Raw genomic sequence first — 56990 nt, 5'->3', positions numbered from 1 at the left:
TGAGTTGGACGCCGTAGATCCCGTACCAGCTTCCCCAGATCATGTAGGGTGTGCCGTCGACGACGCGGAACTCGGCGTCGATGCAGTTGGTCATCCCGAGGTCGTTGGCGCGGAAGACCGGCCCCTGGTCGGTGAACGTGTCGTCGGGGTTGGCGGCAGTCGCCAGCCCGATGCCGGGGTTGTCGCTACTCCCCCACTTCGAGTAGGAGTAGTAGAGGTGATACTGGCCGTTGTAGTAGTTGATGTCCGGCGCCCAGACGCCCGCGTCGTCGCTTCGCCAGTCTGGATAGCTGTCGAGCGCGGAGTGGGTGTACGTCCAGTCGACGAGGTTCGTCGATTCGGCGACGGGAACGATGTCGTTCGGCGTTTCGGTCCCGTAGGCGTAGTAGGTGTCGCCGTCCTGAATGACGGAGACGTCGCCGAACCCGACCGGTCCGACGGGGTTGTGGTAATGTTCGGAACTTGAGTCGGCTGAGACAGTGTTGCTGATGCCGAGTCCGCCGGCCGCCGCGAGAGTTCCTGCACCGATTGTTTTGAGGATACTTCGCCGATCGACCTGCTCGCTGCCGTGGTTGTCAGGCATGCGACTAGTGGTCGTGGGCATGTAGTAAATTATTTTCCGTTATAGAAGTTCGGGATGCAAGAACAGTAGTTCAGTCGGCAGCCCACGAACAGAAGCCGGACCGGCGCGTGAGGCCCTCGGAACCGCGTCACGCGGCGACTCCTTGCCGGTCGCCCGCCGGGCAGATCGTAGCAAGTCTTACATTTTGAGGCGTCGGAGGGGGCACTGGCGCTGCCTGTGTATCGGCCGTAGAACGCCCCCGACGTTCGCGCCGGGAATCCGTCACGCGAACGCCAACAGCCGTCTTCTGTAACCGTACAGGGCGTGAAACCGGGTGTGAGACTGTCTGTTACCCGAACAGCCGTTCGATGAGGCTGCGCTCGTGTGGCCGTTCGGCGAGCAGCACCGAACAGTCGATGTCCTCCGTGACGTCCGTGACGACCGAGCCACGGAGCAGTCGCGGGACGAGTCCCTGCTCGGTCGCGCCCAGGATGACGAGCGAGTGGTCGGCCGCGGCGTCCTCGATGGCGTCCTCGACGTCGCCCGAGACGACACGGCGGGACGCGTCGTCGAGGCCGTGGTCGGCCGCCCACGCCTTGAGGAACGTCTCGCCGGCATCGACGTCGTCGGCGACGTGGAGGAGCGTCACGTCGGCGTCGTACTCCTCCCGCAGCATCGTGGCGACTTCCGCGGAGAGGTCGGAGTCCGGTCCGCCGGCGGTCGGCACGAGGACCCGGTCCGGGTCGAAGCCCCGGTCCTTGAGCAGCAGGAAGTCACACGGGAGCCGGGTCGAGAGGTCGTCCAACCCGCTCTCCGCACGCCCGGGCGACCGGTGTGCGTCCGGCCCCCACCCCATCACCACGAGGTCGGCGTGATGGGATTCGGCCACGTCGAAGATCTCCTCGTACGCCTGATGCGAGAAGACCGTCTTCGTCTCGACGTCGACGCCGAACGTCTCGGCGTCGCGACGCGCGTCCTCGAGGATGTCGCGGTGGCCCGCCTCGACCGTCTCGGGGTGCTCTGCGGCGTACTCGAGCGACGTCTGGTCGGGCACGGTGACGATGTGGACGGCTTCGACGATTCCATCACGTTGTTTGGCGGCGGCGCTCGCGAGCGTGATCAGCTGTTTTTCGTGCTCCGGGTTCGCCAGCGGCACTAGCACGCGATACCGGCCGCCCTCCGGCTGGACGCCGGCCGCGGCCGAGACCGCGGCGTCCGGCATCGCCTCGCGGCGCGCGAGGATGTACTCGGAGAGCGCACCGGTGTGGGTCGTCCGGCTTCGCGCGTAGCCGAGATACCACACGACCGCACCGACGGTAATCGCCAGCCCGAGGAGGATGACGAACGGCTCGATGAAGACGATGAGTGCGAACGACACGAGCGCACCGACAATCGGCGTAATCGGGTAGAGCGGCACCTGAAAGTCCGGGTCGTATCCTTCGACGTCGCTCTCGCGCATCACGATGAGTGCGATGTTCAACAGCCCGTAAATCACGAGATGGAGGACGCTGCCGAGTGTGGCGAGCGTGTTGACGTCCGCCAGCAGGATGAACGCGAGGATGAACCCCCCGGTCAGCGCGATCGAGCGATACGGCGTGCCGAAGCGCGGATGCACCTCGTTGAGGTCGGGCGTGACGATGCTGTCCCGGCCCATCGCGAAGTTGATTCGCGAGGACGCGAGAATACTCGCGTTCGCACTGGAGGCAGTCGCGAGCAGGCCGCCGATGACGAGTGCGACCGCACCTGCCGGCCCGAGGATGAGTCGGCCGACTTCGACGACGGCGATCTCGTCCGGACCGAGACCGGCGATGAAGCCGCGCTCGACGGCCGCCGCCATCACGATCAGGACGAGCGCGTAGATGACCGTCACGAGGAGGACGCTCCCAATGACTGCGCGCGGGAGGTTCTTCCCGGGGTTCTGGATCTCCTCGGCGACGCTCGTGATCTGGACGAAGCCGAGGTAGGAGACGAAGATGAGGCCCGTCGTCGTGAGCATCGGCGACAGCCCCTTCCCCGCAGGGAGGTTCGCGGGGTCGGCACGGAGCGAGCCCGCGACCGTGAAGACGGCGAGGATCGCCACGAGGAGGATGACGATGACGTTCTGGAGGCGCCCCGTCTCCTTCGCGCCGACGTAATTCACCATGACGAAGAAGGCCGCGCCGAGCAGCGCGATCAGCTGCACCCACGACATCGAGAGCGGCCCCAGCGCGATGGCGCCGCTGACGCCGATGATGTTCGCGATGTACTGGCCGAACCCGGCCATGTAGAACGCGCTGGCGAACGCGAGTCCGAGCCAGTTCGACCAGCCCGCGACACTCCCGAAGAGCGGGCCGAGCGCGCGATTGACGTAGTAGTACGCGCCCCCGGACTTCGGCATCGCCGTCCCCAGTTCGCTCGCGGACAGCGCGGTTAGCAGCGCGATGCCGCCGCCGAGAACGAACGAGACGACCGCGTGCCAGCCCGCGCGGGTAATCGCCGTCCCCGGGAGGACGAAGATACCGGCGCCGATCATCGTCCCGACTCCGATGGTCAGCGCCGCCAGCGGCCCGAGGTCCTTCGCGAGCTCTTGGTCCTCGCTCATGCTTCGGAGTCGTCCGCAGTCGTCTCTCCGCTCGCTCCGTCACGACCGTCGTCGTCCACATCGGGGAGCGAGACGACCGGCCGGTCGAGCTCGGTGACGAGACGAAGTGCGACGTCGCCAGACAGGAACTGCGTGAGTCGGCTCCCGCCGCGCGGACGGAACGCGACGGCGCTCGCGTCGAGGTCGTCCGCGACGTCCTGAATCGCGGCCACGACGTCACGTCGATAGGCGACGTGGTCGTCGGCGTCGGGGCAGACCTCTCGGAACGCCGCGAACGCGTCCGCCGCCAACTCCTCGGACTGTTCGACCGGCGTCTTGTCCGGCACGCCCTCGCCCTTCTCGACGACGTGCAGGGCCGTCACGCGGTCGAACGCGTATCTCGTGAGCGCCTGTGCTGTCGCCCGCGCGTCCTCGGGGTTCGCGACGGGAACGAGAAGATGTGCGGTGAGCGACTCCCCAGAGTCGCCGTCTGTCGATTCCATACCCGGGTTCATTCTCTCGATGCCATAGTAGTATGCGATACCGATCAGCCGGTATCATCTCGCCATCGTGTTTCGGCTATCCCGCCGCACGACCGGTCGTTCGCGTTGCCGAGGCCGACCCGTCAGTCGAGCGGGTCTTCGAGGTTCCCCATGACGGTCTCGAGCGCGTCGGTCGCGGTGAGCAGGCCGACGACGTCGCCGTCGCGGAGGACGAGCGCGATTTCCTGGTCCTGAGCTTGGAACTGGTCGAAGGCGTCGCTGACGCTCGTGTCGGCGGCGAGCGTCATCGGCGGCGCCGCAATCTCCTCGAAGGACGTCGTGCCGTCCTTTAAGCCCTCGTAGTGGTCGATAATCGAGGGCGCGTAGACGATACCGTGGAAGTCCGTGAGGCTCTCACCGACGAGCGGGAAGCGCGTGTGCGGGCTGTTCTGGATTCGATCGAGGTTCTCCCTGACGGATGCTGAGACGGATATCGAGACGATGTCGTCGGCGGGCACCATAATCTCGCTAATCGCGAGTTCGTCGGCGTCGAGTGCGTTCATCACCTCCTCGCGGCGCTCTTCGGGAAGTTCGCCGCGCATGAGCAGTGAGTCGAGACGGTTCCGAAGGTCGGCACGCGACTCCAGGACGTCCTCCTCGGTTTCGAGCCATGCGCCGGTCATCTCGACGCCGAAGAGTTTCAGCGTCGCCTTCGCGATGGCGTCCCCGAGCGTGATGACCGGGGAGATGAGCCAGTTGAACCAGTAGAGCGGCGTCGCCCCGTACCGACAGACGGTTCGCGAGCGCTCGACGCCGAGATACGTCGGCGTCTGCTCGCCGTGCGTGAGATGGAGGAGGTTGATGATGCCGAACGCGAGAATCGCGCCCGCGCCGACTGTGGCGAGCGCCGTCCCCGCGAAATACGGCTCGAAGAGCGCGGCGAGCGCGGGCTCGGCGACGATACCGACCGCGATACTCGACGCCGTAATGCCGACCTGGCACGTCGTCAGGTAGATTTCGAGGTCGTTCGTCATCTCCCACGCGCGCTCCAGGGCGGGATTGCCGTCGACGAACTCCGCCTCGCTGAACTGGCGAGCGCGCGTCAATCCGAACTCGATCGCGACGAAGAACCCGTTCGCCAGAATCAGGCCGACGCCGGCGAGTATCCGGAGACCGATTTCGAGCGGCGTCATCACGGTGGACATACCGAGAACGGCCGGAAAAAGGCGATGGGCGACGTGGCACCTGGGCTGGGCGACGCGCCGTCTCGTCGACAGCGTCGCCCGGCTGTCGGGACTACGGACGACGCTCACCCCCGAAGCGAGCGTCGGCGGCCGTCCTCCCAAGACTATTCTCGCTCCGAGACTGACGGTGGAGGTAGATGAAGAGCTGGCTCCAGCGACATCAGGTCGCCGTCTACGCCGTCGCCGTCCTGCTGGCAGTCGGCGTCAGCACGGGGCGGCCGGCGCTGGCGACGTCGCTCGACGCGCTCACGAACCCCGTCTTGGCGGTGCTCCTCTACGTGACGTTCCTCGAAATCCCGTTCGTGCGGTTCCGCCGCGCGTTCACGAACGCGCGGTTTATCACGGCGGCGCTCGGGATGAACTTCCTCGTCGTCCCGGCCGTCGTCTGGGTGCTGACGCGCGTCCTCCCGCCCGACCCGGTCGTCCTCGTCGGCGTCTATCTGGTACTGTTGACGCCGTGTATCGACTACGTCATCACGTTCACCGCGCTCGCCGACGGGGACTCCGAGCAACTCGTCGCGACGACGCCCGCCCTCCTGCTCGTCCAACTCCTGTTACTCCCCGTCTACCTCTGGCTGTTCGTGGGACGGGACGTCGCGACGATCGTCGAGGCGGGCCCCTTCCTCGAGGCGTTCGGCTTGCTCATCGCGCTCCCGCTCACGCTCGCGTGGCTCACCGAACTCTGGGCGGGGCGCTCGGCGAGCGGGCGGACGTGGCAGGCGGCGATGGGCTGGTTGCCCGTCCCGATGATGGGTGTGACGCTGTTCGTCGTCGTCACCTCACAACTCCCCCGTATTCAGGAGTCGGTCGGCCGGATTCTCGTCGTCGTCCCGGTGTACGTCGCGTTCCTCCTCGTCATGCCGGTGCTCGGCCGGCTCGCCGCCGGCGTGCTCCGGATGGACGTCGGCGAGGGGCGCGCGCTCGTGTTCACGTCGGTCACCCGGAACTCGCTCGTCGTCCTCCCGCTGGCGCTGGCGCTCCCGCCGGGCTACGAACTGGCGCCCGCCATTGTCGTCACCCAGACGCTCGTCGAGCTGTGTGGGATGGTCGTTCTGACACGCGTCGTCCCGGAGTGGCTGCTCCCGAGGCCGCCGACGCCACCCGGTCTCGTGGACGGACTTCGCGGCGAGTGAGTCCCCGTACTACTTTGCGACGGCGAGCGAACATTCCGCTATGGACGAGGCAGCGGGACTCTCGATCGCGTACGACGAGCACGACGACGTTCGGGAGATCGCGGACCGCATTCAGTACTGCGTGGAAAGCATCAGTCTCGCGTTCGACGGCTGGGACGAACCGCGGATGCGCGGGCCGGGACTCTACTTCGTCATCGTCGCAGGGACGTCGGTCGCGGACTACGCCGACCCGATGGGGGCGAACCGCTGGCCGGTCGAGGAGTGTCGCTCGGTAACCGCCGACCTCGATGAGTTCTTCGACGCCGCCTCCGACGTCGCGGTACACTGTGACGGCGCGGTCATCGTCAGCGTCGACGGGACGATTCTCCCGCAGATGGTCCGGATGAAGGATCTGACCGGCGAGGAGCGAGCGGCGACGGCTGACGAGCAACTCGACTACGCGGACTGGATGGGCGCGCGACACATGAGCGCCATCGACACCTCCGTTCGCGACGAGGTCGTGTTCGCGATTACGCTGAGCGAGGAGACGGGCCGCGTGACCGTCTTTCAGGACGGCGAGTACGAGGACTGGTCACGCGAGCAGCTCGGGGCACCGTGGCGCAACGACTGAGAGCCGTCCGGGCCGAGTCGGACTGACCCGCCGGACACGCTTCTAGAAGGAGGCGGACTCGACCTGCTCGGAGCCACAGTTCGGACAACTCGGTCGCGTCTCCGTCGGCTCCGACGCCTCCACATCGAAGTGTGTCTGGCACTGGCCGCACCGATATGTCCGCGCCGTGTCGTCGAACGCCCGCTCGAGGAGCTCCCTGAGCATCCCGACGGGCCATTGACACGCGGGTCACTTAGACGCTTTCGCCAGCCGATTCGGGGGCCGTCGAGCGTCAGGACTTCCAGAACGACGGGGTGAGCAGCACCAGTACAGGGACGATTTCGATGCGGCCCACCCACATCAGAATCGTCATCATCACTTTCGTCGTCGCCGCGAACCCCTCGTAGGACCCGTAGGGGCCGGCGAGGCCGAAGGCCGGCCCGATGTTGAAGAAGATGGACGCCGCCGCGCTCATCGCCTCGAACTCCGAGAGCGCCAGCCCGACCCGTGAACTATCGGCCGCGACGACTGCAGCGGTGAGCGCGAAGAAGACCAGACTGACGAGCGTGTAACTGTAGACGTCCGAAATCGTACTCTCGTCGATTACTTTCCCGTTGACCCGAACGGGGCGGACGAGCTCGGGGCGGACGCTCTTCTCGAGGTCGCGGCGGAAGCCCTTGAGGACGACGAGCCAGCGGATGACCTTGATCGAACAGGTCGTGCTCCCCGCCATCCCCCCGAAGAACATACAGCCGAAGAGGATGTGGCGGGCGAACGGCGGCCACGTGTTGAAGTCGACGGACGCGTAGCCGGTCGTCGTGATGATTGACGTCACCTGGAAGGTCGCGTGGCGAACCGTCTCCTCCGAGAGGACGAACGCGCTACTCGCGACGAGCGACGCGAGGACGCTGACAGTGAAGACCCCGAGCAGGAAGAGGTAGAAGTGGAATTCGTCGCTCCGCTTGAGCGCCTCGAATTCGCCTTGGAGGACTTCGTAGAGGAGGATGAAGCTCGTGGCGCCGAGAATGAGGAAGGGGATCGTCGCCCACTGGACGGCCGCGGAGAACGCGCCGAGGCTCTCCGCTTCCGGGGAGAAGCCCGCGGTCGAGACGCTCGTGAGCGCGTGCGCGACGGCGTTGTACGGTGTCATGTTCGGTGCGACGCCGGCGAGGTTGAGGCCGAGGAAGACGAGAATCTGAAGGGCGGTGAGTGCGGCGTAGAGCGAGAAGATGAGACGTGCCGTCTCCGAGATGTGTGGCGTGAGCCGATGGACGTCCTGAAGCTGGGATTCGCCTTCCATGAGTTGTGCGCCACCGACGCCGAGGCGCGCGAGAATCGCCGTCGCGAGCACGAGGATGCCGAGGCCCCCGAGCCACTGGAGGAGTTGGCGCCAGAGGAGAATCGCCCGACTATGGACACTGAAGTCGACGAGAATCGTCGCGCCGGTCGTCGTGACGCCGCTCATGCTCTCGAAGAGCGCGTTCACGGGCGTCCCGAGCGCGCCGCGGCCGGCGATGACGAAGGGGAGCGCGCCGACGAGTGCGACCGAGAGCCACACGAGCGACACTATCAGGAACGCCTCGCGACGCCCGATCTCCTCGCCGGCGCGGAGTTGTTGGAGGAGGAAGCCGGCGGTCCCGGTGAGGACGAGCGGGACGAGGAACGGGACGACCGTCGTGCCGTCGTAGAGGGCGAGAACGAGTGGGACGAGAAGCGGGAGCGTCAGCCACTTCAGCACTGTTCCGACCTCCCCGACGCTCGTTCGCCATCCCACTCTCACAGCCATTGATGTAGGTGGGCGGAACGTTCGTCGGTGAACGGTAAAGCATCTCCGTCTTCTGTCGTCCGGCGCTCGCCGCGTGCTACTCCGCTGTCGGGCCGCCCGGGCGTGGACTGCCGACGAGCCGAGCTAGACGGGTTTCGTACTGGATGCAGAGCGTGCCGAGGAGGCTCATCACGAGGACGTACCCGATTGCGAACGCCGGGACGACGGTTTTTGTCTGGCCGGTCGTGCTGGTGGCGGCGAGCGTCGCGATGACGAGGGAGAACTCACCACGAGCGACGAGTCCGAGGCCGACGCGGAGCGACCGGCGGTCGGTGAGACCGTAGACACGCCCGCTCGCGACGCCGCTGAGGAGTTTGCTGACGGTCGTGCAGACGACCGCGACGGCGAGGAACGGCAGGACGTCGCGAATCGTCAGGAGGTTCGTCGTCAGTCCGATGGAGAAGAAGAAGAACGCCGCGAAGACGTCCCGGAACGGCAGCAACAGCGAGTCGACGCGCGCTTCGAGGTCGGTCTGACCGAACGCCATGCCGACGAAGAACGCCGCGACGGCCTCGCTCACGCCGAGGGCGAGCGCCGCGGCGGCGACGAGAATCGTCGTGCCGAGCACGCGAAGCACGAAGAGTTCGTCGTCCGGCACGCCGAAGACCGTCTCGAGGTACGAACTGCCCGCCCACGCGACGGCCGCGAGCACGCCGAGGAAGGCGAACGCCTGCAGAATCGACGTCGCGGCCTGCAGGAGCGTCCCGCCGCCGAGGACGACGGCCGAGACGACGGCGAGGTAGACGGCGATGACGAGGTCTTCGATGACGAGCGTCCCGAAGATGGCTTCGCTCTCGGGGTTCGCGACCCAGCCGTAGTCGGTGAGCGTCTTCGTGATGATGGCGCTCGAGGAGATGTAGACGACGCCGGCGACGAGGATGATGCCGACCGCGTCGAGGCCGAACGCGGCGGCGATGGCGACGCCGACGGCGGCGTTCACCACGAGGTCGATGCCGCCGATGGTCGTGAGCCGCTTCCAGTTGTTGATGAGCGTCTCGATGTGGAACTCCAACCCGAGGAAGAAGAGGAGGAAGACGATGCCGAGTTCGGCGACAACGCTGATGAAGGCGCCCTCCGTGACCAGCGCGAGCGGGACGCCGAGGAACTCCTTCGGGACGTAGGGGCCGATGAGGATGCCGGAGACGATGTACGCGGGGATGACGGATTGGCCGAGACGCGTCGCGACGGCGCCGATGGTGGCGAGCGTCACCAACGCGAGTCCGATCTGGACGAGCTGTGTCTCCCCCATCGTCAGTGCTCGGGGTGAACGAGTGCTTCGAGGGCGCGCTGTTCCGCACGCGACCCGACCGAGACGATGATGTCCCCGGGTTCGATGGTCGTGTCCGTGTTCGGACTCGGGATGGTCGTCTCGCCGCGCTGGAGCGCGATGACGGTCGCGCCCGTCTCCTCGCGAATCTGGGTTTCGCCGAGTGTCTGCCCGGCGACCGGCGACTCTTGTGGGACGTCGACCCACTCGATGATCGCGTCGCCGAGCGGGACTTCGACGGTGTCCGGATTGACCGGCTGGAAGCCCGCGCCCTGGAGGGCGGTGACGACGTCACGGGCGTCCTCCGAGTCGAGGTCGAAGACCTTCTCGGCGTCCGCGTCGGCGTGCGGTTTGTGGAAGACTTCGCGTCTGCCGTCGTGGTGAACGACGACAACCGCGCGCTCGCCAGCCCTCGTCTCGACTTCGTACTTTCGGCCGACGCCCGGGATGTCCGTCTCGTAAATCGTCATAGATGGTGCCTCTATCACCGACGTATTCGGCGATCCCGGATAAAATACGTACTACACAAATGGGAAAGTAAGTGGATGTTTCTCCCACGAGGACCCCGTGTCGCCGCCGACGGTGAGAAGGCGGTTAGTCCTCCTCAACCGTGCTCACGCGCGTTGACCCGCACTCCGGACACTGGACTTGCGTCATCTTCATCGCGGGTTCCTCGAACATCGCCGGACACCGCTGACACTGATACGTCACTGTCTCCGTCTCGGACGTCTCCGTCGACAGGAGACCTCGAAGCCACCCTTTAATCCCCATGTCTCAAATTATTCCTCCTCGACAGAAAAGAGACGGGGCCGTGAGAGCGCGCTACCCGACAGTCCGGAGTCCGTCCTCGAACTGGCGTGTACGAAAGGACTTCTGTCCCGGGGTCGATAGGCCACCAATGCGCCGTCGAGACGCGCTACGAACGGGTGGTGTGCTGCTCGGAACGGCCCTCGCCGGCTGTACGCTCCACCCACCGACCGTCGCGGACATCGTTATCGACAACCGCGTGCACGCCGACAGAACGGTGACGATTACGGTGACTCGGCTGCGCGACGGCGAACGGGTTCTCGCCGAAACCGTCGACCTCACGTCGTCCGGCCGAACGACCTTCCACGATCCGATCACCGAATCAGGAGACTACCGCGTCTCAGTCGTGGTTGCGGACGGTCCGAGCGGGACGTACACGTGGACTGTCCCACAGCGCGCCGATCCGGCGCAGCTGACGATTATCGTCCGCTCTGACTCGATCTCCTTCAACACAGTCGACCAGTGAGTACCGTGGCGACACCGCTTAAGTGAGTCCGCCGCGGGGGTACTACACGAGAGATGGCTGGGGAACTTCTCCTGGAAGTCGGCGTCATGTTCGCGGCGGTCGCAGCGGTGAGTTTCGTCGCCTCGCGACTCGACGTTTCTCCGATTCCGTTCTACATCCTCATCGGCATCGCGCTCAACAAGTACGTCATCGGGCGTCTGTCCCTTCCCTACGTTACCGAAACGAGCTTCGTCAAGATCGGCGCCGAACTCGGCATCATCTTCCTCCTCTTCTTTCTCGGACTCGAGTTTAACCTCGAGCGTCTCCTCGCGGACAGGGAGCGCCTCGGAAAGTCCGGCCTGTTGGACCTCGGTATAAACCTCACCGTCGGGTTCGGGCTCGGTTACGTGCTCTTCGGCGGCGTCGCGGCCGCCATCGTCTTCGCGGGCATCGTCTACATCTCCTCGAGCGCCATCATCACGAAGACGATGCTCGACCTCGGCTGGATCGCGAACCCGGAGAGCGGGCCGATTCTCGGGACGCTCGTCTTCGAGGACCTCGCAATCGCGATCTATCTGGCGGTCGTCGGCGCCGCCGTCCTCGGCGGCGGCTCCATCGGCGCCGCGGTCCAGTCGGTCGGTATCGCGCTCGGCTTCCTGCTGGTGCTCGCCCTCCTCGTCTACTTCGGGACGCGTGCCCTCGAACGGATGCTGGAGACGACCTCGGCCGAATACTTCGTCCTCCGCACACTTGGGACGACCGTCCTCATCGCGGGCGCGGCACTCGCACTCGGCGTGAGCGAGGCCGTCGCGGCGTTCTTCGTCGGCATGGCGTTCAGTTCGACGTCGTTCGTGCACACACTCGAGGAGACGCTCTCGCCGATCCGTGACACGTTCGCGGCGGTGTTCTTCTTCTGGATCGGCCTCGTCACCGACCCGTTCGCGTTCCTCGGTGTCCTCGACCTCATCGCGATCGCGGTGGTCGTCACGCTCCCGGCGAAAGTCGTGAGCGGCTACTACGGCGGGAAGGTGTACGGCCTGAGCGATCGGCGCTCGCTGCGGGTCGGGCTCGCGATGGTGACGCGCGGCGAGTTCTCGCTCATCATCGCGGCGACGGCGCTCGCCGGTGCCGGCGCGGCGTTGAGCGTCGCGACCGCCGAGACCATCTACGCGTTCACCGTCGGCTACGTGCTCGTCATGAGCCTCCTCGGGACGACCGTGATGCAGTTCTCCGGCGTCTTCGAGCGCTACCTCACCCCGACCGCCGCGTAACGGGGCAGTATCCTTTTCTCGACACCCCCGCAAGCAGTCGGCATGAGTATCTACGAAACCGATATCCCCGGTGTCGGTCGTCGCTTCGAGATGGAACTCACCGGCGACACGCGCCTCGTCGTCGTCGTCCACCACGACGGGCGCTGTGAGCTGTTCCGCCGCGAGGACGAGGACGCAGACGGCGAGAAAATCCTCGACCTCTCCAGCGACCAGGCGAACAAGCTCGGGTCGATACTCGAGGGCGCGTACTTCGAGGCCGTCGACGTTGACGAACTGTCCGTCCCGCTCGGTGACGCCATCATCCAGTGGGTCGACGTCCCGGAGGCGTCGCCGCTTGCCGACGAGACGATCGCCGAGTCGAACGTCCGGAACGAGACCGGCGCGACGATTATCGCGGTCCAGCGCGGCGAGGAGACGATTCCAAACCCCGGACCCGAGTTCGAACTCGCGGGCGGCGACATCCTCGTCGCGGTCGGCACCCGCGAGGAACACGCGGCGCTCGAAGACCTGGTGCAATAGGCGTATCCACGGGACGACGGCGTCGCCGGGAGGCGAGCGTGCACACGCCGGATCACGTCCACCGTCGGCCTCTGACTCGGTCGGCTACGCCCACTCCACGAACGGGAGGTCGGGAGCGTCGAGCGAGACGAACTCGGCGACGAAGTCGTTCGCGGGGTTCTCGTAGATTCCGCGCGGCGTGTCGATCTGTTCGACACGCCCGTCGTTCATGACGGCGACGCGGTCGCACATCACCATCGCCTCCTCCTGGTCGTGCGTGACGTAGAGGCCGGTGACGTCGAGGTCACTGAGGAGGTCGCCGACCTCCGTCTGGAGGCGGCGTTTCAGTTTCGCGTCGAGGCCAGTCATCGGCTCGTCGAGAAGGAGGATGCTCGGTTCGATGGCGAGTGCGCGGGCGAGGCCGACGCGCTGCTGTTGGCCGCCCGAGAGCGTCGTCGGGTCGCGGTCCTCGAAGCCGCCGATGCCGAGCATCTCGAGCAGGTCGGTGACCCGTTCGCGGCGCTCGGCTTTCCCGACGCCTTGCATCTTCAAGCCGAACGCGACGTTCTCGGCGACAGTCATGTTGTCGAAGAGGGCGTACTCCTGGAAGACGAGGCCGACGTTCCGGTTCTCCGGGGGGACGTGTGTAACGTCCGCGTCGTCGAAGCTGACCGACCCTGCGCTGGGTGTCTCGAACCCGGCGATGGTGCGCAGCGTCGTCGTCTTCCCACAGCCCGACGGGCCGAGGACGCCCAGCACCTCGCCGTCGTCGACGGTGAAGGAGACGCCGTCCATCGCGGTCGTATCGTCGTAGGTCTTCCGTACCGAATCGAGTGTGACGCGTGCCATAGGTTAGTGTCCTCGCGTGTCGAATCCGCGGCGGCCGACTTGCTGGAGGAGGAGCGTGATCGCGACGATGATGCAGAAGAACATCGACACCGCCGCGGCGGCCTTCGTGAACGAACTGTTCGAGATGTGGCGCTGGAGGAAGAGCGCGAGCGGTTGGGTTCCCTTCGCCCAGACGATGTAGGAGAAGTTGAACTCGGCGGCGGCGAGCGTCCAGCAGATGATCGCGCCCGAGACGATGCCCGAGCTCGCGTTCGGGACGATGACGGTCAGGAACGTCCGCGGCCACGACGCCCCGAGCGAGCGTGCGGACTCCTCGAGTTGGCGCAGCGGCATCGACTCGAACTCACTCTGGACGGCCATCACCATGAACGGCGCTTTCAGCAGCGAGTAGCCGACGATGAGCCCGAAGCTCGTCCCGGACAATACTGGGTACGCGCGGAGGAACGCGACGCCGAGGATGACGCCGGGGACGAGTGGCAGGATGGAGACCGCGTTCACCCACTCCTTCCCGCGGAACTCGTAGCGCGAGACCGCGTACGCGATTGGGACGCCGACGACGAGATTGATGAGGACGCCCCCGAGCGCGAGCGCGACGCTGAACGCCAACTCCGAGGGGACCGCGACGGTGAGCGTCGTTCCACCGCCGATGGGGATGGAGAAGAGGGAGTCCCAGCCCATGCTCCGCTCGGCGCCGATGGTGCTCGCGAGCCCGAGCACCTCGCGCCAGTTCTGGAACGTGACGAAGCCGGAGGGGAGGACGCCCGTCCAGTTCGTCGCGAACGACGCGACGACCGTCAGGACGATCGGCGCGATGAGGAACGCGACCGTCGCGAGGAGGACTGCGGTGACGGCTGGCCGGCCGAATCGACGCGAGAGCGCCGTCATATGCCGACCTCCGCGTTCGTGTAGCGCAGTCCGAGGACCGTGAAGAGGAACGTGAAGAGGAAGTAGACGGTCGCCATCGCGCCGGCGACCTGGACGTTGTAGCCGTTCCCGAGTTCGCGCGATATCTGGAGCGTCCAGACGACGAGCGTCTGGATGACGATCAGCGTCCCGAAGATCGCCAGCCCCGTCCGGAACGTGAGAATCGTCGCGCCGGTGATGCCCGGGCGGATCTGCGGGAGCGTCACGTGACGGAACGTCTGGAGCGGCGTCGCGCCCAGCGCCTGAGCGGCCTCCTCCGCGGCCTCATCGACTTCCGCGTAGGTCCCGCGGAGGATGAGCGTCGCACGGGGCACCATCGAGTAGACGAACGCGACGAAGAGCCCGGGGACGCTCACCGCGAACGCGACGTCGAGTGGCTCGCGCCCGGTGAGCGCCGCGATAACTGCCGTGAGGAGGCCGTTGTTCCCGAAGAGGACGAGAATCATGAACGCGGCGACGATGCCGGGGAGGCTGATCGGGAAGGAGACGAGCGTGACGAGCAGGTCCTCGCCCGGGAGGTCGTACTTCTCGAGGGCGTGTGCAATCGGCACCGCGAGCGCGACCGAGACGACCGTCGTGCCCGCGGCGAGCCAGAGCGAGTTGAACGCCACCGACCGGTAGTACGGGTCGCCGAACAGCGTCGCGTACGCCTCGAGGGAGAACCCGACCGACTGGTACTGGTGGGTGGAGACGCTGATGCGGACGACTTCCGCAAGCGGATAGAGGCCCGCGATGAGGAGGAGTGTGGCGAACGGCGCGCAGAGCACGACGATACGCCGATACTCGCGTTCGCGCTCCGTTGTCGGGGCGAGAATCCGACTGAGGACGCTGTCCGCGCCGCGCTCGCGCCCCACAGTCTGACTATCGGTACTGGCGTGTCCGTCCGCCATCCTCAGAGGTTCGCGCCGCGCGTAATCTCCTGAATGATCGACTCCTGTTGTTCGACGAGCTTCCCGTAGTCCACTTGGAACTCGGTGCGCTCGTACTCCGAGGCGTCGATGAACTCGTCGGGAAGTTCGAGCTCCGCGGAGCGAATCGGCCGGACGTACGCATCGAGGAACTGCCGTTGGCCCTCCAGCGAGAGGACGTAGTCCATGAAGAGTTTGCCTGCGCCGGGGTTCGGCGCACCCTCTAGGAGCGCGTAGCCGTACGGCATGTTGAGCGCGCCCTTGTTCCCGTTCGTCCCGCTCAGGAGGGCGACGCCGACGTTCTCCTCGGCGACCTCGTCGTTGTTGTATTTCAGGTCGAGCCCGGAGTAGTCGTAGCGGAGGAACGTCGCGTACTCGCCCCGGGAGAACTGCGCGAGGAAGTTGTCGGTGAACTCCGCTCCGCCCTTCTGGATTCTGTTGTAGTAGTCGATGACCGGCTGGAGGTCGTCCATGCTGCCCCCGCGGGCGTTGTTGATGGAGAGTGCCGTCGCGAGACCGACCGCGGCCTGCGGCGTCTGTAGCGCGAGGTCCTGCATGATTTCGGGCTGCAGGAGGTCCTCCCACGTCGTCGGTTTCTCGAGGCCGCGCTCCTCGTAGATGTCCTTCCGGTAGGTGACCGCCGTCGTGACGCGACGCGTCGCGGTGACGTGCCCGTCGTCGGTCTTGAGGGAGTCCGGGACTTTGTCCCAGCCCGCCGGCTTGTACGCCTGCGTGAACCCCTCGTTCTTGGCGACGATGCCGTACGTGTAGCCGCCGTTGTAGCCCGAGTGGGTCATGTTGCTCGCGTGCGAGCGCATGTGCTGGAGGGCCTCGCCCGACGACCGGTCGTCGTCGTGGACCGCGACGCCGTACGTGTCCTCAAAGGACTGCATCAGCGACGGCCAGTTCATCCAGCCCGACTGCACACAGTAGAAGTACAGCATGTCGGGGAAGTTCGACGCCGTCACGGTCGTCTGCGAGTTGCCGTAGCCGACGTCGTACGTCTTCGAACTACCGCCGCCACCGCCCCCGCTTCCGACGTCGTTCGTAGCGGAGTCCGTGTTACAGCCGGCGAGGCCCGCCAGGGCGGCGGCAGACGCGGTTCCGAGGAACTTCCGTCGCGTTGGGTCCATCACCTGGATTGGTCGTGTCCCCGTCGAAAGACGTTGCTATGATTGCATTATACACGGACAGATAGCTATAGTCATCCCCGTAGCGGTACGTGGTAACGCGACTTCCCTTACGTGAACGAGCGCGTCGTGCTGACGCGCGATTCCCATATAACAGCATGACCTACTGTCTAAATCTACCCCACCTCGAAACTATATGAAATGACAATTTAGGTTAGAAGGATTGAAAACACCGGCCTGTAAGATTGAGTGTGTTGGTATCACACCACGGTATCCGGTCTTCAGGTCAGCATGAGTAAACACGAGCACGACGAGACGACAGACGAATCGACTACCGGCCGACTTTCGACCTCCCGACGCCGGTTCCTGCAAGCGACGGGGTTGACGGCGCTCGCCGGTGGCACCGCCGTCGATTCAGTCGCGGCGGCGAGCACGTCGGAGTCACTGACTCCGGGCGGTCCCGGCGCGATCGACAACCTCTCGGCGTACATCGAGGACCCCACGATGTACGAGCAGCACCGGGAGCCCACGCACGTCACCGCCGCGATGCCGTACGAGTCCGTGGCGGCGGCCCGGAACGCGGACGAACGGTTCGCCCCGCTCGAGGAGCGCTACGGGAAGTCCTCCTACGTCGAACTGCTGAACGGCGAGTGGGATTTCGCCTTCTACAAACGACCTGCGGACGTCCCGGACTCGCTCTCGGGGATGTCGTGGGACTCGATTGCGGTCCCGAGCGTCTGGCAGACCGAGGGGTACGACCAGTACATCTACACGAACAACGACATCACGTGGGACCAGTACGAACCCGCGCTCGACGGCAGCCTCCAGCCCTCCGAGGGCATCGACGTCCCGGACACGAACCCGGTCGGCGTCTATCGCCGCTCCATGCAGGTCCCCGCCGACTGGGGTGACCGCGAGGTCTTCCTCCACTTCGGCGGCGTGAAACAGGCGTACTTCGTCTGGGTGGACGGCGAGTACGTGGGGTTCCAGCAGGGGTCGATGACGCCCGGCGAATTCGACGTGACCGACCACGTCACACCCGGCGAGGAGCACGACGTCGTCGTCCAGGTGTATCGGTTCTCGGACGGCGAGGCGCTCGAGACCATCGACATGTTCCGGTACTCCGGCATCTACCGGAGCGTCTACCTCTATTCCACACCGAAAGTCCACCTCCGGGACTTCTACGTGCAGTCGAGTCTCGACGACGACTACGCGGACGGCGAGCTCCGAATCGACGCCGAGGTCACGAACTACACCGACACGAAACAGGGGCGCTACGGCGTCAGAGCCCACCTCTACGACCCGGACGGGTCGCGCGTCACCACGCTCTCTGAGGGCGTTACCGTCGATGCCGACGGCGGGACCGTCACCCTCGAGACCACGGTTTCGGACCCCGAGAAGTGGTCCGCGGAGCACCCGAACCTCTACGAGGTCGGCCTCGAACTCGTCTCGAAGGGTTCGACGGTCGAGGCCGTCTACGACAAAATCGGGTTCCGGACGTACGAGACGACGCGCGGCGAGCGCGGCGCGCACGTCCTCGTGAACGGCGAGCCCGTGAACGTCCGCGGGACGAACCGTCACGAGACCGACCCCGACACGGGCCGCACCCTCCCAGTCGAGACGATGCGGGCGGACCTCGAGCGGATGAAGCAGTTCAACGTGGACGCGGTCCGGACCTCCCACTACCCGAACGACCCGACGTTCCTCCGACTCGCCGACGAGTACGGCGTCTACGTCCAGGACGAGGTCAACGTGGAGACGCACTGGTGGCAGGGCCTACTCGCGAACACCGACGTGTACCACGACCAGGCGGTCGCGCGCTTCCAGCGGATGGTGCTCCGGGACCGCAACCACGCCTCCGTGTTCTCCTGGTCGACCGGGAACGAGGCCGGGACGGGCGCCGAACACCTCGACATGGCGTCGTTCGCGATGGCCTCCGACGAGCACCTGCCGGCGGACACGAGCGGCGTCACCGGCGTCAGCACCGTCGAGAGCTTCGACGGCGACGCGCAGGGGATGGCGCCCGACCGCATCATGTACCATCAGCCGAACGGCGGCGGGTGGGACGTCGCGTACAGCGACATGCTCGGCCCGCGCTACGCCGGCGTGGACACGCTCCTGAGCGTCGGCGACGGCTCCAGCATCGGCGAGGGGAAGCGCCCAGTCGTGATGGGCGAGTACAACCACGCGATGGGGAACAGCCTCGGGCTGGTGCACGCGATGTGGGACGACCACATCCAGCCGCCGGTGCGCCGCGCGCGCAACACGGCCGGCGAGAGCGGGGACGGCGTCCTCGTCGGCGACCCGACCGTGGACACCGGTCGCACGGCGGGTGCGGTCACGCTCGACAGCGACGACCACATCGAGGTCACGTCGCCCTCGAGCGTCGACTTCACCAGCCCCGGCTTCTCGCTCGCGGTCGCGTTCAAGGGTCTCACGCCGAACACGGAGGTCGACTTCGTCGCGAAGGGCGAGCAGTACGCGCTGACGGCGCGCGAGGGGATGCACTTCGAGTTCGCCGTCGGTGACGCGATGGCCTCCGGGAAGGTGCGCGGGAACCTCGCGACGGACGAGTGGCACACGCTCGTCGGCGTCTGCTCGGGCGACCGACTCACGCTCTACCTCGACGGCTCGAAGGTCGGCGAGAGCACACACTCGCTCTCCAGCGTCCCGTCCAGCGACGACGTCGTGCGCGTCGGGTACAACGGCCAGAACGGTGCGGACGGCGACATGGCTATCGACGCCGTCCACGCGTTCGACCGCGCGCTCTCGAGTTCGGAGGCCGGGAGCCCGGCGGACGCCGACGGCGCGGTGCTCGCCTACGACTTCAGCGGAGTACTCCGCGACCAGAGCCTCAACGGCGGGTTCATCTGGGACTGGGTGAACCAGGACGTGACCGTCACGAGGGACGGCACCACCTACCAGTTCTACGACGACGACCCGTTCTGCCTCAACGGCCTCGTGTGGTCGGACCGGACCGCGCAGCCGGAGCTCTGGCAGCTCAAGCACAGCCATCAGCCCGTGAAGGTCGCGGCCCGCGACCTCACGGCGGGCGAGGTGTACGTCACGAACCACTTCGGGTTCACCGACCTGCGCGAGTTCGACGTCAGCTGGCAGCTCAGCGCGAACGACGAAGTCGTGCAGTCCGGGAGTCTCGACCTCGAACTGGCACCGGGGGAGACCCGGCCGGTGTCCGTGCCGCTCGACGCGCCGAGCGACCCCGCGCCCGGCACCGAGTATTGGCTTGAGGTCTCGGTCACGCGCCCGGAGGCGACCGCGTACGCGGACGCCGGCCACGAGGTCGCGTTCGACCAGTTCGAAGTCCCCTTCGACGTCCCCGAACCGAGCGTGGCGGACCCCGCCGCGCTCCCCTCGGGGGCGACGACGGAGTCCGACAGTGCCGTTACGGTTTCCGGCGACGGCTTCGCGTACACGCTCGACAAGAAGACGGGGACGTTCTCCTCGCTCACCTACGAGGGGACGGAACTCGTCGAGGACGGCCCGCGGCTCAACGCGTGGCGCGCCCCCATCATGAACGAGGTGCAGGCGTGGGGGAGCGAGCAGGCCTCGAGCTGGTACGAGGCGGGGTTGAACGACCTCACGCAGACCGTCAAGTCCGTCCAGGCCGAGCAGTCCGACGGCGTCGCGAACATCACGGTCGAGGCGTTCCTCGAAGGCGCGTCGGCGGGGAACCTGCTTCGGACGCCCGACGAGTCCAGCACGGACAGCGACGGCACGGTCCACGGTGACCCCGACATCGTCGCAGGTCGCTCTGGGCAGGCAATCGCGTTCGACGGGAGCGACGACTACGTGAACGCCGGCGCGGCGTCGAGCGTCAACTTCACGAGCCCCGGGTTCACCGTCGAGGCGACCTTCCGTGGCCTCGACGTCGGCGGACACAAGCCGCTCGTCACGAAGGGCGACAGCCAGTACGCGCTGAAGGCGAACGACGGCGAGTTCTCCTTCTTCATCTACGACCCGAGTGCGGACGACTCGCCGTGGAAGGCGGTCTCCGCGCCGATTCCGGACGGGTTCGACGGGAGCGCCTGGCACACCCTCGTCGGGGTCTGCACGGAGGGCGAACTCGTGTTGTACCTCGACGGCGAGGTGCTCGCGACCGAATCGCACTCGGTCACCGACATCAACGACAGCGGCTACCCGATTCACGTCGCACACAACGCCGAGAAGGCGGACCGATACACGCCGGTCACCGTCGATTCCGCACGCGTCTACGACACGCCGCTCACGCAGTCGGAGGTGCAGTCCGGCTTCGACTCGGTCCCCGATAGCGCGGTGCTCTGGTATGACTTCGACACGTTCACCGAGGTCACGTCGATCAGAGTGACGCCGGACGCGACGGACAACGGCAACCGTGGCGTCCTCCAGAACAGTCCGAGCGTCGTCTCGGGCGTCTCCGGCACCGCCCTCGACCTCAGCGGACAGAGCTACGTCTCCCTCGATCGCTCCGACACCCTCGACATCACTGAGGGCGGGGTGACCGTCGAGTGCTGGGTGAAGCCCGGCGAGCCACAGGACGGCGGCTCCGCACAGCCGTACGTCACGAAGGGACGGCAGTACCTCGTGAAGCGGCGCGAGGCCGGCCGCGGCGGCGCTCTCGAGTTCGCGTTCAACGCCGACGGCTGGGAGTCGATTACTGCGCCCGTTCCGGACGATTGGACGGGCAACTGGCACCACCTCGCCGGCGTGTGGGACGCGGACGCCGGCGAACTCCGGTTCTACGTCGACGGCGAGCGGAAGAGCACGCAGGCCTACGACGGCACGCTCCAGCACTGGGACGCCGGTGTCACCGTCGGCTCCGACGGGAGCACCTACGTCGCGGACGGCACCGTCGTCGACAACGCCCGTATCTACGACCGCGGGCTGAGCGACGACGAGGTCGGACAGCCGGACACCAAGCCCCTCGACGGGGCGGTCGCGTGGCTGAACTTCGACTCGTTCGACACCGTCAAGCGGAACGGGCCCGGGTTCGCCACGACCTACCGCTACCGGGTGTTCGGGAGCGGCGACGTCACGCTCGACGTCCACGCGGAGCCCAACGACCGACTCCTCGAGACGGTGACGGACTACCTGCCGAAGGTCGGCGTCCGCGTCGAGCTCCCGGAGTCCTTCGACGAGTTCGAGTGGTACGGGCGCGGCCCCGAGGAGACGTATCCGGACCGGAAGTGGGGCGTCCGCGTCGGCCGGTACGCCGGCTCGGTCGAGGACCAGTACGTCCCCTACCTGCCCCCGACGGACAACGGCAACAAGGCCGACACGCGGTGGGCGGCGTTGACGAACGGCGACGGAACCGGCTTGCTCGGGGTGGCCCGCGACGACTCGATGAACGTCAACCTCCAGCAGTGGAGTAACCTCGCGGAGGCGGGACACCAGCACGAACTCGAGGCGCGTGGCTCTGTCGGGTTCGACCTCGACCACGCCGTCTCGGGCGTCGGGGGGACGCCGACCGAACCCCTCGACAAGCACCTCGTCCGGCCGCGCCCGATGTCCTTCGGGTTCGTGCTGCGGCCGTTCACGGCCGACGACGACCCGATGGCGCTGGCGAAGGCACAGTTCCCGACTGAGAACTGACGCGGCCGACCGCCGTCGTCGCACGCGGTTTCGTTTCTTTTTCGGACGAATCGACATCCGCGCTGAGAGACGCTGTGGCGTCTCCGGCGGGTCGCGTGACGTCGCAAAAACGGTCGTCAGTCGTCCTCGAGTTCGCGCTCGATCTCCGCGCGACCCACTTTCGCGGCCTTCCTCGTTCGTCCGAGTGCCTTTCCCAGCTTCGGCAGCCGCGAGGCGCCGACGAACAGCAACACGATCGCGACCAGCAGTCCGAGTTCGACAGGCCCGAACATGGTCGCCGTTCCGTACGTACTAGCGCGTATTAGGCGTTCGGTGGCGGGCCGCTACCACCGGTGAGTGTGAATCAGGGCCGCCATCCGCGGAGGAAGCCGGTCGCGAGTCCGCCGCCGGCGAGCGCGACGAGCAGGCCGAACAGTCGGACGACGAGCACCGCTGCCGTCGCGCTCACCAGCGGGGCGCCGGTCATCACGACGAGCGCGCCCGCCAGCAGGAGGTCGTAGGCGCCGAGACTCGCCGGCACCGGCACCATGCTCGCTGCCTGTGGCAGCGGCATGACGACGACGATTGGCACCAGCGCGACCGCAGTGCCGGTGCCGGAGAGGGCGACCCAGAGCGCCCCCGCGGTCAGCACCTGCTCGAGGAGGCCGCCGAGGACGATGAGTCCGACGAGGCCTGGTTCGCCGCGGAAGTGGAGTGCGCGTGCCCACAGGCGTTCGACTGCGTCGGCGACGACGTCCCGGTCGTGTGGCTGGTCGCGGTAGAGCGCGGAGAGCCGAGTGACGACCGGCGCGAAGACGATGACCAGCAGTTTCGAGACGTGGACGCGGCCGCGCACGAGGGCGACGCCGACGACGAGCAGGACGAGGACCGCGCCGACGAGCGTGGTGGCGACGAACTGGGGGGCGACGCCGCCGACGAGGAGGACGCCGACCAGGACCGTCGAGAGCGCGAGTTGCGCCGCGGCTTTGACGTACTTCGCGAGGCCGCGCACGCCGAGCGCCTCGCTGTACGTCGTCTCGGTCGCGACGCCGAAGAAGCGGGCCATGATCGGCTCCGAACTCACCGGTCCGGCGGGACTGAGTGTGTCGAAGAAGTCGCCGGCGAGCGCGAACTGCACGCTCTGTCCCGGCGAGAGGCCGTCGCCGAGCGGTTTCACGGACGCCCAGACGCCGATGCTGTCGGCGAGCGCCTCGAGGACGACCAGCGCGAACACGAGCGCGACGGCCCACGGCGCGACGGCCGTCGCCCGTCGGACGACCTCATCGACGCCGACGTGGAGGAGGTAGACGGAGAGGGCGGAGCCACCGAGGGTCGCGCCGACGGCGAAGCGGACTGCTCTACGCACACTCCGTGGAGAGGGTGCCGGCCGACTAAACTCGTCGGGTCCTGTCGGCCGCGACTACGTGTCGGCGACGTCGACGACTTCGTAGCTGAGGTTCTGCTCCTGGAGCGGGTCGGTGTGCGCGGAGAGCTGGTCGGTCGCCGCGAGGAGCAGGATGTCGAGGCCTTTCGCGGCGGCTTCGCGGACGGCCGAGGGGCTGCCGAAGCGGATGTCCGGGTCGAGGTCGGCGGCGGTCGCGACGGCGACGGCTTCGACGCCGCTGACCGCGAGCAGGTCGTGTCGCTCGGCGAGGTCGACGATTCGCTCGGGGTCGGCGGCCGAGCTGCCGCCGTTCTGCACTTGCGGAATCGAGACGATGGTCACCGATCCGAGTTCGTAGTCGACGACGCCCTCGAAGTTCGTCACGCCGACGTCCTGTCCGGGTTCCGCGTCCGTGACTGCGACGGCGGTGGCGCTCCCGGTGTCGCCGGCCATCGCCCGGAGCACGCCGTCCCGCATCGTCAGCGAGACGGTTTCGCCCTCGGTGATGTCGGTGGTCGCGAGCGCGGTCTCGATTTCGACCTGCCCGATGACGTCCTCGGAGACGTGATCGACGTACTGTCGGAGCGTGTCGGTCTGCGTGATGAGCCAGTCGACGCCCTCCTTGGTCACCTCGTAGCGGCCACGGCCGTGCTTGTTGACGTAGCCCTGCTCGACGAGGTCCTGGAGGTAGTCGCTCACGGCCTGTGAGGTGATTCCGATGGCGTCGGCGATCTCCTGCTGGTTCACCGCGGGTTGGCGTTCCGCGATCTGAACCAGTATCTGGTAGCGCGTGGCGTTCCGCTTGCTCTGGAGGACGCCGAGTTCGTCGGGGTCGGCCGCGTTGTTCGCCATCACCGTACCTCGACACTGAGACCTAAAGTAAGTTTGCCTTAGAGCGCCCTGACTGTAGCTTGATGCGCTCCTCCGCCCGATTAGCACAACACAGTTTTCTCTAACACAACCAAAATTGTTTTACGAGCCACGATGGTTGTATTGGGCGATGGCACACGTATCGCTCCCCCACGACGCGAAGGCCGGCCCGACGAAACCGGAGGTCAGGGCTGTTCTTCTCAGCAAACTCGACCTCGGGCCGTCCGACCACTTCGTGGAAGTCGGCTCGTGCACCGGCGCCGTCACCATCGAGGCGGCACGGCGCGCCGGCCGCGTCACCGCGCTCGAACGCAAGGCGGACCGCATCGAGACGACCAGAGCGAACCTCGACGCCAACGACGTCACCGCGGACGTCGAACTCCGCGAGGCCGAAGCACCGGACGGACTCCCCGAGGACGCCGACGCCCTCTTCCTCGGCGGCAGTCGGAACTACGAGGCAGTCCTCGACCACGCGCGCGACGCCGGCATCGAGCGCGTCGTCATGAACGTCTCGCGCCTCGAAGTCGCCGGCGCCGCCACCGAGGCGTTCCGCGAGCGCGGCCTCCTCGAGGACGTCGTCCAGTTCCAGGTGAGTCACGGCTACGAACTCGCCGGCGCGACGAGCTTCAATTCGGACAACCCGGTGTACATGCTCGTCGGCGGTGCGAGCGCGACCGACGGAGGCGAGCGATGACGCTCTACGGCGTCGGCCTCGGCCCCGGTGACGCCGACCTCGTCACCGTGCGCGGCCGCCGCGTCCTCGAAGACGCGGACGTCGTCTACTCGCCCGGCCGGCTCTCCCGGACCGTGGCGACCGAGCACGTCCCCAGCGAGCGCATCGGCGACGTCGACTTCCCGATGACGCGCGACGAGGACGAACTCCGGCGCGCATGGCGCGACGCCGCCGCGGAAATCGCGCCGCGCGCTCGGGACGGCACCGTGGCGTTCGTCACGCTCGGCGACCCGAACGTCTACTCCACGTTCGGACACCTGCGACGAACGCTTGAGGCCTTCCACCCGGACGTCGACGTCGACGTCGTCCCCGGCGTGAGCGCCGTGACGGCGTTCACGACGGCGCTCGGCGTCGAAATCACCGCGGGGTCCAGCGTCGCACTCCACGAGGCCGCACGCGGTGCCGCCCCGACCGGCCCCGACCGGATGGTCCTCTTCAAGGTCACCGACGTCCCGACGACCCACGAGAAACTCATCAACGCCGGCTACGACGTCGTCTACGGCCGCCGGCTCTACATGGAGCAGGGCGAGACCGTCGTCACGGACGACCCGGCGGAGCTCGCCGACCGCGACTACTACACGCTCGCCTACGCGGAGAAACGCGACCTCGAGGCGACGCCGGCCACCGCGCGCTTCGAGGACGCCGAACACGACGCCGGCACCGAGGCGGCCGTCCGGACCGACGGCGGCCGCCGACCGAGCGTCGCAGAGCGGACCGACGCCGACGCCACACGCCACGTCGTGTCGATGGAGCGGGCCGAGGGCGAGGCCTGCGGCGACGAGCTTCCGGAGGGGTCGCGATGACCGACCCGCAGGACGCCATTGACGCCGCGGCGGCCCCGGCGACGGAGCGCGACTCGCGCGTCGCCGAGCGGACCGCCGGCGAGAAAGGCGAGGGCATCCCGTTCATCGGCGCCGGCCCCGGCGACCCCGGCCTGCTCACCGTCACCGGCCGGGAGCTCGTCGAGGACGCCGACCTCGTCGTGCACGCCGGCTCGCTGGTCAACAGCGACCTGCTCGAGGAGTACTGCGCGGACGCCGAGCAGGTCTCGAGCATCGGCAAGGACCTGGAGGAGCTCGTGCCGCTGATGCGCGACGCCTATGAGGCCGGTCGGACGGTCGTCCGCCTCCACAGCGGCGACCCCGCCATCTACGGGGCGGCGCTGGAGCAGATGGACGCGCTCGAACACGAGGGCGTGCCGACCTACATCGTCCCCGGCGTGACCTCGGCGTTCGCGGCGAGCGCGAGCCTCCGGACGCAACTCACGCTGAACGGCGTCGCCAACCACGTCGCGTTCACGCGCCCGCAGGGGAAGACCCTCGACCCTGCGGACGACCACATCGGCGAGTTCGTCGAGATGGGCGACGTGACGACCTGCGTCTACCTCGGGACGCACGCAGTCGCCGAGACGATGGACCGCCTCCTCGAGGCCGGGCACGACCCCGAGACGCCGGTCGCCGTCGTCTATCACGCGTCGTGGCCGGACGAGGACATCATCGAGGGAACCATCGCGACCATCGGCGAGCGCGTCGAAGAGGCCGGCTATCGCGCGTCCGCGCTCGTCGTCATCGGCGACGCGGCGCGAAAGGCCGGCTACGAGCGCTCCTACCTCTACGACGGCTGGGCGAACCGCGGGACCGACGAGAGCGAGGCTGACGACTGACACATGAGCACGGACACGAACACGGACGACGCGGACGCGGGCGAATCGGGCGGCCACTGTTCGACGCCGGACTCGGACGGCGAGGTGGCTGAGGAAATCGCGATCATCAGTTTCGAGCGCAAACTCGACACCGCGCGCGAAATCGTCGACGGCATCGGCGACGGCTACGAGCAGGTCGACATCATCGAGTACCACGGCGACGTCTTCGCCGAGCACTGGGGCGACTACGACTGCTTCGTCGGCCTGATGGCGTCGGGCATCGCGATGCGCAAGACCGCGCCGCTCCTCGACGACAAGTGGGACGACCCCGCAATCGTCGTCGTCGACGAGGCGTTGACGTGGGCCATCCCGATCACGGGTGGCCATCACGGCGCGAACCAGGTCGCACACGACCTCTCGCAGCTCGGCGCGGTCCCGGCGATGACGACCGCGAGCGAGGCCGCGGGCAAGCAGGGCGTCGAGAGCAAGGCGAAGGCGCTGGACGCGCACGTCGTCAACGGCGACTCGACGGTCGCGACGAACCTCGCGGTGCTGAACGAGGAGCTCGGGCCGGTCGCTCGCCTCGACGGCCCGCGCGCGGTGCTCGTCGAGGACGACGTCACCGTCCTCAAGCGCAACAGCGAGGACGGGGTCGTCCTCGGGACGGGCACCGTCTCCGGCGTGAAGAAGGAGCAGGTGCTCCGCGCGTGGGAGGCCGCGCTCGCGGACATCGACCGCTCGCTCTCGGACGTCGAGTTCGTCGCCACCGGCACGCGCAAGGAGGGCGAACCCGGCCTCTACGAGGCCGCCCAGGAGATCGGTGCGGGCGTCGTCCTCTTCGAGAAGGAGACGCTCGAACGCTTCGAGGGGCCGTCGCCGTCGCGCTCGAAGGAGCTCATCGGCTGGCCGGGCATCGCCGAGGCGTCGGCCATCGCCGGCGGCCGCGAGCACGAACTCGCCCGGGAGAAGGAGCGCTTCGAGGACGCCGTGACTGTCGCGGTGGGACGATAATGTCCGGCGACGACGCTGCCGACGAGACGGGTACGCTCTACGTCGTCGGCATCGGCCCCGGCCTCCCGCACGCGATGACCCAGCGCGCGAAGGACGTCATCGCGACCGCGGACTGCGTCATCGCGTCGAACCTCTATCAGGAGTTCCTCCGGCGCGACGGCACGCTCCCGCCGGCGGACGCCGAGGTGGACGCAGTGACCGACGGCGGTGCGAGTGTCGACGGCGAGTCCGGCACCGTCCTCGAGCGCCGCGGCGGCACGCGGCAGACGCTCGTCCGCTCGACGATGGGCAAGCAGGTCGAACTCGCCCGGGAGGCGTTCCGGCGCGTCCGCAACGGCGAGGACGTCGCGCACGTCTCGGGCGGCGACCCGAACGTCTACGGGAAGAGCGACCTCCTGTTCACGATGGCCGAAGCGGACGAGGCCTACGACGTCCCCATCGAGGTCGTCCCCGGCGTGACGGCGGCGCTCGGCGGCGCGGCGAACCTCGGCGCGCCGCTCTCGAACGACTTCTGCACGGTCTCGCTCTCCGACAAGTGGCGCGGCTGGGACGAAATCGAGGAGAAACTGCGCGCCGCCGCCATCAGCGGCTTCGTCATCGTCCTCTACAACTGCTGGCGGGATTACGAGCGCGCCATCGAGGTGGTGCGCGAGGAGCGCGCCGACGACGTGCCGGTCGGCATTTTCAACGACGCTGGCCGCGGCGACGCCGGCCGGAACGTCGAGGACGAGACGCACACCATCACCACCCTCGGCGAGGCCGACGACTACGAGGACGAAGTCGGCGGCATGGGGACGTCCATCCTCATCGGCAACCACGAGACTGCGGTCTGGGAGAACGACTACGGCAAACACCTCGTCACCCCGCGCGGCGGGCGTGACGTCGATGACTTCTGACAATGAGCACTGACGACACCACCGAGCGCACGGAGACGGAATCGAGCTGTGGCGCGAGCGACACGAGCTCCGCCTCGAAATGCGGCGCGTCGACCGACGACAGGCCGGAGACGGACACGTCGAGCTGTGGCGCGTCGAGCGACGACACGAGTTCGTCCTCGGGGTCGAGCTGTGGCGCGTCGAGTTCGTCCAGTTCGAGTTGCGGGAGTTCGAAGCGCGAGACGACCGATGAGCAGGTCGAGGCGACCGTCGAGGACTTCGAGGGTGAGCCCGGCCGACTCCTCGCCGTCGGCCTCGGTCCGGGCGGCCCGGAGGGGATGACGCGGCGCGCCCGCGAGACGCTGCTTGACGCCGAGCACATCGTCGGCTACACCACGTACGTCGACCTCCTGCCCGACGAGGTCACCGAGTCGGCCGACGAGCTGTACGACACGCCGATGTGCGGCGAGGTCTCGCGCACGGAGGAGGCGGTCGACCGCGCGCTCGCCGGGAACGACGTTGCCATCATCGGGAGCGGCGACCCGAACGTCTACGCGCTCGCCGGCCTGGCGCTCGAAATCCTCGAGTCGAAGGGCGCGAGCGCGAGCATGGTCGACTTCGAGGTCGTCCCCGGCGTCCCCGCCGCGCAGTCCTGTGGCGCGCGGCTGGGCGCGCCGCTCGTGAACGACACGGTCAGCATCTCCCTCTCCGACCACCTGACGCCGATGCCGACCATCGAGTCGCGACTTCACGCCACGGCCAAGGAGGGGTTCACCATCGCCATCTACAACCCGTGGAGCCGCAAGCGCCGGGAGAACTTCGAGAAGTGCTGCGAAATCCTCCTCGAGCACCGCGACCCGGAGACGCCGGTCGGCATCGTTCACGGCGCGGGCCGCGACGACGAACAGGTCGAAATCGTCGAGCTCGGCGAGCTCGAGGAGTACGGCGAGACCGACCTCGTCGACATGACGACGACGCTCCTCGTCGGGAACGAGGAGACGTACGTCTGGGACGACCGGATGGTGACCCCGCGGGGGTACGAGTCGAAGTATGACTACTGAGTACCGCGTGCGCCTCGACCGCGAGGTCTGCGACGGCGTGTTCGCGTGTCTCGTCCGCGACGACCGCTTCGTCGAGGCCGCCGACGGACTGGCGGCCATCGAGGCCGACGGCGATGGCGGTATCGGCGACGACGCCAGCAGCGCCCAGGTCGTGGCGTTCGACGACGACCGGCTCGCGGCGGCGGAACAGGCCGCTCGCGCCTGCCCGCTCGACGCCATCGACGTGTTGACGGAGGGCGACGATGAGTGACGCCGACCGGACCGACGGGTCGCCCGAGCCGGTGACGGACCTGCTCGCCACGACGCCGGCGACGGCGTACTTCTGGGGGCGGGTCGCCGGCGACGGCGAGCTTACCGAGAACTGCGTGACCGTCCGGACCGGCGACGAGACGGCGGCGGACGCGCTCGCGGCGGTCGCGGGCGCGGACCGCGCCGACCACCGCGTCGCCGCCCGCGAGTCCGCCCACGACGCCTCTATCGTCCGCTTCGAGGACGAGTACGAACTGCAGGTCGTCGGGACGGCGGCGGAGCGCGCGAGCGCCGCGCTCGGCCTCCCCATCGACGGCCAACCCGGCGGCTATCGCTTCGACGCGTTCTCCGAGCACCGCGCGGAACTCGTTCGCGGCCTCCTGGAGTCGTGTGGCACCGTCTGCTTCCGCGAGTCCCCGGCGTCGGTCGGCGTCTCGTTCGTCCACGACGACGCCGCGCTGCTCCGGACGGTGCGCTCGCTCCTTGACGCCGCGGCGCCACACGCCCCGACCGACGACCTCTCCGAGACGTCCTCGGGCGGTTACTGGTTCGGGCTCGCGGACGACGCGGACGTCGCGGCGTTCGCGGAGTGGGTGTACGCCGGCAGCGACGAGTCGGGGCTCTACTCCGCGGCACGCCGGCGCAAACTCCGCCGGAGCGTCGAGCGCGCGACGGCGAGTGAGGTGGGTGAGCTCTCGGAATGACCGCGAACGCGACCCCGGCCCCGGTCGGTCTCGAGGACGAGGCCGTGTTGCTGGTCGGCCACGGCTCGCGTCGCGAGAAGTCCAACGAGCAGGTGCGCGCGCTCGCCGCCGACCTCGAGAGCCGGCTCGGCATCCCCGTGGACGCGGGGTTCCTCGAACTCGCGAGCCCCTCGATTCCCGAGGCCATCGCGGGCCTCGCCTCGAGCGTCTCGCAAATCACCGTCGTCCAGCTGTCGCTGTTCGCGGCGAGCCACGTCAAGAACGACGTCCCGCTCGCGGTGCAGGACGCCCGCGCCGAGCACCCCGGTCTCACGATTCACAACGGCGCGCACCTCGGCGTCCACCCCGCGCTCGTCGACCTGCTCGACGACCGCGCCGCGGCAGTCGAGGCCGAGCTCGGCGTCGACCGTGAGGAAGACGACGTCGCGGTCGTCCTCTGTGCGCGCGGCTCCAGCGACCCGGACGCGAACGGCGACGCCCACAAGCTCGCGCGCCTCCTCTACGAGGGCCGGGCGTTCGAGCGCGTCGAGACGTCGTTTATCGGCGTCACCGAACCCCGACTGGAGGAGGCGCTCCACTCGGTCGCGAAGAGTCGGCCGGACGCCGTAATCGTCCTCCCCTACATGCTCGGCGACGGCGTGCTCACCCAGCGCGTTCGGGACGGCGCCGCCGAGTTCGACGACGACTACCCGTACGTCGCGGCCGGGGCCGGCGACCCGCTCGGCACCGACGGCCGCCTCCTCGACGTGCTCGGCGACCGCTGGCAGGAGGCCCGCACCGAGAGCGTCGACATGTCCTGTGACACCTGCAAGTACAAGGTGGAACTCGACGGCTACGAGGAGGACGTCGGCGGCGCTCGCGCGATGCTGCGCGCGCTGACCCATCAGGAGGCGCACGCGGACCGCGAGGACGTCGCCGACGAGCCACACGCCCACGACGCGCCGGCGAAGCACGTCGCGGTCTGCACGAACCAGACCTGTGCCGCGGACGGCTCGCCGGCCGTGCTGGAGCGACTGCGCCAGGAGGCGCGCGACTCGGACGCCTGCGACGCCCGCATCACGCGCTCGTCCTGCCTCGGGCGCTGCGGCGACGGCCCGATGGTCGCCGTCTACCCCGACGGCGTCTGGTACGGCGGCGTCGAGGAGGATGACGCCGAACGCATCGTCTCGTCCCACCTCGACCGGGATCGCATCGTCTCCGACCTCGTCGATCAAACCCTCTGACACATGAGCTGCTACGAACTCGAAGCGCTGCGACTCGGACTGATGAACGTGCTCGGCACCGAAGACCGGAGCACGCGCGAACACGCGGAGAAGGAACTCGCCGACGCCCCTGACGGCCCCATCGACGCGCTGGCGAACGCCCAGACCCTCTCGGAAATCGAGCGCCACCTCGACGCGGCGCTCGTCGACCTCGAGGAGGAAATCGCCACGACCGACGCGGACGACCCCGAGTACGACTACCTGCGCGGGCGACTCGTCGCCGTGCGCGACGCCGAGCGCGCCGTCCACCGCTTGACTGACCAGGGCGAGAGCGTCCTCGACGGACTGGGCGAGGCGCACGACGTCCTCCACGAGACGTTCCCCGCCGATGAGTGAGACCCCGGAGGCCACCACACCACCCCACGCTGACGGCGAGCCGACCGATGCGGAAGCGCGGCTCTCGGTCAATCAGTCGGTCGACCTCGGCGAGGTGTCGCCGGCGCGCTCCCGACACGCGGGCCGGCGCTCCGCGGTCGCGCTGACCGACGAGCTGGTCGTTGTCGGCACGGCCGACGGTGCCGTCCGCGCGTCCGACCGGTCGACCCTCGCAGAGCAGTGGCATGCGGGAACGGATGTCAATGAGACGGCCGTCGTCACGGCCGAGCCGTGGCGCGACGGCGTCATCGTCGGCGAGCGCGGCCCGGAGGGCGCGCTCAGGTACTACGACGCGGACTCCGGCGACCTGCGCTGGCGCTACGCCACCGCGGCGGACGTCGGTGACGCACAGAAGCCGTCGCGGTTCTTCTTCCCCTTCGTCGTGGACGTCGCGGCGGTCGGCGACCGGCTGTACGTCGCGGCGCGACGCTACGAGCGCGACGGCGAACGGCGGTCGTTCGAGAGCGTCGTCTCCGCGTTCGACCCGTCGGGCGATGTCATCTGGACGCACGAGACCGACGCCTCGCCCATCGGCCTCGCCGCCGACGCGGACCGCGTCGCGGTGGCGTACAACCGCTGTCCGGGCGACCATCAGGACGGCCTCGTCGTCCTCGACGCCGCGGCGGGCGACGTGCGATACGCGTGGGACCCCGGGACGGACGGCCAGCGCCGCGTCGGCGACGTCGCGCTCCTCACTGACGGCGTCGTGGTCGCGAGCCACGGCGACTATCGAGGCTACCGACTCGGCGCCGACGGCGAGGAGCGGTGGCGCGTCGACCTCGGGACGCCCGCGACGGTCGACGGCGAGACGCTCTACGCCTACCCGAACCACGTGCACGCGAGCGCGGGCGGCGTGGTCTTCGTCACGGGGAACACCTACGCGGAGGACGGCCGCGAGACGGACTCACTTCACCCGCGCGAGCACACCGCATTCGGGTACGCACCCGACGGCGAGCGTGCGTGGACGGCGTCCGTCGGCGGCTTCGCGGGCGAACTCGGTACAGATGGGCGTCGCGTGGCCGTCCCCGGCGCGCAGCACTTCCGCACGCGCGACGCCGACGTCCACGGCCTGCGGGTCTTCGATGCGACGAGCGGGCCTGTTGGGTCTGTCACCACGGACGGCGTCGTCACCGCGGCGGCGCTGGACGACGACCTGGTCGTCGCCGTCGAGGAACCGGTCGTCTATCACGACGAGGGAGAAGAGCGCGGCAGCTATCGACTACTTCTCGGCCGGGCCGACTGACGGCGCCGTACGCGCGTCGTCAGGCATGTCGTCTTCGCTAGTGACGCCGAGCCGTGAGGCGTCGGGGCCGAACTCCCGTTCGAGGAGGTCGGGCACGTCGTCCGGTTGTACGTCCGAGTACCATCGGCCGCGCGGGTGGATGGCAATTGCGGCGCCCTCGGCGCTGCAGAGCCCGAGGCAGCTCGTCTCGGCGACGTGGACGCGCGTCCAGAAGACGTCGCGCTCGCGCAGCCACGACGTCACTGCCGCGTACACTTCTTCGCCGTCCGCGCCCGCACAGCAGGCGTGTTCGGAGTCGCGTGCGTGCGTGCAGACCAGCACGTGGTCGGAGAAGCCGTTCTCGCGAACGTCGGTCGTGCGCGACCGCATCAGTCGGCGGTGACCGTGCGGTCGGTGTGTGTGGCCGTCACGTCGCTCGTCTCCGTCGCGTCACGAAGGCGGGCGTGGACGCCGGCGAGGAGCGCCCAGAGGAGGAGCTGTCCGAACACGACGAGGCCGGTCAGTCCGGTCGCCAGCTCGGCGGGGAGCGCGCTCTCGGCCGCGTTCGCCGGTGCGAGGGCGGTCGCGACTCCGAGGAGCGCGAGCGCGGGGAGCGCGGCACCGGCGGCGGCAACAGGCTGACTGCGCGAGCCACGAAGGCGCCGATAGGCGAATCCCGCGGTCAGGCAGGCAATCGCCCCGACGACCATCATCCCTGCGTACAGCGAGAGGCGAGTGTCGGTGGGGAGCGCCTGCTCGACGCCGGGCACCTGAGGCGGGAGGACGAGCCACGGGGCACCGGAGACGGTGACGAAGCCGGCGCCGGCCATGAGGTAGCTCTTCGTCGCGCCGCCGCCCGGAATCGCGGGCTCGAGGAAGTAGTAGGCGACGCCGAAGACGACGCCGCCGAGGAGGACCCCCCAAAGGACGCCGCCGACGATGCTCACCGCGTTCGTGACCATCGCGGAGACGGCGCTGTCGTGGCCGGCGTCGGCCCCGTGGGCGTGCGCGCCGCCGTGCCCGAGTCCGTCGGCGAACGCGACGAGCGGGTTGGCGACGAGCGCCATGAGGAGGCCGAACGCCAGCCCGGCGACGACGCCGGCTGTCACGCCGCGCTTCAGGTAGGTCGTGAGCACGACTAGTGGCAGGTGATACCGGCGGCATGCCGGAAGTTGTGCAGCGAGTCGTGGAGCATCGGCTGCTGGACGAACAGCAGCGCGAACCCGAGGGCGGCGATGAGGGCGAGGCCGACGGCCACCTGCGTCGACGTGAGTTCGGTGCGCGCCTGTTCGATTCGACCGTGAACGGTGTTGTTGGCTGTCGCCATTCTAAACCACACTTGCAGAAGGTAAACTGAGATTGTAAAACTTCCGGACGAGCCCTACTCCCCTTGTACGGCGCCGACGACGGCGTCGATTCGGTCGGCGGACAGCGCCGAGAGCGGGACGCGCTCGCCGCCCGTCTCCTCGACAATCAGATCCGAAACGCCCGAGCGGTCGTCCTCGCCCGCGTCGACGACGACGACGTGCGGGTCGCGCTCGGCCAACCGTCGTGCGGCCGCGCGCGTCTCGCGCACCGGACTCCCGTCCGCAACGTTCGGCCGGCCGTCCGTCACGAGCACAACGACACTTGCACTCGGGTCCGCGCGCTCGAGCACGTCGCCGGCGGTCCGGAGGCCGTCCGGGAGCGGCGTGCGGTCGCCGGTCGGCAACTCCTTGAGGTGGCGTGCGGCGAGCGTGACGCTGTCCGTCGGCGGGAGGAGGACCTCCGCCTCCTCGCCCGCGAACCCAACGAACGCGACTTCGTCGCGCTCCTGATAGGCGTCCTTCAGGAGTTCGAGGACGGTTCCCTTCGCCGCGCGCATCGCCGGCCGCATCGACGCGCTCGCGTCCACGGCGAACACCACCAGCGCCGACGACTCGCTCCGGCGGACGGACTGCCGGAGGTCACGGGACTCCACGGACGACGCGCCCCGCGAGGACGCCGCGCGGACCGACGCCGCGGCGTCGATATTCCGCTCCGACTCCGCACGCTGGCTCCGCACGCGCGCCCCCGTCCCGTCGGTCCCGGGTTGCGTCCGTGAGCGCGACCCGCTGTCCGACCGGCCGTCCTCGACGGCGTCGGGTGCGGCGAGGTCCGGCGCGCGCCCCGCGCCGATGTCGGCTCGGGACTGCCCGGGGACGAGTGGCGTGCCCTCCTCCGGGTCGTCGGTCTCCTTCTCGTCGCCGTCGCCTCGCTCGGCCGGCGACGTTCCGCCCGCGTTGCTCTCGCGTTCCTCGTCGGGGTCTGTCGACCCGGTGCTTGGTTGCGGAGTACTCTCCGACTCGCCAGCGTCGGATGCGTCCGATTCGTCGGTACCTGCTTCGCTCTCGTCCCCGTCCTCGGCGTCGGCATCGCTCTCCATATCGCCATCGCCGTCCGCGTCGTCCCCGGTTTCCGAGTCGCCGTCGTCGCCGCGTTCGGCGTTCGCCTCCCCATCGCTCTCGTCGTCCGACTCCGCACCGTCGTCGGGTTGTTCCCCGTCCTCCTGCTCGCCGTCGTCGTCGTCCCCGTCGTCGAAGTGCTCGTCGAGGAGGTCGCTCGGGTCGGGGGCGTCCTCGAACGGCCGGGAGCGGAGCCGGTGGGGGAGCGCGAGTTCCGCCGCCCGGCGGACGTCGCCCTCGATGACCGTCGTGCGGCCGTCGAGCGCGGCGAACGTCCGTGCGGCGCGTGCCATCGCGATGTCCCCGCGGTGGCCATCGACGCCTGCGTCCCGGCAGAGTTCGGCGATTTCCCGCGCGAACTCCGTCGGGAGTTCGACGGTCGTGAGGCGCTGGCGTGCGCCTCGGAGTCGCTCGCGGTACTCGGCGTTCGTGTGGTCGTCGCCCGCTTGCTCGGTGTCGTCGCGCGTCCGGCCGAGGGCCTGGTCGATGATGCTGACGCGCCGGTCGAGGTCCTCGCAGGCGGTGACGGTCGCCCGGAGCGCGAACCGGTCGCGGAGCTGCGGCCTGAGTTCGCCCTCCTCGGGGTTCATCGTCCCGACGAGCGTGAAGTCGGCGGGGTGGCTGACGCTCACGCCGTCGCGCTCGACGCGGTTGACCCCGCCGGCGGCCGCATCGAGGAGGACGTCGACGAGGTGGTCGTCGAGGAGGTTTACCTCGTCGACGTAGAGGATGCCGCGGTTCGCGCGTGCGAGCAGGCCGGGGTCGAACTCGTAGTCGCCATCGAGGGCGTCTGCGACGGAGAGCGTCCCGACGACGCGCTCGCGGGTCGCGCCGAGCGGGAGCGTGACGACCGGAACCGGGCGTTCGTCCGTCGGTGGGTCGGCTCGCTCGCGACAGGAGTCGCACTGGCGCCTGGGGGCGTCGGGCGGACAGCCGTAGGGGCAGTCCGCGACGACGGTTTGGGTCGGGAGGAGGTCGGCGAGCCCGCGCACCGCCGTCGACTTCGCCGTCCCCTTCTCGCCCTGCACCAGCAGCCCGTCCAGGTCGTCGTTCGCCGCGACGGCCAGCAGCGCCTCCTTGAGCTCCGTCTGCCCGACGATGTCCGCGAAGGCCGGCGACGCGCCCCGGCCGTGCGAAGCTTTTTTGCCTCCGACGGAATCAACCATAGTTGTATTAGCGCAACGGAGGTTTAACAACGTTATGCCAACAATCGGTCTATACACCGCAACCGAGAACGAGCTCGGCGCTGTCCAGCAGGCGGCGGCCCACACTGACGTCGATCTGGTCGTGCGCTCGGAGAGCGACCTCGACGAGGAGACGGACGTCGAGGCGTTCATCGACGAACTCGAGGACGCCACCGCGGCGGTCTTCTGGCTGCACGGCGCCGAGGAGAGCATGCCGGGGTACGACCGCGCCGTCGAGCGACTCGCGGACGCCGGCGTCCCGCTCGTCGTCAAGTCGACCGGCGACGCCTACGCGCTCGAGGACACGTCCGTCGCCGCCGGCGACCGTGACCGCGTCTACGAGTACCTCGAGAAGGGCGGCGCCAGCAACGTCGCGAACTGCGTCCGCTTCCTCGCCGACGCCTACGGCGACGGTGAGTACGACTACGACGACCCCGTTGCGCTGCCGACGGAAGGCGTCTACCACCCCGACCATCCGGGCGTGACCTACGAGGAACTGCGCCGGACGTTCGACCCCGACACGCCGACCGTCGCCGTCTGGTTCTACGAGTCCCACTGGACGCACGAGAACACGCGCTACGTCGACGCCCAGGTGCGCGCCATCGAGGCGCAGGGCGCCGACGCGCTCCCCGTCTTCTGCAACCCCGCGACCGACACCGACGAGCAGTGGGACGCCGAGCGCGTCACCGAGGAGTGGCTCCTCGATGACGACGGCGACCCCGTCGTCGACGCCGTGCTCTCCTCGTTCATGTTCTCACTCTCGATGGACGAGCGCGGACGCGGCGCGGCCGACGAGGGTGAGAGCGCCGAGGACGTCTTCCTTGACCGCCTCGGCGTCCCCGTCATCCAGACCGTCACGACGATGCGCTCGCGCTCGCGCTACGAGCGCAGCGACACCGGCGTGATGGGCTTCGAGCTTGCGCTCTCGGTCGCCCTCCCCGAGTTCGACGGCAACGTCATCACCCACCCCATCAGCGGCAAGGAGCGCACCGCGGACGACGCGGATATCGGGAGCGCGCCCAAACAGCACTTCCCCATCGACGACCGCGTCGACCACGCCGCGCGGCTCGCCGTCAACTGGGCGTCCCTCCGACACACCCCGAACGCCGAGAAGACCGTCGCCGTCGTCCTCCACAACTACCCGCCGAGCGACGACGGCATCGGCACTGCGTTCGGCCTCGACAGCCCCGAGAGCACCGTCAACCTCCTCACCGAGCTCCGCGAGCGCGGCTACGACCTCGACGGGTCGCTCCCCGAGAGCGGCCAGTCGCTCGTCGAGCAGTTGACCGCCCAACTCACCCTCGACGACCGCTGGGTCGCACCCGAGGACGTCCGGGAGGCGAGCGTCGACGTCGTCTCCACCGACCAGTACCGCGAGTGGTTCGCGGCCCTGGACGAGCGCTTCCGCGAGAACGTCGTCGAGGAGTGGGGCGAGGCCCCCGATCGGCCGTTCGCCATCCCCGGCGTCGAGTTCGGGAACGTCCTCGTCACCGTCCAACCGCCGCGCGGGTTCGGCATGGATCCCGCGAAAGTCTACCACGACTCGGACCTCCAGCCGCCCCACGACTACGTGGCGTTCTACAGTTGGCTCCGGAACGCCTACGAGGCCGACGCCGTCGTCCACCTCGGCACGCACGGCAGTCTCGAGTGGCTCCCCGGCAAGACCGTGGGGCTGAACGGAGAGAGCGCCCCCGACCAGCTCGTCGACGACCTTCCGAACGTCTACCCCTACATCGTCAACAATCCCGGCGAGGGGACGCAGGCGAAACGGCGGTCGTACGCCGCCATCGTCGACTACCTCACGCCGGTGATGCGGAACGCCGGCACCTACGACGAGCTCGCGGAACTCGAGGAGCTCGCCGACCAGTACCGGGAAGCCGGTATGCAGGACGCGCGCGCCGACGACGGCGAGCATCTCGAACAGCTGCTCCGCGAGACGATTGACGACCTCGACCTCGCGGTCGAACTCGGCATCGCGGGCGAGGTTGACGAGAAGGCCGACGTGCGTGGTCCCGAAGAGGCTGGCTCGACGCTCGCCGAGGGCGCAGTCGAGGGCGACGACCTCGACATCGATGCGCTCGTCGAGCGCGTCCACGAGTACCTCACGGACGTCAAGACGACCCAGATACGGATGGGCCTCCACACGATGGGCGAGCCCCCGCAGGGCGAGCGTCTCGTCGAGTATCTCGTCGCGCTCACGCGCCTCGAGAACCCGGGTGGGCCGAGCCTCCGCGAGAGCGTCGCGGGCGTCCTCGGCGTCGACTACCAGCGGATGCTCGACGAGCCCGGCACCTACGACGAGGACCTCGGGATGACACTCTCCGAGGCCGCCGACGAGGTGTACGAGACGAGCCTCGAGCTCGTGGAGACGCTGGCCGCACACGAGTTCGACGTCCCGGCGTCCGAGGTCGAGGCCGGCCCCAAGGACGAGGTGAACATGAACCTGCTCGTGGTCGACATCGACCCGCTCGGCGACGCGCGGGCGAAATCCGGCGCGCACGACGACCTCCGCGAGGCGCTCGCGTTCATCTGCGAGGAGGTCGCGCCACGAGTCGAGGGCGCAGCCGAGGAGATTCCGCGAACGGCGGACGCACTCGCCGGCGAGTACGTCCCGCCCGGCGGGAGCGGCGCGCCGACGCGTGGCGGCGTCGACCTCCTGCCGACGGCGCGCAACTTCTACACGCTCGACCCGCGGAAGGTGCCCGCGAAGAGTGCCTGGCGCGTCGGCCGCGAGGTCGCAGAAGGCGTGGCGGCCCGCCACCATGACGCCGAGGGCGAGTACCCCGAGGAAGTTGGCGTCGTCGCGTGGGGGACGCCGACCGTGCGGACGCGCGGCGAGACCATTGCGCAAGTGCTCGCGCTGATGGGCGTCGAACCGGAGTGGACCGATGCCGGCCGCATCGACGGCGTCACGCCCATCCCGCTCGAGGAACTCGACCGACCGCGCATCGACGTCACGACGCGCGTCTCGGGGCTGTTCCGGGACGCCTTCCCGCAGGCCGCCAGCGTCGTCCACGACGCCGTCGACGCGGTCGTCGACCTCGATGAGCCACACGAGATGAACTACGTGAAGAAGCACGTCGAGGAGGACACGGAGGAACTCGCCGCGGAGGGCGTCGAGGACCCCGAGGCGGCCGCGAAACACCGCGTGTTCACCACACGGCCGGGCGGCTACGGCGCGGGCACGAACAAGGCGGTCGACGAGGGGAACTGGGAGGACCGCTCGGACCTCGCGGACGTCTACGTCCAGTGGGGCGGCTACGCGCTCGGGTCGCGCGGCCGCGCGTCGGAAGCCCACGACGCCTTCGAGCGCCGCCTCGGGAGCGTCGAGGCCACGGTGAAAATCGAGGACACCGCCGAGCAGGACGAGTTCGACAGCTCCGACTGGTACGCGTTCCACGGCGGGTTCATCAGTGCCGTCTCGGAGATCGCGGGCGCGGAGCCCGCCTCCTACGTCGGCGACTCCAGCGACCCCGACAACGTCGAGGTCTACACGAACGAGGAGAAGGTCCGGAAGGCGATGCGCGCCCGCGTGCTCAACCCCGACTGGCTCGACAGCATGGAGGAGCACGACTACAAGGGCGCGGGCGACCTCTCGACGACCGTCGACGTCGTCCTCGGCTGGGACGCGACCGCGGGCGTCGTCAGCGACGCGCTCTGGGCGGACGTCGCCGAGAAGTACGCCTTCGACGAGGACCGCCAGGAGTGGCTGCGCGACGTGAACCCGTGGGCCCTGGAGAGCATCACCGATACGCTCCTCGAGGCCATCGAGCGCGGGCTCTGGGACGCCGACGCGGAGACCGCCGACCGGCTTCGGGACGTCAACCTCCGCGTGGACGGCGACCTGGAGGCGCGTGCTGGCGGCGCGGACGCCCCGGAGGTGTCGAGCGATGACGACTGAGGACGCGGACGGCGAGTTCGAGGCGTACGCCGACCTTGGCGCGACGACGGAGAACGCGATGGACATCGCGGAGACGAGCATGGATCGTGTGCGCGAGCTCGTCCCGGACGAGACGTTGGCCGACCGCGTCCGGCAGAAGAGCGTGCACGCGACGGGCGACCCGGAGTTCCAGCATCTCGTGCGCTTCACCGGCGGGACGGACTCGGAGCCGGTCGTCGCGGGCGCGCAGGCGGTGCTGGAGGAGCGCCCCATCGTCACTGACATCACGATGGTCAAGGCCGGCATCACCGGACGCGGCCACGACTGTCCCGTTCGGAAGGCCATCGGGAACGGCGCGGAGCTTGCGGCCGAGACCGGGATGACGCGGACGGCAGCGTCCGTCCTCGAACTCGACCGGCAGGGCGTCTACGACGACGCCATCGCGGTCGTGGGGAACGCGCCGACGGCGGCGCTCGCGCTCGCGGACTGCATCGAGGACGGCACGCGGCCCGCGGTCGTGGTCGCCACGCCGGTCGGCTTCGTGAAGGCCGCGGAGAGCCGGAAACGCCTCCGTGCGGTCGCGGCCGAACACGGCGTCCCGGCGATTACGAACGTGGGTCGGCGCGGCGGGAGCGGGCTCGCGGCCGGCCTGACGAACGAGCTCGTCCATGTGGCGAGTGACGTCCGGAGCGGCGAGGTCGACCTCCCGTGAGTGAGGACTACGACTTGGATGCGGGGCCGGACCCCGCGTCGCTGGCGGCCTCGGAACCCGAGTCGGGGGATGTCGACGGGGAGCCGGTGTACGCGGTCGGCGTCGGGCCCGGCAATCCGGAGTACCTGACGCCGCGCGGGGAGCGCGCGATTCGCGAGGCGGACGTCGTCGTGGGCTTCGAGACGGTGGTGGAGTTCGTCGCCGACCGGACGGACGCGGACCTGCTCACCTGTGGGTATCGCGACGAGGGCGAGACGCTCGAGGCGTTCGCCGCGCGCGTCGGCGACGGAGCGAGCGGGACGGCCGTGTTGATGGGTGACCCGAACCATTCGGGCTACCAGTTCGTCGGGAAGGTCGAGGCCGCGGTCGAGCGCCCGGTTCGGGTGATTCCCGGGATTTCGTCGCTCCAGGTGGCGGCGAGTCGGGCGCGGACGCCGATGGAGGACACGGCGTTCGTGACGCTCCACAAGAGCGGTGACATCTCGCCCGGACTGCGGCGGCTCCGCGACGCCGTCGGGGAGCGCCATCTGCTCGTGTTGCCCCGTCCCTACGACTGGATGCCGGAGGACGTCGCGGCCGACCTGCTCGATGCGGGCGCGTCCCCGTCGCTGGAGGCGCTCGTCTTGGAGCGGCTGACCCACGACGACGAGGCGATAACGCGGACGACGCTGGGCTCGCTCGGCGCGCGGACGGCGGACTCGGACGCGCGCTCCTCGCCGTTCTCCGATTTGTCCGTGCTGGCGGTTCGGCGGGAGTAACGGGGCTGCCACGCCGTTCTGGTCGTGGATGGTGGGCAACGGGTGCGCCCCATCAAAACTTATTTGAGAATCCGCCGCAACTCGTAATACAACCCGAATTGGGGTATATCAAATATAGTTTACCAACTGGGTGCTCAATGACAACTAACGCAATCCTCCTCATCAGCCGAGCGACGAGAAACGCCCGTGAAGTACTGGACACACACGCCGAGCGCCTCCGCCGCCGCGCCGTCGCGGACGAGGTGACGGTCGCGACCTACGAGAGCGAGCCGGTCCGCGAGCTCAAAGACGAACTCGAGCGCGTCGCCGCCGACACGGTGTACGCGGTGCCGATGTGCGCCGCGCACAGCCACGACACCGTCGACGGCATCCCCGCCGCCCTCTCCTACGTCCCCGGGGACGTCCACTACTGCGAACCCCTCGGACAGAGCCCCGCGGTCACCGACGTCCTCGCGGAGAAGGGCACGAGCCTGCTCCCCGCGGGCGACGACGCCTCCCTCATCCTCGCCGGGTTCGGGAGCAGCTCGAAGCCCTACCACCGGCAGACCGCGAGCTATCACGCCGCCCGCCTCCGCGAGCAGTCCGACTACGCGGAGGTGTTGACCTGCTACCTCCTCCAGAACCCCACCGTGGACTGCGTGCGCTACAGCACGACCACGCACCACGCGGTCGTCGTCCCGCTGTTCGTGACGCGGACCGAGGCGACCGAGCGCCGCATCCCCGACGAACTCGACCTCGGGCGGGGCGGCATCGAGTACGCCGACCCGCTCGGCACACACCCGCGAGTGACCGACGCCGTCCACGCGGAAGTCGAGAAACAACGCGCCCTCGCCGGCGGCGCGGCCTCCAGCGCCTCCTTTGAAGCGCAGTTGACCCGGACGCAGCGCCCGGTTGCGACAGACGGCGACGGGGGCCGACCGCGATGACGCTCGCCGTCTGCGACAGACTCGTGACCGCCGAGCACGCAGTAGGCGTATGAACGGCGTCGTCATTGGTGGCACCCGCTCCGGCGTCGGCAAGACCGTCGCCACGCTCGCCGTCACTCGCGCGCTCGACGCGGCCGGCTATCAGGTCCAACCGGCGAAGGCCGGCCCGGACTTCATCGACCCCAGCCATCACGAGCACGTCGCCGGCCGCCCCTCGCGGACGCTCGACGTCTGGATGCAGGGCGCGGACGGCCTCCGGCGGAACTACCACCGCGGCGACGGCGACGTCTGCGTCGTCGAGGGCGTGATGGGACTGTACGACGGCGACGCCTCGAGCACCGCGAAAGTCGCGGACTCCCTCGACCTCCCGGTCGTGCTCGTCGTCGACGCGAAAGCCGGCATGGAGAGCGTCGCCGCGACCGCGCTCGGGTTCCAGCGCTACAGCGAGCACGCCGGCCTCGACGTCGACGTCGCGGGCGTCATCGCCCAGCGCGCGCACGGTGGCCGCCACGAGCAAGGCATCCGCGACGCGCTCCCGGACGGCATGACGTACTTCGGACGCATCCCCCCACGGGACGCCCTCGACATCCCGGACCGCCACCTCGGCCTCCACATGGGGGACGAAGCCCCGATTGAGGCGGACGCCCTCGATGATGTCGCGGCGCACGTCCACACGGAGCGTCTCGTCGACGTCGCACGCGAGCCACCGCGACCCGAACGCCAGACTACCCGCCCGAAGTCGGACGCCCGCATCGCGGTCGCGCGTGACGAGGCGTTCTGCTTCTACTACCCTGCGACCATCGAGCGCCTCCGCGAGCGCGCGGACGTCGTCACGTTCGCGCCGACGGCGGGCGACGACCTCCCGGAGTGCGACGGCGTCTACCTGCCCGGCGGCTACCCGGAGCTCCACGCGGCCACGCTGGCGGAGAGCCCCGCACTCCGACAACTCGGCGACGCGGCGGCCGACGGGCTGCCGGTCGTCGGCGAGTGCGGCGGCCTCATCGCGCTTGCCGAATCGCTGACGACGACCGACGGCGACACCCACCGAATGGCGGGCGTCCTCCCCGCCGAGATGCGGATGCACGAGCGCTATCAGGCGCTCGACCACGTCGAACTCCGCGCCCGCGGGGACACGCTCACCGCTGGCGCCGGACAGCGCCTGCGCGGCCACGAGTTCCACTACTCCAGCGCCGACGTTGCCGGCGACGCCCGGTTCGCGTTCGACGTCGAGCGCGGCGACGGCATCGACGACGGCCGGGACGGCCTCCGCGAGTACGAGACGCTCGGGACCTACTGTCACGTCCATCCCGAGAGCGGGGCGTTCGACGCCTTCCTCGAGACGGTCGAGCGGTAGGCCGGCGACGACGCGACGCCGGCCCGTGCGAGAGAGACACGGCAGGACGACGGTCCTCGCGTCCGCGATGGGACAACATCCTTAACGGTGGCCGCAAGACGTTCCTACATGATTGATGAGGCGGTACAGGACATCGAGGAGATGCGGACCCAGAGCGCGTCGGTCGTCGCGGTCAAGGCCGCGAACGCGCTTGAGGACCTGCTTCACCGCGACCACTACACGGTCGAGGAAGCCCTCCGGTCGCTCGAACGCAACAGCAACGCACTCAGACGCGCGAACTCCTCGCACACTCTCCTGCACACGACGCAGAAGCGCATCCTCGAACGGGTCTCGGACCCCGAGCCCGCGGACGTCGAGGAGATGAAGGACCGCCTCCAGACGACTATCCGCGACGTCGTCGAGGACGTGCAGACGAGCAAGGACCGAGCGGCCGCGGAAGCCGCCACGTTCCTTGACGATGGCGACACCGTCCTCACCCACGAAAGCTCATCGACCGTCATCGCGACGCTCGAACACGCCCTCGACCGAGGGTTGGAGCTCGACCTCTACGTCACCGAAGCCCGACCGCGCTTCCTCGGGCGCCGAACCGCACGCCAGTTCGCCGACCACGACGCCATCGACGTGACCGTCATCGTCGACGGCGCTGCCGGCTACTGCCTCCCCGACTGCGACCGCGTCCTCGTCGGCATGAACTGCCTCGTCGACGACGTCGTCTACAACCGCGTCGGCACCTTCCCCATCATCGCCGCCGCCGACTACCACGACGTCCCCGTGACCGTCGTCGGGTCGTCGATGAAGTTCATCGGGAACGGCTTCGTCTTCGAGAACACGCTCCGCTCACCCGCAGAAGTGCTCCGCGAACCGCCGGACGGCTTCTCCGCACTCAACCCGAGCTACGACGAGACGCCGACCGACCTCATCGACACCGTCGTCACCGAGGACGGCGCGATGGAGTTCTGAGGCCGAGTGCAACTGACGCCGACGAACCACCGCGTGGCCACGAATCCGGTGGTCGTGGCGAGCAGCCACTCCACCGTTCGAGGGGGAGTCCCCCGCCACAGAATATGTCAATAGGGAGAATTCATTCGAAGAATTCACCGGTGGGTTGAAGGATTGTCTGGACACAGAACCGAACGCCATGGTTGCTGATGACAGAGTCGTTTCGAGGATTCGAGATGACGGGCGGGGCGCCGTTCGAACTATCGCGGAGTACGACCGCGATGACTACGAGGTTCTCTACGTCCGCGAGGACGTCGAACCACGTATCGACGCGATCGCCGACCAGGTTCACGAGGAACTCATCATCCAGGAGCTCGGCCGTGCCCACCTCGAACAGATGTTCGGCGCCGGCGACCTCCACTGCTCGATGCATCGCTTCGACGAGGTCACGGCGTTCCACTACATCCAAGACGGCTTCTCCGGCCTGTTCGTCAGCGTCGACTCGGACGCCGACCTCCCGCTCGCCTCGTTCGCCGACACGTGCCGCCAGCAGCTCGAACAACTCGACTAGCGCGTATACGCGACAGACGCCGTGGAAGACCTGGGTGAACGCCGCGTCAGGGGGACGCGCGGACGACCACGACATCAGCAACCACGTCCCGTCCGGTGGATCCCGCTCAGTAGAACTGGCAGCGTGTGCGGTGGGCGCTACAGCCTGCTTCCAGGAGACTGCATTTGTGCTGGCCAGGGCCGACCCGCGTCCCGCCCGTCGATATGCTCCCCTCGGAGTGTCTCCTGACGTGACCTGAGACCTGACGCTGACTCTCGACTGACCGTCAGCCTATAATTTTACATTATTATACAAATCAAAATTTAGTATGGGATACGAGCTCACCGACGAGACGGCACTCGTGACCGGCGGCGGTTCCGGGATCGGCCGACAGACGGCGAAGCGGTTCGCAGCCGAAGGCGCGAACGTCGTCGTCGCCGACATCGACACCGACGGCGGCGCCGAAACCGTCGAACAGATCGAGGCCGACGGCGGTGACGCGACGTTCGTCGAAGTCGACGTCAGCGACCCCGACTCGGTCGAATCGATGGTCGAGACCACGGTCGACACCTACGGTAGCCTCGACGTCGCGCACAACAACGCCGGTATCGAGGGCGACAACGCGCCAATGGCCGAGCAGTCCCTCGAGAACTGGAACCGAGTCATCGACATCAACCTCAAGGGCGTCTGGCTCTGCCTGAAGCACGAACTGGACGTGATGGCACAGAACGGCGGCGGCGCCATCGTCAACACGTCGTCAATCGCGGGCCTCTCGGCGGCCGGCTCCACCCCGTACTCCGCCAGCAAGCACGGCGTCATCGGGCTGACGCGCGTCGCCGCCACGGAATACGCCGACGCGGACGTCCGCGTCAACGCCGTCTGCCCGGGCGTCATCGAGACCCCGATGGTCGAACAGTCCCGGGAGAAGAACCCGGAGGCAATCGAGCAGTTCGTCGGCATGCAACCGCTCGGCCGGATGGGCACCCCCGAGGAGATCGCCAACGCCGTCGTCTGGCTCTCCTCCGCGGAAGCCTCGTTCATCACCGGAAACGCATACCCAGTCGACGGCGGCTACATGGCGCTCTAGCACGGCCACCGCTTTTCTCGGCGTCGTGGACCCGACCGGCTACTCGTGTAGGCGTGCATACCGTTGCCCGGCGCGACGTGCGTCAGAACGGGAGGTTACGAGTCACAGTCGTCTCCGGCGGGGAGCGTGAAGGAGACCATCGACCCGTCGCCCGGTTCTGACTCGACCCAGATGCTCCCGCCGTGACGCTCGACGATCCGCTCACAGAGGGCGAGCCCCATTCCAGTCCCCGAGTAATCGTCGCTCGTGTGGAGTTGCTCGAACACCTGGAAGATCTGGTCGGTGTAGTCCGGCTCGATGCCGATGCCCTCGTCGTGCACCGAGACGACCCACTCCGTCCCGGCTCGCTCGGCGTCGACGTGAATGCGGGGCGGCTCGTCGCCGCTGTACTTGATGGCGTTCTCCAGCAGGTTCTGTGACACTTGGCGGAGTTGATCGGCGTCGCCCCTGACGCACGGGAGTTCCGCGACAGTGAGTTCGGCGTCACTCTCCGCGAGTTTGACCTGGAGGTCCTCGCGGACGTCCGCGAGAACGGCGTTCAGGTCGACCGGCTCGAAGGGGTCGCCCCGGCTCTCGACCCGCGAGTATTCGAGGAGGGCGTCGACCATCGTGCGCATCCGGTCGGCCCCGTCGACTGCGAAGTCGATGAACTCCTGGGCGTCCTCGTCGAGTTCGTCGTCGTACCTGCTCTCGAGGAGCCGAAGGTAGCTCGAGACCATCCGCAGCGGTTCCTGAAGGTCGTGTGAGGCGGCGTGAGCGAACTGCTCGAGGCGTCTGTTCGACTCCTCGAGTCGACGCCGGTACTCCTGGCGCTCGGTGATGTCCTGTGAGATCCCCATCCCGGCGTACACGTCGCCTTCCTCGTCGCGCACGGGGACCGCGCGGAACAAGTAGTAGGTGTCGTCGTACTCGGCCACGAACGACTGTTGTTCCTCCTCCTCGATCGCCGTCCGATAGTGGGGTATCAACTGGGATGCCAGCTCTTCCGGGAGGGCGTCCTCGAGGTCCCGCCCCGTCAGGCTGTCGGCGGTCTCGCCGATCCGCTGAACGTTATCGCCGCCGGCCGCGATGTACCGGAGGTCGTCGTCGTACAGGGTGACCGCGCCGTCCGGGAAGTTCTCGACGAGCGTCCGGTAGCGCTCCTCCGATTCGTGCAACTCGGCGTAGAGCCGGGCGTTCTCGATCGCCGCGGACGCGACGTTGGCCAGTTGAGTGAGAATTGCTTCGTCCGCTTCGGTGAACTCGCCGTGATACTTGTCCGAGAGTTGGATGAGCCCCCGGTTCTCGTCATCCGGACCGATAATCGGGACCGCCAGCCAGCCGTCCATGGGTGGATGCTCGTCCGTATCGTCGCCGAAGTCGTTCCAGCTCGGGTGGGACTCCAGTTCCGCCTGCGTCATGCGCATCGGCTCGTTGCGCTCGCACACCACCGAATAGATGCCGCTGCCGTCGGGCTCGGTGTCGTACTCCTGGTAGCCGTCGTATTTGTCCGACAGGGACACTTCGTTGATCGCCTGTTCCCAGTCCTGATTGAGCGTTCGGCTCGTCACGGATTGGTGCGCACCGACCAACTCACGGGCCTCGACGGTGATCTGTCGCAAGATCTCGTCTACGTCGTCCGTGATGTCGATTCGGGTGACGAATTGAGCGAGCTGGCGGTGCTGATCGAGTAGCCGCTGGTCGGGCGCGCCGTCCCGGTCATCGGAGCCGTTGCTGGCCGAGTGGGCGGGTCCGGCCCCGCCGCCGTCCACTCCTTCACGCCGAGCTAACCACCATACCGGTTCGTGCCCATCAATCTCCTTCGTCCGGAGAACCTCCTGGCCGACGAGGTGATTCAGCTCCTCCCTGACTGTGTCGAGCGGGCGGCCGATCCGGTCGGCAACCTCCCGTGCCGTAAACGGCTCGTAGGGCGGGCCATCGAGGAGCGTGAGAATCTCCCTCGTCGGCGACTGATCCGTCGGTCCAGGCACTTTCCAGTACGTACAGCATAGATCGGAATATGTCTTGGGACCTAGAAAACCATAGAAGCTGCAAGGCTAAACCCCGTCTAACCATTCACCGTTGATTTTGCACTCTGGATTGCGGTGTGGAGTGTGTCTGTGAGGTTAGTGGTGAAGTCGGTGTAGGTGTCTGCGTTGTAGTTGGTGGGGAGTTCGATGAGGTGGAGTGGGTATTGATTGTCGACTTCGTAGGTGGTTGTGACGCTGCCATTCTGGGCGGGGTAGACGAGGAGGCCGGGGGTGTCGTGGGCGAGGGTGTAGGCGACGAGCTGGTAGATGTCGGCGTTTTTCGGTGAGCCGGTCTTCCATTTGGCGTCCCCGACGATGAGTGGAGTGTCATCCTGCGTGATGAGGAAGTCGGGGTACATTCGCACTTGTGGGGTGCCGTGGATGAGGTTCGTCGTGCGGACTTGGCCGGCGGCGCTCCAGTTGGTGTGCTCGGCGGCGAGGTCGGTGACGGCGCGTTCGACGACCTGCTCGAAGACGGTGTTCATGTTGACGAGCAGTGAGAACGCGGCTTGGGTGCCGACGGTGAGATTTTCGACAAACCGTCCTTCGAGGACGGGTTTGATGAGTTGGAGGATGTCCGCGTAGTCGTCGTTTAGCCGGGAGAGTTCCACACGCTCAACGTCACCCGGTTGAATCTCTGTGAGTGTGATCTGTTGTTGCAGCCAGGATTGATGCCACTCTAAGTCCGCTTGAAGATCTGGATCCGTGACCAGTTGCGCGAGGCGGGTGGTCGCGTAGAGGATTGCCTGGTTCGCGATCGTGTCTGTGGTGAGGGCGTCATAGTCTGACTCGAAGCGCGTCGCAACCGGTTCTTGACGCTGCAGTTGTCGGTGGACGTGCAGTCGACCACGAAGATGCTCACGTGCCTCCTGCTGGCGGCGATACTCTTTGTGGAGGCCGCGCCGACGGAGTGCCGTGAGTTCCCGAGTGAGGAGCGCGGCGAGCGCATCAACGAAGGACCCACTGCTTTTGAGTGACGCCGTTTCTTCGATGGGCTGCGAGTCAACACCCTGACTATATCGGAGGAGATGGAGGAGATTCCCGCCAGCAGCTTTTGGAGTGATCTGAATCGTGGGGCCGTCGGGGAGAGCGATCAGGCCGACGAACTGCCGTGCCTCAAAGTAGGCCTGTCCGTCCTCGTCATAGTGGACGTGTAGGCGTGTCTTGTCACTGTTCACCTCAGACTCAAGGAGGGCACGGTCAGCGGCAGTGAGTGTGACATGGCGATCGCTGGTCTCCCACTCGCCGAGTTCGATGACGTCAGCGTCACCCGCAGGCGTGGGACGCGTGGGTAGCGGTTGACTATCCGCCATCAGGTCAGTCCTCCACTGGGGGTCGCTGTGTGTCGATGCCGGTGAGGGCGGCGAGCTCCTCGCGGAGGGTGGTGGCGTCGAACTCACGGATTTGCTCTGTCTCCCAATTGATGAGCGCGTCACCACCATCGCTGAAGAGGGTGCTCTGCAGGCGATCGAACTGCCCGAAGAAATACTCCTCAAGCAAGGGGAGGATCTCGTACCGCCACGCATCAACAAGTGCTCGTGTGTCGTCGGGGTCGACAAAGAGATAGGAGTGGCCGATCTGTTTGCCCTTCCCGAGGTTTGGAGCGTCGAGAATCTGCTGGTTGATCTGTTCGATGGCGAGGATCGAACACGCTTGCAGGCGTTCGCGTGATGTCCCGCTTTGGGCGGCGTGCTCGACGGCGGCCCTATCTGTGAACCCATAGTGGTCGTAGAGGGTGTCGTACTCGGGTGGGAAATCGAGAAAGCGGAAGCGACGGCGAAGCGCCGCATCAACCAGCGAAATCGAGCGATCCGCGGTGTTCATCGTCCCAATCAGGTAGAGATTCGGCGGAATCGTGAATGGATCATTCGAGTGGGTGAGTGAGACTGTGAGCGTCCCACGCTTATCAGCCTCAAGGAGTGTGATGAGTTCGCCGAAGATCTGCGCAAGATCACCACGGTTGATTTCGTCGATAATGAGGACATAGCGTGGTGGGTTACCGGAGCCGTCTGCCTGCCACGCATTATAGGCATCCTGTGCATGCTCGCAGAACCGCCGGAAGACCCCCTTCTCGATATGATAGTCGACGCCGCCAGTATCAGTCGCGTCTGCGGTCAACCCTTCGACGAAATCCTCGTAGGCATACGAAGGATGGAACGTGACCGTTTCAACGCGATCACGCGTGGCAGTATCTTGTTGGTGAATCCACCAGCGCGCGAACTGCTGGGCGGTATAGGTCTTCCCCGTACCGGGCGGCCCATAGAACACCACTTGTTTGTTCGTCTCGAGCTGACGGGCAACTCGCTCGAACCGCTCACTGTCGACAGTCTCCGGCTCGGGCAGTGACGCCGCCGTCGCTTGCTCGGGGAGTTTTGTCTGCGTTCGCGCAGCTGTCGACTTCTCGATTGCTGCGTCCTCACGGCGGATGTCGACTGCGTGCGCCGCGACATACTGGTCGATGGAGCCATACTCGTCGCGAATCGCATCAAGCCCCTGGTCGTTCAGCGGCTGTAAGCCCAGTGGATAGTCTCGCCCATAGCCCGCATACTCATGCAGCACGGTTGAGTCGACGTCGATCTCAATGGGGTCGTCGAGATAGAAGATATACTTCCACGTCTCATCGAACCCCGGCCAGAGTTCCTTCGCCAGCGGCTCATTCTCCTCGGTTCCGAGTACTTTGACCGCGTACGTATACTGATTATTGCCCGTATAGTAGAAGAGGTAGTCCCCTGCTGTGACCTTCCGCCACGTCCCCTCAACACCATCCTTCCCACCCCAGACCGACACCGACTCCCCAAACCGAATCGGCGTATGAGCACCATAGGTATCCTTCGAGACACCCTCCAGGACGGTTCGCTCGAGGTGTTCCTGAGCATCCGCATTTGAACACGGTGCAAGAAAAATCCGGGTCTCAGACATTACTCACACATCAGCAACCCACACCTAAAGAGATACGATTGCCAGCGCGAACCCAAATCCTGCGCCTCCTATCTTTCTTCGAGGAGCGAATCCCGGCCTTCAGGCCGGCGTGAATCCGACGCCGCTGACACACTCGCAGTCTCCTCAGTCGTCTCCGGACCAGTCTCTCGTGGTGGTTGTCCACTCGCTCGCGAATGTGCCGGTGACGTCGACGAGTTCTTCTGGAGAGATGGCGAATCCGTCTCTGAGAATTCGCTTGATCGCTGGGAGTGCCGCATGCGGCGTCGCGTAGCGCAGTCGGAGCGGCGGCTCGTCGACTGCGTGTTCGAGCAGCCGTGATTCGTTACTGGCGGCAAGGTCGTTAAGGACGTCGCGTGTGGCTCCGGTCGGGGTCGTAATCGTGTGGGTGACGGTTGTCCAGTTCCGACCTCCGCTGGTGGTGATGCCGTCTGGTGCCGGATGTGCGGGGTTCGTACAGTGATACTCGTAGTGGATGTCGATTGTTCCATCGACGGGGAACTGCATGGTGACCTGTCCCCGTGGTGCGTTGTCGAATGGAGTTGAGCGTGTCCGGTAGAAGATGCTTGAGACGACATCGTCGAGGCTGGCTTCGCGTTCTGCCGGCGGTGGGGCGAGTTCGTCGGTGAGTTCGCTCGCGACAGCGCGAAGAACGTGCTCTTCGACGTCGACTGTCTCCGCGACGGCCTGAAGCCAGTCGCTCACTGATTCGCCGTCTCGACGTGGAATTCCCATGGCTGTGAGGGTGGCGTAGCTGGTCCGTGAAGCTCGCTATCGGGGTCGATCTTGTCGTCTTCTCGAATGTTTTTGCGGATGCGTTCACAACGCCACTATATGGCTGAGGACGAGCCAGATTCTCCAGATTCGATTGATCTGACGCAAGGCCGTGGGCATTGGACTGATCCACGCGACTCGACAGACTCGGCAAAGCCTGTCGAGGAGATGACGGCCGAGGAGATTCGCGAGAGATACCCAAAGCGTGCCGAAGAGATCATCGAGGACCTCGCGGATGTCCCGGACTCGACAATCGCCGCTAACCGCGATGAGGCGTAGTCCCCGCTTCTCGGCCTTTTACACCGTGGCGAGCTATCGCTCAGAGGTTCACGCGCACTCTCGGGCGGAAGCAGAAGCCTCCGGTGGGAGGGGGCGTTCTGCCAGAACACTCTGAAGTCGGCACTGATGCTGTGAACACCGGTGATGTGGTGTTCGATACGTTCGTGTCGGAAGAGCGGGAGTCCGCCGACACCCGTAGTTCTTCAGGAGTGGGGGGCGGACTCAGAGCGATCGGTGGTTGCGGCCTCGTAGAGGTCTCCTAAGAGCTGTTGTATTCTGCTGGGTGTCGGTGATATTGTTCCGAGTGACATGTCGGTGAGGATGGTGTGTGCGTGGTCGTCGAGGGGGGTTTGCGTGTCGCGGAGTGCTGGGAGGACGGTGTACTGCCAGATGTCGCAGAGCGTCTCGTCGGTGTATTGGCCATGTGGGCGCTCGTCGCCGTCGTGCGTGTTGGCTGTCGCGTCGTAGTCGATGAAGAGGTCGTGTCCGAGTGGGCTGTTCGAGTCGGTAGTGAGGATGTCGTGGAGCGCGACCGTCAGCGCCGGAATGGGTGGGGTGTCGGTGTCGAGTGCTGCGTGTGCGTCATCGACTGTCGAATAGCCGTAGATCTCGCTGAGGAGTTGGCTGTCCGGCGGGAGTTCGAGTACTCTGAAGTGGCGGCGAAGTGAGTGGCTGAGTTGTGTGTCGGCGGACCGCTCGATGACGACGAGGATGTTCAGGTTTGCTGGGACGGTGAGTGTCTCCCCGGAGTGTGGGAGTTGGACTGTCGGTTCGCGACGGCGTGTTTTCAGGACGTGTGCGATCTGGCCGAGCACGTCGGTGAGCGAACTTGCCTCGGTGGTGTCGACGAGCAGCATGAAATCTGGAATCGGCTCGTCTTCGTGGCGTGCCTCGTTTTTCGCCGCAGCGGCCAGTCGGCAGGCACGCTTGAACGGGCCGTCCGTCGTCGTCACATTCGTCGGTGCGTCCGGAGAGGTGATTGGCCGTTCGACGAAATCCTCGTAGGTCGTGCTTTCATCGATGGAGACTGAGAGAATACGCGCATCGGGATCTCGAGGGTGGTCGTCGAGTACTGCGGTGGCGAGCCGTCGTGCTTGGCCGACGCTCACTGTCTGCGGTGAGCCCGTGAGCACGACTTGGGTCGTCCGATCGAAGACCGAGACGAGCTGGTCGCAGCGGTCTGCCCATCGCTCGGACGCCGCAAAGCCCGCCGTCGTTGACGGTGTGTCGGCAGTCTCGGCTGTCGGCTGCTCGTCGGCGACCTCCCGAAGGACGGGAGAGCGCGCGAGGACGTCGTCGCGGTCACGGTCAACTGCGGCGTCGGCGATGAACTCAATGATGCTGCCGAACGTCTCGACGATGGCGTCATGGCCTTGTTCGTTGAGTGGTTGCAGGCCAAGAACGTAATCCATCCCGTAGTCTGCGAAGTCCGCGATCTGTTCACCCTCGATCGCCACCTCGATTGGTGGGTCGAGATAGATGAGGTGCCGCCATGGGTCGGTATCTTGTGTGGCATCGGTGTCGTCAATTCCCCAGAGATCGCGTGCGACGGCTTCGTCGTGATCGGTGTCGCGGACGACCGCCGCCTGCGTATACATCTTCTCGCCAGTATAGAAGAGGAGGATGTCGCCGCGCTCGAAGGTCTGTTGCTCGTTAATTCGGTCTTTGACGCCCCAGACGTGAACCGGGTCGTCACTGCCGGGTGCGTTCTCGACGTCCTCGCGTGGCACGCCCTCGATGACTGTGTCGGTGAGATGCGCGTATGCTTGGTCGTTGCTCGCTGGGACGAGGAAGATTTCTTGCTCAGTCATCGAATCACACCCTCACGGACGAGTTGCTCGCTGTACAGCTGGGGGCAATCACGGCAGACGCGGTTGACGATTTCGTCATACTCCGGTTTCGTGATCGTACCGGCGTCCAGCGCGTCAGCGAGATTGGTGGCGAACTGCTCGCGAACATCATATAACTGCTCGAGTTCTCTGGGACCGATGTTAAGGAGGGATCGGAGGTTCTGATCGGAGACACTCGCTTCCGAGACGGCAGCGTCAACGTACCAGCCGAGTAGATCGGTCTGCTGACCGTCACTGAGGCGTTCGATACAGGGTCCGAGGTCGTTCAGGTCGATGCCTTCGAGGAGTGCGGTGTGGTCTTCGGCGTCGAGCGCGGCATAGAGCGCCATCGTAATCGATTCTTGATGTGTGTCGTGGTCGAATGCGTTGAGGATCTGGAGAATGACCGGGAACGCCTCATAGCGGGTGTCTTCGTCCCCAAGCGCCTTCTCGATCGTCTCCACGAAGACGCCCTCTAGCGTAGTATCGGCATCATCCGCCATCTCACGTAAGTCATCAAGACGGCCCTGCTCAAGGGCGTTCTCGAAGCGTTCTGCTGCGGAGAGTTCCGAGCCGGTAAGATGGAGGAATGGTTCCGGATCCTGATCGATCTCTCGGGTGGCGACAAGGAAGTCGATGAGGTCGTCTTGAACACTCTCGTCGATCCCAAGGTCGTGTAACTGCTCTGAGATCGCTGCCCGGCCGTTATCGCTGGATTCCGCCTGTGCGGCATAGAGTGACTCGAGTGCGATCTCGTTGCGCTCAAGCGCCGCATAGAACTCCGGATAGTTCTCTTGGAGGAGGAGGATCTTCGCGAGGAATTTCATGTCCTCGACGTCGTCGGTATCGATCGCGTCGAACTCCTCGCGTGCCTCGGCGAGAATCCGATACGTGGTGATCTTATTGATCGCCTGGAGGATGCGGCGTGGCGTTGACGGGTTCGACGCCATGATGACGTCGTCGATAATCGCATCGTCCAGCGCGACGTCGGAATCGAGTTCGTCAGCCTGCTGTTTCGCGTACGTCTCAAGGACGTCACCCTCAATTTCGGGGATGCGAAGACGGGTTTCGAAGAACTTCGCGAGGAAATGCTGTTGGTTTTCTCGCTGATCCAGATATTCACCGGAGTCTGCAGCTTTGACGTGCCGATAGAGGGCTTCCTCATCGCATGGAATGATGTACGTGCAGTGGTCGTGTTTCATGAACGACTTCAATGCGATGAGCGTCTCGTAGACGGATGCACTCTCACAGCGATCAAGGTCGTCGATCGTGATGACGAAGTGCTCGATACCGTCATCCGTTTCGTTGACCGCGTTGAATTTTTGCTGCGCTTCTGTGAGGATCTCCTCGAAGAGGTCTGCGTACGCCCCTGCCCATTCGTTTCGGGGGTTGACCATGCGGCGCTGCTTGGTGACTCGTTCGTCGCGATATTCGGAGATGAGATACCGATAGCCAACCGTAAATAAGCCGCCGGCGAGCGCCGCCATCCCGATCTCGAATGGGGTGACGGGCGTGAATCGCGGGACGACGACCAACAAGACGAGGACGCCGAGGAAGCCTACGGCGAGCTCGGGAAGAACCGCGGTAAACGCCTCACGGCGAGTCCGGTGTTCCGCTCGGTCTTCTTTCTCTTGGACGTCGTAGAGTGTCCGCATGATCTTCTCGGACGGCAACAACCCCCACTCATCGCCGTCCGTCCACGACTCCGAGCCGATCTTCCGATCGAGATCGCGATTCAGATCAAGCAGGAGACTCGTCCGAATCGACTCGCCACTATGCTCCCATGCGTTGATTGAGACTGCGACTGTATCCTGGAAGTCGTATGAGGGTGCGTTCGGCGCTGGACTGGTTGGATCACCCGTCTCAATACGATCGTAGAGGAGATTCACGATCGAGGAT

At 67.0% G+C, this 56990-nt stretch carries 51 protein-coding genes (2 of these 51 cut by a window edge); 26 read left to right on the top strand and 25 right to left on the bottom strand.

What is annotated here, in order from left to right:
- From ACQUS8_RS11910 to ACQUS8_RS11895, 4 genes are all read right to left on the bottom strand, one after another.
- Positions 1-583, bottom strand: the 5' portion of a protein-coding gene (locus tag ACQUS8_RS11910) for a family 43 glycosylhydrolase (RefSeq protein WP_435101312.1). Its footprint begins 908 nt before the window's first position; the window shows 583 of its 1491 coding nt (coding positions 1-583); the start codon lies at positions 581-583; the stop codon falls past the left edge of the window.
- Between the two features lie 328 nt (positions 584-911).
- On the bottom strand, positions 912-3143 hold the full coding sequence (locus ACQUS8_RS11905; protein WP_435101310.1) for an amino acid permease: 2232 nt from the start codon (positions 3141-3143) through the stop codon (positions 912-914).
- Entirely contained in the window at positions 3140-3625 is a 486-nt protein-coding gene (locus tag ACQUS8_RS11900) for a universal stress protein (protein WP_435101308.1), read from the bottom strand. Before ACQUS8_RS11900 ends, ACQUS8_RS11905 begins: the two co-directional genes overlap by 4 nt.
- Before the next feature lie 122 nt (positions 3626-3747).
- Positions 3748-4797, bottom strand: a complete 1050-nt coding sequence (locus ACQUS8_RS11895) for a CNNM domain-containing protein (RefSeq protein ID WP_435101802.1) — start codon at positions 4795-4797, stop codon at positions 3748-3750.
- A 188-nt stretch (positions 4798-4985) separates the two neighbouring features.
- On the opposite strand from ACQUS8_RS11895, the gene ACQUS8_RS11890 reads away from it, so the two are divergent.
- Both ACQUS8_RS11890 and ACQUS8_RS11885 read left to right on the top strand, forming a co-directional pair.
- Entirely contained in the window at positions 4986-5981 is a 996-nt protein-coding gene (locus ACQUS8_RS11890; protein WP_435101306.1) for an arsenic resistance protein, read from the top strand.
- 40 nt (positions 5982-6021) lie between these two features.
- Positions 6022-6591: a diadenylate cyclase gene (locus ACQUS8_RS11885; protein ID WP_435101304.1), complete on the top strand. Its 570-nt coding sequence runs from the start codon at positions 6022-6024 to the stop codon at positions 6589-6591.
- 271 nt (positions 6592-6862) lie between these two features.
- On the opposite strand, the gene ACQUS8_RS11880 is transcribed toward ACQUS8_RS11885, so the two are convergent.
- The 4 genes from ACQUS8_RS11880 to ACQUS8_RS11865 all read right to left on the bottom strand — a co-directional run bounded on the left by ACQUS8_RS11880 (position 6863) and on the right by ACQUS8_RS11865 (position 10433).
- Positions 6863-8356, bottom strand: coding sequence for a TrkH family potassium uptake protein (locus ACQUS8_RS11880; RefSeq protein WP_435101302.1), 1494 nt, complete (start codon positions 8354-8356; stop codon positions 6863-6865).
- A gap of 76 nt (positions 8357-8432) precedes the next feature.
- Complete coding sequence (locus tag ACQUS8_RS11875; protein WP_435101300.1) at positions 8433-9644, bottom strand: cation:proton antiporter; 1212 nt, start codon at positions 9642-9644, stop codon at positions 8433-8435.
- 2 nt (positions 9645-9646) lie between these two features.
- Positions 9647-10132 carry a cation:proton antiporter regulatory subunit gene (locus ACQUS8_RS11870; RefSeq protein ID WP_435101298.1) on the bottom strand — a complete coding sequence of 162 codons (486 nt, stop codon included), beginning with the start codon at positions 10130-10132 and terminating at the stop codon, positions 9647-9649.
- A gap of 124 nt (positions 10133-10256) precedes the next feature.
- Complete coding sequence (locus ACQUS8_RS11865) at positions 10257-10433, bottom strand: hypothetical protein (protein WP_435101296.1); 177 nt, start codon at positions 10431-10433, stop codon at positions 10257-10259.
- Positions 10434-10560: 127 nt separating this feature from the next.
- Here ACQUS8_RS11865 and ACQUS8_RS11860 point away from each other — a divergent pair, with 127 nt between their 5' ends.
- The 3 genes from ACQUS8_RS11860 to ACQUS8_RS11850 are packed head-to-tail and all read left to right on the top strand — an operon-like array spanning position 10561 to position 12704.
- On the top strand, positions 10561-10935 hold the full coding sequence (locus ACQUS8_RS11860) for a hypothetical protein (protein WP_435101294.1): 375 nt from the start codon (positions 10561-10563) through the stop codon (positions 10933-10935).
- A gap of 53 nt (positions 10936-10988) precedes the next feature.
- Positions 10989-12185, top strand: coding sequence for a cation:proton antiporter (locus ACQUS8_RS11855; protein ID WP_435101292.1), 1197 nt, complete (start codon positions 10989-10991; stop codon positions 12183-12185).
- Between the two features lie 42 nt (positions 12186-12227).
- Complete coding sequence (locus ACQUS8_RS11850; RefSeq protein WP_435101291.1) at positions 12228-12704, top strand: cation:proton antiporter regulatory subunit; 477 nt, start codon at positions 12228-12230, stop codon at positions 12702-12704.
- 84 nt (positions 12705-12788) lie between these two features.
- On the opposite strand, the gene ACQUS8_RS11845 is transcribed toward ACQUS8_RS11850, so the two are convergent.
- The 4 genes from ACQUS8_RS11845 to ACQUS8_RS11830 are packed head-to-tail and all read right to left on the bottom strand — an operon-like array spanning position 12789 to position 16449.
- A complete protein-coding gene (locus ACQUS8_RS11845; RefSeq protein WP_435101289.1) occupies positions 12789-13532 on the bottom strand; it encodes an ABC transporter ATP-binding protein in 744 nt (247 codons plus the stop codon).
- 3 nt (positions 13533-13535) lie between these two features.
- The gene (locus ACQUS8_RS11840; RefSeq protein WP_435101287.1) at positions 13536-14417 is read right to left on the bottom strand and encodes an ABC transporter permease; all 882 of its coding nucleotides are present in this window, start codon (positions 14415-14417) and stop codon (positions 13536-13538) included.
- Complete coding sequence (locus ACQUS8_RS11835; RefSeq protein WP_435101285.1) at positions 14414-15346, bottom strand: ABC transporter permease; 933 nt, start codon at positions 15344-15346, stop codon at positions 14414-14416. Before ACQUS8_RS11835 ends, ACQUS8_RS11840 begins: the two co-directional genes overlap by 4 nt.
- Positions 15347-15348: 2 nt before the next feature.
- Positions 15349-16449 (bottom strand): extracellular solute-binding protein, encoded by a 1101-nt coding sequence (locus tag ACQUS8_RS11830; protein ID WP_435101800.1) that lies wholly within the window; start codon positions 16447-16449, stop codon positions 15349-15351.
- Between the two features lie 336 nt (positions 16450-16785).
- Here ACQUS8_RS11830 and ACQUS8_RS11825 point away from each other — a divergent pair, with 336 nt between their 5' ends.
- Complete coding sequence (locus ACQUS8_RS11825) at positions 16786-22083, top strand: glycoside hydrolase family 2 TIM barrel-domain containing protein (RefSeq protein ID WP_435101283.1); 5298 nt, start codon at positions 16786-16788, stop codon at positions 22081-22083.
- Positions 22084-22199: 116 nt separating this feature from the next.
- Here ACQUS8_RS11825 and ACQUS8_RS11820 read toward each other — a convergent pair whose 3' ends face one another.
- The 3 genes from ACQUS8_RS11820 to ACQUS8_RS11810 form a co-directional block, all read right to left on the bottom strand.
- The gene (locus tag ACQUS8_RS11820; protein WP_435101281.1) at positions 22200-22355 is read right to left on the bottom strand and encodes a Sec-independent protein translocase subunit TatA/TatB; all 156 of its coding nucleotides are present in this window, start codon (positions 22353-22355) and stop codon (positions 22200-22202) included.
- 71 nt (positions 22356-22426) lie between these two features.
- Positions 22427-23428, bottom strand: a complete 1002-nt coding sequence (locus tag ACQUS8_RS11815) for a lysylphosphatidylglycerol synthase domain-containing protein (RefSeq protein WP_435101279.1) — start codon at positions 23426-23428, stop codon at positions 22427-22429.
- A gap of 54 nt (positions 23429-23482) precedes the next feature.
- Complete coding sequence (locus ACQUS8_RS11810; protein WP_435101277.1) at positions 23483-24298, bottom strand: MarR family transcriptional regulator; 816 nt, start codon at positions 24296-24298, stop codon at positions 23483-23485.
- A gap of 148 nt (positions 24299-24446) precedes the next feature.
- Between ACQUS8_RS11810 and cbiT the strand changes: the two genes are divergently transcribed.
- Genes cbiT through ACQUS8_RS11755 form a run of 11 tightly spaced genes read left to right on the top strand, consistent with a single transcriptional unit; the run spans position 24447 to position 33471 of the window.
- Positions 24447-25010, top strand: a complete 564-nt coding sequence (gene cbiT, locus ACQUS8_RS11805; protein ID WP_435101275.1) for a precorrin-6Y C5,15-methyltransferase (decarboxylating) subunit CbiT — start codon at positions 24447-24449, stop codon at positions 25008-25010.
- On the top strand, positions 25007-25852 hold the full coding sequence (locus ACQUS8_RS11800) for a cobalt-factor II C(20)-methyltransferase (protein ID WP_435101273.1): 846 nt from the start codon (positions 25007-25009) through the stop codon (positions 25850-25852). Before cbiT ends, ACQUS8_RS11800 begins: the two co-directional genes overlap by 4 nt.
- A complete protein-coding gene (locus ACQUS8_RS11795; RefSeq protein ID WP_435101271.1) occupies positions 25849-26712 on the top strand; it encodes a cobalt-precorrin-4/precorrin-4 C(11)-methyltransferase in 864 nt (287 codons plus the stop codon). The genes ACQUS8_RS11800 and ACQUS8_RS11795 overlap by 4 nt, the downstream gene beginning before the upstream one ends.
- 3 nt (positions 26713-26715) lie before the next feature.
- Positions 26716-27702: a cobalt-precorrin 5A hydrolase gene (gene cbiG, locus ACQUS8_RS11790; protein WP_435101269.1), complete on the top strand. Its 987-nt coding sequence runs from the start codon at positions 26716-26718 to the stop codon at positions 27700-27702.
- Entirely contained in the window at positions 27702-28598 is an 897-nt protein-coding gene (locus tag ACQUS8_RS11785; RefSeq protein ID WP_435101267.1) for a precorrin-3B C(17)-methyltransferase, read from the top strand. Before cbiG ends, ACQUS8_RS11785 begins: the two co-directional genes overlap by 1 nt.
- 2 nt (positions 28599-28600) lie before the next feature.
- Positions 28601-29638 carry a precorrin-3B C(17)-methyltransferase gene (gene cobJ / locus ACQUS8_RS11780; RefSeq protein ID WP_435101265.1) on the top strand — a complete coding sequence of 346 codons (1038 nt, stop codon included), beginning with the start codon at positions 28601-28603 and terminating at the stop codon, positions 29636-29638.
- Positions 29628-29888, top strand: coding sequence for a ferredoxin (locus ACQUS8_RS11775; protein WP_435101263.1), 261 nt, complete (start codon positions 29628-29630; stop codon positions 29886-29888). The genes cobJ and ACQUS8_RS11775 overlap by 11 nt, the downstream gene beginning before the upstream one ends.
- The gene (locus ACQUS8_RS11770; protein WP_435101261.1) at positions 29881-30591 is read left to right on the top strand and encodes a cobalamin biosynthesis protein; all 711 of its coding nucleotides are present in this window, start codon (positions 29881-29883) and stop codon (positions 30589-30591) included. Before ACQUS8_RS11775 ends, ACQUS8_RS11770 begins: the two co-directional genes overlap by 8 nt.
- Entirely contained in the window at positions 30588-31814 is a 1227-nt protein-coding gene (locus ACQUS8_RS11765; protein WP_435101259.1) for a CbiX/SirB N-terminal domain-containing protein, read from the top strand. The genes ACQUS8_RS11770 and ACQUS8_RS11765 overlap by 4 nt, the downstream gene beginning before the upstream one ends.
- 3 nt (positions 31815-31817) lie before the next feature.
- On the top strand, positions 31818-32189 hold the full coding sequence (locus ACQUS8_RS11760; RefSeq protein ID WP_435101257.1) for a DUF3209 family protein: 372 nt from the start codon (positions 31818-31820) through the stop codon (positions 32187-32189).
- Positions 32182-33471, top strand: a complete 1290-nt coding sequence (locus tag ACQUS8_RS11755) for a PQQ-binding-like beta-propeller repeat protein (RefSeq protein WP_435101255.1) — start codon at positions 32182-32184, stop codon at positions 33469-33471. Before ACQUS8_RS11760 ends, ACQUS8_RS11755 begins: the two co-directional genes overlap by 8 nt.
- Here the strand turns inward: ACQUS8_RS11755 and ACQUS8_RS11750 are convergent.
- The 4 genes from ACQUS8_RS11750 to ACQUS8_RS11735 are packed head-to-tail and all read right to left on the bottom strand — an operon-like array spanning position 33448 to position 37039.
- Positions 33448-33840 (bottom strand): (2Fe-2S) ferredoxin domain-containing protein, encoded by a 393-nt coding sequence (locus ACQUS8_RS11750; RefSeq protein ID WP_435101253.1) that lies wholly within the window; start codon positions 33838-33840, stop codon positions 33448-33450. The genes ACQUS8_RS11755 and ACQUS8_RS11750 overlap by 24 nt on opposite strands.
- Positions 33840-34586, bottom strand: a complete 747-nt coding sequence (locus tag ACQUS8_RS11745) for a CbtA family protein (RefSeq protein ID WP_435101250.1) — start codon at positions 34584-34586, stop codon at positions 33840-33842. The genes ACQUS8_RS11750 and ACQUS8_RS11745 overlap by 1 nt, the downstream gene beginning before the upstream one ends.
- A gap of 2 nt (positions 34587-34588) precedes the next feature.
- Entirely contained in the window at positions 34589-34777 is a 189-nt protein-coding gene (locus ACQUS8_RS11740; RefSeq protein ID WP_435101248.1) for a CbtB domain-containing protein, read from the bottom strand.
- 54 nt (positions 34778-34831) lie between these two features.
- On the bottom strand, positions 34832-37039 hold the full coding sequence (locus tag ACQUS8_RS11735; RefSeq protein WP_435101246.1) for a VWA domain-containing protein: 2208 nt from the start codon (positions 37037-37039) through the stop codon (positions 34832-34834).
- Between the two features lie 34 nt (positions 37040-37073).
- Here ACQUS8_RS11735 and cobN point away from each other — a divergent pair, with 34 nt between their 5' ends.
- The 8 genes from cobN to ACQUS8_RS11695 all read left to right on the top strand — a co-directional run bounded on the left by cobN (position 37074) and on the right by ACQUS8_RS11695 (position 47263).
- Positions 37074-40958, top strand: a complete 3885-nt coding sequence (gene cobN, locus ACQUS8_RS11730) for a cobaltochelatase subunit CobN (protein ID WP_435101244.1) — start codon at positions 37074-37076, stop codon at positions 40956-40958.
- On the top strand, positions 40948-41649 hold the full coding sequence (locus ACQUS8_RS11725; RefSeq protein ID WP_435101242.1) for a precorrin-8X methylmutase: 702 nt from the start codon (positions 40948-40950) through the stop codon (positions 41647-41649). Before cobN ends, ACQUS8_RS11725 begins: the two co-directional genes overlap by 11 nt.
- Positions 41646-42407, top strand: a complete 762-nt coding sequence (locus ACQUS8_RS11720; protein WP_435101240.1) for a cobalt-precorrin-7 (C(5))-methyltransferase — start codon at positions 41646-41648, stop codon at positions 42405-42407. The genes ACQUS8_RS11725 and ACQUS8_RS11720 overlap by 4 nt, the downstream gene beginning before the upstream one ends.
- Positions 42408-42544: 137 nt before the next feature.
- Positions 42545-43333, top strand: a complete 789-nt coding sequence (locus tag ACQUS8_RS11715) for a CbiX/SirB N-terminal domain-containing protein (protein ID WP_435101238.1) — start codon at positions 42545-42547, stop codon at positions 43331-43333.
- A gap of 49 nt (positions 43334-43382) precedes the next feature.
- Positions 43383-44687, top strand: a complete 1305-nt coding sequence (locus ACQUS8_RS11710) for a cobyrinic acid a,c-diamide synthase (protein ID WP_435101236.1) — start codon at positions 43383-43385, stop codon at positions 44685-44687.
- Positions 44688-44795: 108 nt separating this feature from the next.
- Positions 44796-45647 (top strand): translation initiation factor eIF-2B, encoded by an 852-nt coding sequence (locus ACQUS8_RS11705; RefSeq protein WP_435101234.1) that lies wholly within the window; start codon positions 44796-44798, stop codon positions 45645-45647.
- 178 nt (positions 45648-45825) lie between these two features.
- A complete protein-coding gene (locus ACQUS8_RS11700) occupies positions 45826-46197 on the top strand; it encodes a hypothetical protein (protein ID WP_435101232.1) in 372 nt (123 codons plus the stop codon).
- A gap of 307 nt (positions 46198-46504) precedes the next feature.
- On the top strand, positions 46505-47263 hold the full coding sequence (locus tag ACQUS8_RS11695; RefSeq protein WP_435101230.1) for an SDR family oxidoreductase: 759 nt from the start codon (positions 46505-46507) through the stop codon (positions 47261-47263).
- Positions 47264-47358: 95 nt separating this feature from the next.
- Here the strand turns inward: ACQUS8_RS11695 and ACQUS8_RS11690 are convergent, their stop codons facing one another.
- The 4 genes from ACQUS8_RS11690 to ACQUS8_RS11675 all read right to left on the bottom strand — a co-directional run bounded on the left by ACQUS8_RS11690 (position 47359) and on the right by ACQUS8_RS11675 (position 52914).
- Entirely contained in the window at positions 47359-49233 is a 1875-nt protein-coding gene (locus ACQUS8_RS11690) for an ATP-binding protein (protein ID WP_435101228.1), read from the bottom strand.
- A gap of 77 nt (positions 49234-49310) precedes the next feature.
- Positions 49311-50585: an McrC family protein gene (locus tag ACQUS8_RS11685; RefSeq protein WP_435101226.1), complete on the bottom strand. Its 1275-nt coding sequence runs from the start codon at positions 50583-50585 to the stop codon at positions 49311-49313.
- 4 nt (positions 50586-50589) lie between these two features.
- Positions 50590-52191 carry an McrB family protein gene (locus ACQUS8_RS11680; RefSeq protein WP_435101224.1) on the bottom strand — a complete coding sequence of 534 codons (1602 nt, stop codon included), beginning with the start codon at positions 52189-52191 and terminating at the stop codon, positions 50590-50592.
- Positions 52192-52335: 144 nt separating this feature from the next.
- The gene (locus ACQUS8_RS11675; RefSeq protein ID WP_435101222.1) at positions 52336-52914 is read right to left on the bottom strand and encodes a hypothetical protein; all 579 of its coding nucleotides are present in this window, start codon (positions 52912-52914) and stop codon (positions 52336-52338) included.
- A gap of 129 nt (positions 52915-53043) precedes the next feature.
- Here ACQUS8_RS11675 and ACQUS8_RS11670 point away from each other — a divergent pair, with 129 nt between their 5' ends.
- Positions 53044-53262, top strand: a complete 219-nt coding sequence (locus tag ACQUS8_RS11670) for a hypothetical protein (RefSeq protein WP_435101220.1) — start codon at positions 53044-53046, stop codon at positions 53260-53262.
- A 203-nt stretch (positions 53263-53465) separates the two neighbouring features.
- On the opposite strand, the gene ACQUS8_RS11665 is transcribed toward ACQUS8_RS11670, so the two are convergent.
- Positions 53466-55073, bottom strand: a complete 1608-nt coding sequence (locus tag ACQUS8_RS11665) for a hypothetical protein (RefSeq protein WP_435101218.1) — start codon at positions 55071-55073, stop codon at positions 53466-53468.
- Positions 55070-56990: the 3' portion of a KAP family P-loop NTPase fold protein gene (locus ACQUS8_RS11660; protein WP_435101216.1), read on the bottom strand. The gene runs 173 nt beyond the window's last position; only the last 1921 of its 2094 coding nucleotides appear in the window; its start codon lies off the right edge, out of view; the stop codon is at positions 55070-55072. The genes ACQUS8_RS11665 and ACQUS8_RS11660 overlap by 4 nt, the downstream gene beginning before the upstream one ends.

Origin of the sequence: Halarchaeum sp. P4 (genome assembly GCF_051195175.1) — an archaeon.
Lineage (GTDB): Archaea > Halobacteriota > Halobacteria > Halobacteriales > Halobacteriaceae > Halarchaeum.
Note: the sequence above shows the minus strand (reverse complement) of the source record. Positions and strands in the feature narration are given on the sequence as shown.

What these genes read in the sequence shown, in the direction of transcription:
- ACQUS8_RS11905 (WP_435101310.1), bottom strand. Translation starts at nt 3,143, where the DNA reads ATGAGCGAGGACCAAGAGCTCGCGAAGGACCTCGGGCCGCTGGCGGCG.
- ACQUS8_RS11900 (WP_435101308.1), bottom strand. Translation starts at nt 3,625, where the DNA reads ATGGAATCGACAGACGGCGACTCTGGGGAGTCGCTCACCGCACATCTT.
- ACQUS8_RS11895 (WP_435101802.1), bottom strand. Translation starts at nt 4,797, where the DNA reads ATGACGCCGCTCGAAATCGGTCTCCGGATACTCGCCGGCGTCGGCCTG.
- ACQUS8_RS11890 (WP_435101306.1), top strand. Translation starts at nt 4,986, where the DNA reads ATGAAGAGCTGGCTCCAGCGACATCAGGTCGCCGTCTACGCCGTCGCC.
- ACQUS8_RS11885 (WP_435101304.1), top strand. Translation starts at nt 6,022, where the DNA reads ATGGACGAGGCAGCGGGACTCTCGATCGCGTACGACGAGCACGACGAC.
- ACQUS8_RS11880 (WP_435101302.1), bottom strand. Translation starts at nt 8,356, where the DNA reads ATGGCTGTGAGAGTGGGATGGCGAACGAGCGTCGGGGAGGTCGGAACA.
- ACQUS8_RS11875 (WP_435101300.1), bottom strand. Translation starts at nt 9,644, where the DNA reads ATGGGGGAGACACAGCTCGTCCAGATCGGACTCGCGTTGGTGACGCTC.
- ACQUS8_RS11870 (WP_435101298.1), bottom strand. Translation starts at nt 10,132, where the DNA reads ATGACGATTTACGAGACGGACATCCCGGGCGTCGGCCGAAAGTACGAA.
- ACQUS8_RS11865 (WP_435101296.1), bottom strand. Translation starts at nt 10,433, where the DNA reads ATGGGGATTAAAGGGTGGCTTCGAGGTCTCCTGTCGACGGAGACGTCC.
- ACQUS8_RS11860 (WP_435101294.1), top strand. Translation starts at nt 10,561, where the DNA reads ATGCGCCGTCGAGACGCGCTACGAACGGGTGGTGTGCTGCTCGGAACG.
- ACQUS8_RS11855 (WP_435101292.1), top strand. Translation starts at nt 10,989, where the DNA reads ATGGCTGGGGAACTTCTCCTGGAAGTCGGCGTCATGTTCGCGGCGGTC.
- ACQUS8_RS11850 (WP_435101291.1), top strand. Translation starts at nt 12,228, where the DNA reads ATGAGTATCTACGAAACCGATATCCCCGGTGTCGGTCGTCGCTTCGAG.
- ACQUS8_RS11845 (WP_435101289.1), bottom strand. Translation starts at nt 13,532, where the DNA reads ATGGCACGCGTCACACTCGATTCGGTACGGAAGACCTACGACGATACG.
- ACQUS8_RS11840 (WP_435101287.1), bottom strand. Translation starts at nt 14,417, where the DNA reads ATGACGGCGCTCTCGCGTCGATTCGGCCGGCCAGCCGTCACCGCAGTC.
- ACQUS8_RS11835 (WP_435101285.1), bottom strand. Translation starts at nt 15,346, where the DNA reads ATGGCGGACGGACACGCCAGTACCGATAGTCAGACTGTGGGGCGCGAG.
- ACQUS8_RS11825 (WP_435101283.1), top strand. Translation starts at nt 16,786, where the DNA reads ATGAGTAAACACGAGCACGACGAGACGACAGACGAATCGACTACCGGC.
- ACQUS8_RS11820 (WP_435101281.1), bottom strand. Translation starts at nt 22,355, where the DNA reads ATGTTCGGGCCTGTCGAACTCGGACTGCTGGTCGCGATCGTGTTGCTG.
- ACQUS8_RS11810 (WP_435101277.1), bottom strand. Translation starts at nt 24,298, where the DNA reads ATGGCGAACAACGCGGCCGACCCCGACGAACTCGGCGTCCTCCAGAGC.
- cbiT (WP_435101275.1), top strand. Translation starts at nt 24,447, where the DNA reads ATGGCACACGTATCGCTCCCCCACGACGCGAAGGCCGGCCCGACGAAA.
- ACQUS8_RS11800 (WP_435101273.1), top strand. Translation starts at nt 25,007, where the DNA reads ATGACGCTCTACGGCGTCGGCCTCGGCCCCGGTGACGCCGACCTCGTC.
- ACQUS8_RS11795 (WP_435101271.1), top strand. Translation starts at nt 25,849, where the DNA reads ATGACCGACCCGCAGGACGCCATTGACGCCGCGGCGGCCCCGGCGACG.
- cbiG (WP_435101269.1), top strand. Translation starts at nt 26,716, where the DNA reads ATGAGCACGGACACGAACACGGACGACGCGGACGCGGGCGAATCGGGC.
- ACQUS8_RS11785 (WP_435101267.1), top strand. Translation starts at nt 27,702, where the DNA reads ATGTCCGGCGACGACGCTGCCGACGAGACGGGTACGCTCTACGTCGTC.
- cobJ (WP_435101265.1), top strand. Translation starts at nt 28,601, where the DNA reads ATGAGCACTGACGACACCACCGAGCGCACGGAGACGGAATCGAGCTGT.
- ACQUS8_RS11775 (WP_435101263.1), top strand. Translation starts at nt 29,628, where the DNA reads ATGACTACTGAGTACCGCGTGCGCCTCGACCGCGAGGTCTGCGACGGC.
- ACQUS8_RS11770 (WP_435101261.1), top strand. Translation starts at nt 29,881, where the DNA reads ATGAGTGACGCCGACCGGACCGACGGGTCGCCCGAGCCGGTGACGGAC.
- ACQUS8_RS11765 (WP_435101259.1), top strand. Translation starts at nt 30,588, where the DNA reads ATGACCGCGAACGCGACCCCGGCCCCGGTCGGTCTCGAGGACGAGGCC.
- ACQUS8_RS11760 (WP_435101257.1), top strand. Translation starts at nt 31,818, where the DNA reads ATGAGCTGCTACGAACTCGAAGCGCTGCGACTCGGACTGATGAACGTG.
- ACQUS8_RS11755 (WP_435101255.1), top strand. Translation starts at nt 32,182, where the DNA reads ATGAGTGAGACCCCGGAGGCCACCACACCACCCCACGCTGACGGCGAG.
- ACQUS8_RS11750 (WP_435101253.1), bottom strand. Translation starts at nt 33,840, where the DNA reads ATGCGGTCGCGCACGACCGACGTTCGCGAGAACGGCTTCTCCGACCAC.
- ACQUS8_RS11740 (WP_435101248.1), bottom strand. Translation starts at nt 34,777, where the DNA reads ATGGCGACAGCCAACAACACCGTTCACGGTCGAATCGAACAGGCGCGC.
- ACQUS8_RS11735 (WP_435101246.1), bottom strand. Translation starts at nt 37,039, where the DNA reads ATGGTTGATTCCGTCGGAGGCAAAAAAGCTTCGCACGGCCGGGGCGCG.
- cobN (WP_435101244.1), top strand. Translation starts at nt 37,074, where the DNA reads ATGCCAACAATCGGTCTATACACCGCAACCGAGAACGAGCTCGGCGCT.
- ACQUS8_RS11725 (WP_435101242.1), top strand. Translation starts at nt 40,948, where the DNA reads ATGACGACTGAGGACGCGGACGGCGAGTTCGAGGCGTACGCCGACCTT.
- ACQUS8_RS11715 (WP_435101238.1), top strand. Translation starts at nt 42,545, where the DNA reads ATGACAACTAACGCAATCCTCCTCATCAGCCGAGCGACGAGAAACGCC.
- ACQUS8_RS11710 (WP_435101236.1), top strand. Translation starts at nt 43,383, where the DNA reads ATGAACGGCGTCGTCATTGGTGGCACCCGCTCCGGCGTCGGCAAGACC.
- ACQUS8_RS11705 (WP_435101234.1), top strand. Translation starts at nt 44,796, where the DNA reads ATGATTGATGAGGCGGTACAGGACATCGAGGAGATGCGGACCCAGAGC.
- ACQUS8_RS11700 (WP_435101232.1), top strand. Translation starts at nt 45,826, where the DNA reads ATGGTTGCTGATGACAGAGTCGTTTCGAGGATTCGAGATGACGGGCGG.
- ACQUS8_RS11695 (WP_435101230.1), top strand. Translation starts at nt 46,505, where the DNA reads ATGGGATACGAGCTCACCGACGAGACGGCACTCGTGACCGGCGGCGGT.
- ACQUS8_RS11685 (WP_435101226.1), bottom strand. Translation starts at nt 50,585, where the DNA reads ATGGCGGATAGTCAACCGCTACCCACGCGTCCCACGCCTGCGGGTGAC.
- ACQUS8_RS11680 (WP_435101224.1), bottom strand. Translation starts at nt 52,191, where the DNA reads ATGTCTGAGACCCGGATTTTTCTTGCACCGTGTTCAAATGCGGATGCT.
- ACQUS8_RS11670 (WP_435101220.1), top strand. Translation starts at nt 53,044, where the DNA reads ATGGCTGAGGACGAGCCAGATTCTCCAGATTCGATTGATCTGACGCAA.
- ACQUS8_RS11665 (WP_435101218.1), bottom strand. Translation starts at nt 55,073, where the DNA reads ATGACTGAGCAAGAAATCTTCCTCGTCCCAGCGAGCAACGACCAAGCA.